This is a genomic window from Pedobacter yonginensis (assembly GCF_003173595.1).
Lineage (GTDB): Bacteria > Bacteroidota > Bacteroidia > Sphingobacteriales > Sphingobacteriaceae > Pedobacter > Pedobacter yonginense.
In genome coordinates, this window is the sequence record NZ_QGNZ01000002.1 from 1037255 (window position 1) to 1094925 (window position 57671).

Here is a 57671-nt window from a genome sequence, read left to right on the forward strand (position 1 = left end):
AAAAAACTTGGGTTTTCCAAGCCAATAATGTTCGAGATTTTGCGTGGACATCATCGCGCAAATTTGTTTGGGATGCCATGCCTCAAAAAATTCAAGCCAATAACAACACCGTTATGTGCATGAGTTTTTATGGAAAGGAAGCTTACAACTTGTATAGCAAATTTTCTACAAGAGCAGTTGCGCACACCATTAAAACCTATTCAGACTTTACCATTCCATATCCATACCCCGTAGCACAAAGTATTGAAGCCGCAAACGGAATGGAATACCCGATGATTTGTTTCAATTACGGCCGCACCGATGCCGATGGAACTTACAGCGAAAGCACAAAAAACGGAATGTTGGGCGTAATTATCCACGAAGTTGGGCACAATTTTTTTCCTATGATTGTAAACAGCGATGAGCGCCAATGGACTTGGATGGATGAAGGCCTAAACTCTTTTGTTGAATATTTGACAGAAGAACTTTGGGACAATACCTTCCCAAGTAAAAAAGGGCCAGCTTATACCATTGTTGATTACATGAAACTACCAAAAGATGAATTGGAGCCTATCATGACCAACTCTGAAAATATTGCACGTTTCGGTCCAAATGCCTATTCTAAGCCTGCCACAGGATTAAATATTCTGCGTGAAACCATTATGGGCAGAGAACTTTTTGATTATGCTTTTAAAGAATACTCGAGAAGATGGGCATTTAGACATCCACAACCAGCCGACCTTTTCCGCACGATGGAAGATGCTAGTGGTGAAGATTTGGATTGGTTTTGGAGAGGTTGGTTTTATGGAACCGAACCATGCGATATATCGTTGGATAGCGTAAAATTTGCCAAAGCAGATTTCCCAACAACATTACCAGCTGCAAGAGCCAGAATGGTTAAAATTGATAAACCAGCAGTAAACGCCTTTCAGGATATTTCCAAAATCAGAAATCGTGAAGACAAGAAAATTGGTTTCTACACCGATAAAAACACAGCAGTACAAGATTTTTACTACAAATACGATAGAGGATTAGTTTCTGTTGATACTACCACCGCAACAAAAGTTGAAAGTTCGATTCCTTTAGAAGTAGTTGCCGAAAACGATCAGCAACAATATCAAAATAAATTCTTCTACGAATTAGATTTTAGCAATAAGGGTGGCTTAGTTATGCCGATTATTGTAGAGTTTACCTATAAAGATGGAACGAAAGAAATCGATCGCATTCCGGCTCAAATATGGAGACATAACGAACTAAAAACATCAAAGTTTTATGTGAAGGATAAAGAAGTAGAATCTATTTTAGTTGATCCATTACGCGAAACGGCTGATATTGACACCAGCAATAACACTTGGGGCGGTAAAGCCAAAGAAAGTAAATTTAGAGTGTATAAAAACAAAGCGGGTGGCGCAGTTAGAGGTCAATCTGTTGGGCAAAACCCAATGCAGAAAGCCGCTGGAAAATAAATGCTACCTTCTATTTGAATTGACGCTCTGAAAAATGCGTATTGCAAAATAGATCCAATATCCCTTGTACACAGGGCCCTAACCTAGAAAATCGAAAGGATAACAATTCGATTTTCTAGGTTATTTTGTTTCATGGCCCGTTTTTCCATCTAATTTCTTTGGGCATTCACTACACAATGCCCAAAATTAAATGTGTCGTTTAAATTTAAACCCAACTTTCCTGACTTTCCTCTGTTTAGTCTTTGAAGCCAAAATCGTATATTTGGTTAAGACAATGAAATTTAAAATCACATCCGAATATCAGCCAACAGGAGATCAACCAAGTGCCATAAAACAATTGGTAGATGGTGTAAATGCCAACGAACATTATCAAACATTATTAGGTGTTACGGGTTCAGGAAAAACCTTTACCGTAGCCAATGTGATTGAGCAAACCCAAAAGCCCACGCTGATATTAAGCCACAACAAAACCCTAGCAGCACAGCTGTATGGAGAGTTCAAAAACTTTTTTCCGGAAAATTCAGTCAATTATTTTGTTTCCTATTACGATTATTATCAACCAGAAGCCTTTATTGCCTCCAGTAACACCTATATTGAAAAAGATTTAAGCATTAACGAAGAGATTGAAAAACTTCGTTTGCGTACAACCTCTTCTTTGATGAGTGGCAGGCGAGACATCATCGTAGTTTCTTCCATATCCTGTATATATGGTATGGGAAACCCAGAAGATTTTTCTCGGATGGTTTTTCGCTTTGGCGTTGGATTAAGAATTTCTAGAAATGCTTTTTTACACAGTTTGGTAGAGATTTTATATTCCCGAACCACAACCGAATTTAAACGCGGAACCTTTAGGGTTAAAGGGGATACGGTAGATATTTACCCCGCCTATCTCGATCACGCCTATCGGATTTCGTTCTTTGGAGATGATATTGAAGAACTTTCGGCAATAGATCCAGTTTCTGGTAAAACATTAGAGAAATTGGAAGATATGGCCATTTATCCGGCCAATTTATTCGTTACCCCGAAAGATAGATTTAACCAATCCATTTGGGGCATACAAGAAGAATTGGAGATTAGAAAAAATCAGTTAGTTGCCGACCGGCATTTGCTCGAAGCCAAACGCTTGGAAGAAAGAACCAATTTTGATATCGAAATGATGAAAGAATTGGGCTATTGTTCGGGTATTGAAAATTACTCGAGATTTTTTGACGGCAGAAGTCCGGGTATGCGGCCATTCTGTTTGTTGGATTACTTTCCTGAAGATTATTTAATGGTAATTGATGAAAGCCACGTAACGGTGCCACAAATTAGAGCCATGTATGGTGGAGATAGATCGAGAAAATTGTCATTGGTAGAATATGGTTTCCGTTTGCCGGCCGCATTAGACAACCGACCGTTAAACTTTAACGAATTTGAAGCCCTTGCACCACAAACCATTTATGTAAGTGCTACGCCCGCAGAATATGAGTTAGAAAAATCAGAAGGTGTTGTAGTAGAGCAGGTTATTCGGCCTACAGGTTTGTTAGATCCCGTTATCGAAATACGTCCTGCAATTAATCAAGTAGATGATTTGTTGGATGAAATCGACATCACCATAAAAGATGGCGGACGTATTCTAGTTACTACCCTAACCAAAAGAATGGCAGAAGAGCTGACCAAATATTTGGATCGATTGAACATTAAAACCAGATACATCCACTCAGAGATTAAAACCTTGGAGCGTGTGGAAATTCTGCGTGGCTTGCGTTTAGGCGAATTTGATGTATTAGTGGGTATTAATTTACTTCGTGAAGGTTTGGATTTGCCAGAAGTTACCTTGGTTGCCATTTTAGACGCAGATAAGGAAGGCTTTTTACGCTCAGAAAAGTCATTAATTCAAACCATTGGACGGGCGGCACGAAACGATCGAGGTCGGGTAATTATGTATGCCGATGGAATTACAGAAAGCATGGAAAAAACCATTTCTGAAACCAATAGGAGGAGAGATATTCAAATCGCTTACAATTTAGAGCATGGCATAACCCCTAAAACAGTTGGCAAATCTCGCGAGGCGATATTGGAGCAAACCTCGGTATTGGATTTCTCTCAAAAAGCGAGCGACAATAAAGCAAGGGCTTATGTAGAGAATGCAGAAATCAGCATCGCCGCCGATCCGATTGTACAATATATGGGTAAAGCAGAATTACAGCGTGCAATTGATACAACCAAAAAGGATATGCAGAAGGCAGCCAAAGATATGGACTTTTTACAGGCCGCTAAACTGCGTGATGAAATGTTTGCCCTAGAAAAAATGTTTAGCGAAAAATTTGGTAAATAAGATTTTCTGATTGTATTTGAAATAATTGTGGCAATTTTGAGGCTTTCAAAATGAACATTAAAGCACAAAAAATGGACGGGCAAAATCGAAAAGACATTTATCCAGGATTAGAAGTCGGAATTATCTTGAAAAAAGATCAACGATCAGGAAATATTACCTATGGAGTAGTTAAAGATTTGCTTACCTCATCCCCATTTCATTCAAGAGGAATAAAGGTGAGGCTAGAAGATGGTCAGGTTGGTCGGGTTGCTGAAATAATCGAAGATTGACGATAAGCCCTTCAGCGTAAAGCATTCTTTATAAGTCAAGAAATTCGAAAAAGCTAACTATAGCATTTCATTAAAACTATAAGGGGATGTTTTACGTTCAATATTGTAATCGATTTGCAATTAAAGCTGAAAAGAGTAACAAAATAAATCTACCTACGTCTATATTTGTAGTAACACTAATTTAATATGCCACTAATAAAATTCATTTTCATCTCCATATTGGTGCTTTGGTTGCTCAGACTTTTAATTCGTTTGATTCTACCAATGCTTTTCAATAATCTGGCAAGTAAAATGCAACAGCAGGCAACTGGTCAGCAACAACAGAAACGATCAAAACCAGAAGGTTCTATATCAATTGATTATATGCCTCCAAGGCCCGATCAAGGTAAAACAGATAAACTCGGCGACTTTGTCGATTACGAGGAAGTTAAATAAATTAAGCCCTGAATGTTCTTCAGGGTTTTTTTATGGCTTTTCTGCTTCTTTTTTGATGACTTATAAATCTTAAATTACTATTTAAATACCTTTAATACCGAGCTCCAGAACCAACTTTCTTCCGCCTTAAGCATGGTTTCCAAAGTCTTATCAACATTGATTGCCAATTTGTTTATATCGTTAACTGATTTTTTAAAGGTTTTAAATTCTGGATCTTTCTCATCGCCTGTTACGGTAGAGAGCTCACTTAAAATTTTAAGCACCGGCTCAAGTTCTCTTTTTTTGCGTTCTTTAGCAACTTGTCTGGCAATGTTCCAAACATCTTTGTCAGCAAAAAAATACTCTTTACGCTCGCCTGCTTTGTGTTGTTTTTCAATCAGCCCCCAGCCAATTAAGTCGCGGAGTGTCATGTTTGCATTGCCTCTAGAAATGCTCAAACTCTCCATAATCTCCTCAGTAGTCAAGGCATCTGGTGAAATTAAAAGTAAAGCATGTACCTGAGCCATTGTCCTGTTAATTCCCCATTCTGAGCCTAATTTTCCCCAAGCCTCAATAAATTTCAGTTTTGCTGCCGCTAATTCCATAAACAAATGTAATAATAATCTTAAACTTTCAAAACTTATTGAAAGTTTATTTATTTTGAGTTTTTGTATGACTGATCACGCTATGAATAGGTCCTCATATGAGATAAATCGCGTGTATCGACACCCCGCCCATAAGCGGAAATTGGAGGGCCTGATCTGCCGGAAATAGCGTTACATTTAGAAAATTCTCATAATAAAACAGTTTAATAGAGAATTGTTCAGTCAAATCTATTTTTTTATTACCGAAGCATTTAATTTATTCCTTTTTTATACCGCTCAATTTTTTATTTTTGACGTTCGTTTAAACTTAAACAACCCTTAATGAATAACTGGTTTAATAAAAATGGCATTCATTTAGCCATCATCGCATTTTTTGTAGTCATTTGTTTTGCCTACTTCAGTCCTGTTTTGCAGGGTAAAGCGCCACAACAAGGTGATGTATTGCAGGCTAAGGCCATGCAAAAAGAGATTATGGATATTAAAGCCACTGGACAAAAAGGCCCGCTTTGGACCAACCAAATGTTCGGAGGGATGCCAGCCTATCAAATCTGGGTGCAATATCCACTTAACATTACCACATACGGCATTGATATCATTAAGGGCGTATTTCCTGACCCATTGGGCACGGTACTGCTGTATCTTTTGGGCGCGTACTTATTATTCTGTGTGCTTAAAATTAACCCTTGGCTGGCAGCGGCAGGTGCAATAGCATTTGCATTTACATCCTACAATTTTATAATTATCGCTGCGGGACATAGCAATAAGGCACTTGCAATTGGTTTTTTTGCGCCTATTTTGGCGGGAATTATCCTTACATTAAGAGGTAGATACTTAGTTGGGGCCAGTTTAACGGCCTTGTTTATGGCTTTGGAGATCCGTTCCAACCATATCCAAATGACCTATTATTTATTTATTGCCTTGGTTATTTTTGGCGGTATTGAATTGTATCACGCCTACAAGGGAAAGCAATTGCAAGCCTTCGGTAAAGCAGCTGCATATGTAATTGCAGGGCTTGTGTTAGCCGTTTTAGTAAATGCAGGCACATTGTGGACAACCTACGAATATGGCAAGGAAACCATTCGAGGAAAATCTAATTTAACTACAGATAAGGCAGAACCCGCTACTGGTTTAGATAAAGCTTATGCATACCAATGGAGTCAGGGTGTTGGCGAAAGTTTTACCTTTTTAATTCCGAATTTGTACGGCGGCGCAACGAGTATTGATGAGTTAGTTAAACCCGAAAGCAATACATACAAGGCAATTGAAAAGAACCTTGCTGGTGTAGATCCGCGTCAGGCCATTGGTTATTTTGCCCAAAACTTAGGTGCGCAACAATACTGGGGCGACAAACCTGGAACCTCAGGGCCTTACTATTTCGGTGCCATCATCTGTTTACTTTTTGTTTTTGGGTTATTTATTGTTAAACATCGTTGGAAATGGTGGATTTTAGGAACCAGCATCTTATTGTTGTTTCTTTCATTCGGATCTAACTTCCCATATATTTCGGATATTTTCTTTAATTACCTACCGGGATATAATAAATTTAGAGCAGTAGAATCTATTCTTGCGGTTGTTGGTTTATTGGTTCCTTTTTTGGCTATACTCGCCATCCAAGAAGCACAAGACGGTAAGTATGATCAGAAATATTTGGTACAACGCTTAACATGGTCGGCCGCAATAACAGGCGGATTTGCCTTAATTATTGCAATCATTCCGACTGCATTTTTCAGCTTTACGACTTCAAATCAAGCACAGGTTGTTGATGCTTTAACACAAACTTTACAAAACAATAGAGGTGCAGCCGAGCAAATTAATAATGCTTTAATTGCTGATCGTGTGGCCTTGGCTCGTGCAGACGCCTTACGCACCTTATTATTTTTGGCATTGGGTTTTGGAATTACTTGGGGTTTAATCACCAAGAAGTTAGGTATGCAGTTGGCCTTTGGCTTGTTGGCATTTGTAATTTTAATCGATATGTGGCAAGTGGATCGTCGTTACTTGAGCAATCAAAATTTCGTGAACAAATCAGATCTGGAAAATCATTATCAGCCGAGAGATGTAGATACTTTTATATCTGCAGATAAAGATCCAAACTTTAGGGTTTTCGATTTATCTCTAGGCGATCCTTTTAAAAGTGCAGAAACCTCTTATTTTCATAAAACAGTGGGCGGTTTCCATTCGGCAAGATTAAAAAGATTCCAAGAACTGGTTGATAATCAATTAACTAAAAGCATCAATCAGGATGTTTTAGATATGTTGAACACCAAATACATCATCACCCAAGATCAACAGAGTGGATCGTACAAAATGCAGCGCAATTCAACAGCATGTGGTAACGCGTGGTTTGTTCAAAGCGTTCAATTCGCAAAAAATGCTGACGAGGAGATGAAAGCAATCAGCAGTTTTGATGCTAAAAAGGAAGCCATTGTTGATGAAAGCTATAAAAATTTAATCGATACCAAACGTTTAGGAACAGGTGTAGAAGGTTTTATTAAATTAACTACTTACACTCCAGATCATTTAACGTATGAATACTCTACTGCTAAAGATGCCATTGCAGTGTTTTCTGAAATTTACTATAATAAAGGTTGGAAAATGTATATCGATGGGAAAGAGAAGCCATATTTCAGGGCCGATTACGTTTTGCGAGCGGCTCAATTAGAAGCGGGTAACCATAAATTAGAATTCATTTTCCACCCAACCTCTTACTATGCGGGCGAGAAAATTTCATTAGCAGGATCAATTTTGCTTTTAGCAGGTTTAGGATTTGGGTTCTACTCAGAAAATAAGAAGAAAAAAAAGGCCGTTAAAGCCTAATGCTAAACACATAAATCTTTAAGCGCTCGGGTTATACTTAACCCGAGCTTTTTTATTTAATATCCTATAGAAAAGTACTTATTATCGATTTTTAACATCTTTTAGCTGTTGATGCAAAAGTTTAACAACTACTTAACAATCAGGTAATTTAATTGGCTCTATCTTTGTTAAAACATACGGGTATGCTACAATCTTTTTTTGCCATCTGTTTATTAGTTATTGTTCTGTATTTCTTTAGCCCGTTCGATTTAACCGTCGATGAGGAAGAAGAAATGTGATACATTGCTCATCTTTTTGAACTGCTTTATTCAAGCGGTATCAAGTGCTCTCCCCCTAAAATTTTTCGTTATGGATAAAAGAAATGTTGATGTAGTCGTAATTTCCGACGTGCATTTGGGTACCTACGGATGCCATGCAAAAGAACTTTTAAAATATTTAAAGAGCATTAAGCCAAAGATGCTCATCTTAAATGGTGATATTATTGACATCTGGCAGTTTAGCAAAAGTTATTGGCCCGAATCGCATATGAAAGTGATCCGTAAGTTGATGAAATTCGTTTCAGAGGGTGTTGAGGTTCATTATCTAACCGGAAACCACGATGAAATGCTAAGAAAATTTGATGGCATGGAAATGGGTTCTTTCCACCTTCAAAACAAATTGATTTTAGAACTGGACGGTAAAAAGGCGTGGTTTTTTCATGGAGATGTTTTCGATGTAACCATGCAACATTCTAAATGGCTGGCCAAACTGGGTGCAGTAGGCTACGATACTTTAATACTGATCAACAGTTTTGTAAATTGGGTATTGCATGCTGCTGGGAGAGAGAAAATGAGTTTCTCGAAAAAAATCAAGGCAAAATTTAAAGATGCGGTTAAATTCATCAACAGTTTTGAACAAACTGCAGCAGAATTGGCCATAGAAAAGGGTTACCAATTTGTAGTTTGTGGGCACATTCATCAGGCTGAAAAAAGAGAAATTAGTTCAAATGATGGAACCGTGACCTATTTAAATAGTGGCGATTGGGTAGAAAGTTTAACGGCATTGGAGTATCACAATCAAAACTGGACTGTTTTTAAATATGAACACAAAGATTTTGTAAAGGATGAAGTGGACGATGGAATTTTATCTGATGCAGAGGATTTGAAAAGTAAACTCGATATAAATTTACTTTTACAAAATATTAAATATGAAATTGCCCAATAATTTTAGATATTCGGGCACAAATGAAGATACTTTACGCAATACAGGGCACAGGCAATGGGCATGTGAGTAGGGCAAGGGAAATTATTCCTTTGCTTCAAAAATATGGCGAGCTTGATATTTTGATTAGTGGAACACAGGCCGATGTAAAATTAAGTCAGCCGATAAAATATCAACTGCATGGCTTCAGCTTTATTTTTGGCAAAAAGGGAGGGGTAGATCATTTTAAAACATGGCTAAGCATGAATCTTTTCCGCTTCCGGAAAGACATGAAGCAGCTTCCGCTTAAAGAATACGATTTAATTGTAAATGATTTCGAGCCTGTAAGTGCTTGGGCATGTAAGCTGCAGGGGATTCCTTGTGTTTCGCTGAGCCATCAAGCGGCATTCAAATCAAAAAAAGTTCCTCGCCCGAAAACCATCGATTGGGGAAAGGTAATTTTAAGTCATTACGCACCTACCACCCACCATATTGGCTTTCATTTTGATCGTTACGATAGTTTTATACACACTCCAGTTATTCGGAGTGAAATTAGACAAATGGAAAGTAAAAACTTGGGGCATTATACCGTTTACCTTCCTGCTATAGATGATAAAAGATTGGTAAAGATACTTACGCAAGTTCCAAATGTACAGTGGCAGGTTTTTTCAAAACACAATAAAGAAAGTTACATAGAAGGTAATGTACTTGTTGAACCTGTTAACAATGAGAAGTTTAACCTAAGTTTATCAACTTGCGAAGGCTTGTTTACCGGTGGCGGATTTGAGGGACCGGCTGAGGCTCTGTATCTAGGCAAAAAATTATTGGTTGCCCCTATGCGTTTCCAATTCGAACAACAATGTAACGCTTATGCCTTAAAGCAATTCGGCTTACCCGTAATTTGGGGAAGTAATAAAAAGTGGCTTCCAATTATTAAAGATTGGGTTGAAAAACCCCAGGAACATACTTTCGACTTCCCTGATGAAACGGCTCAGATTATTGATGATATGGTCAAAAAATATGCTAGGAAACCAGCTATATAAGGGATGCTTTTGATCTAGATTTACAATCAGAGCATCTTGAGGTCTCGAACATTGTAAATTCTGCAATCTCGTAATTTGAGACGGATTTGCAATCTGTTTGTAAGGACAAGCAATGGCTTTCCTCGTACTCTTAAATTATTTTCTTTACTTTGCCTGCTCTATGAATAGTAATGATTAATCAGTTTAGAAAATTAAATCCAGTTAACCTTATATTTCTGCTTGCATATGCATTTTTTATGCGTGTAGTGATATTTTACCGTGCCCCAGCGCACTTGAATTTCGATTTTTTAGAGCCATTTGCAAGGCCATTACTCAACATAGATTTTTCGAATGCTTTCAGCTCAACCACCAATATTTTTATAGCCACCGTGCTAATTTACATTCAGGCTTTAATTTTTAATAGGGTTATTAATAATCATAATCTTTTAACCAAACCAACTTTTTTACCCGGCTTAATGTACATCGCTGGCACAAGTTTGTTTCTGGATTTTATGGTTTTAAGTCCGGCTTTAATTGCTAACTTCCTGCTAATTTGGGTGATAGACAAATTTTTAAAACTCTCAAAAAGTGCAAACTCGATAACTGCGGTATTTGACATCGGAATGATTATTGGCTTGGGCACCTTAATCTATTTTCCATTTATGGCAATGTTGGTGATGATTTTTCTAGCCCTGCTGTTGTTCCGCTCATTTAATTGGAGAGAGTGGATTGCGGGCTTGGTTGGCTTCATTACGATATTCTTTTTCATCGGGGTATTTTATTATTGGAATAATAACCTGAGCTCCTTTTATCAAATCTGGAAGCCCTTGGGAAATAAGTTTCCAGCGGTTTTCAAAATCAATTACAACGATTATTTAGTGCTCATTCCCGTTTTCATCATCATTATACTAGCCTCGTTGCAACTCAGAGAGAATTTTTTTAGGAGCTTTATCAGTACCCGAAAAGGTTTTCAGCTATTATTCTTTATGTTTTTGGTAGCTGGAGCAAGTTTTTACCTAAAACCAAACTTTAGTGTTTGGCATTTTCTGCTGTGCGTACCGCCCGGAGCCGTGCTTTTAGCGTATTACTTCAGTAATGCAAAAAAGCGCTGGTTTTATGAAACACTATTCCTGCTGTTTGTGCTATCAGTTCAGTACTTTCTATTTGTTTAACCTTTTTTAACAAAATACTAGAACGAAACTTGCTAAAGATTAATAGCTTTGTGCCATGAAGTTTGGGTTAATAGCGTTTCCGAAAGATTTGCAATTGATTTTAATGAGATTTATAGCCTCACAATAAAGGTGTTGAATGAATAAACTAAGCATCGATATTGGCAACTCTTCTACAAAACTTGCAATTTTTGCAGGTTCTGAAATTGTACATTACCAACGATTAAATACCATTGATGTTAATGATTTAGCTCGGCTTATCGAAACCTATTTGCCAAACAAATCCGTCATCAGTACTGTAAAACAAGAAGTAGAATCGCTTGAAAACTTCTTAAAACAGCATACAACTTATACACGATTTTCGACGTTGTTAACAAATGGTGTGCAGAATAAATATAAAACACCCGCTACCCTTGGATTAGATAGATGGGCGGCAATTTTGGGCGCAAATTCATTATTCCCAAAAGAAGCGATATTGGTTATCGATGCAGGGACTTGCATCACGTACGATTTATTAACCAAGCCAGGTGTGTATTTCGGAGGTAGTATTAGTCCTGGTATTGCCATGCGATTTAAAGCTGTGCACGAATTTACCGGGCGTTTGCCATTGGTAGATTGGGATGCAGAATCAGAAATCCCACAAGGAACGGATACGCAGACAGCCATATTGAACGGTGTTCTGCAAGGAATTATAAATGAAATTGAAGGCTTTATTGCCTTAAATAATAAGAAAGAAAGCACTTTAAAGGTGATTATTACTGGCGGCGATGCTAATTTTTTGTATAAGCAATTACAAAACAGCATCTTTGCGCCTCAAATTAGTAAAGATCCCTATTTAGTATTAAAAGGATTAAATGAAGCTATTGCAGATTAAAATGTACAAAAGAATAAATTATATTACAGCCATACTCGTTCTCGTTTGTGGTTTAAGTGTTCAGGCGCAGGTTACCACTTCATCACCTTATTCGAGATATGGATTCGGAAACATCAAGGGATCCTTACTTCCTCAACTTAGAGCAATGGGCGGTATTTCCACCGCAGTAAACAAAGTATCTGGTTTCAATTACATCAACATGCAAAACCCAGCATCTTACGCGGGAATCAATTTAACAACTATTGATATTGGCATGAGTGCAAATTTAACCAACTTATCTAAAGGCAGTGCCAGCGAAAACAACTTCAACTCCACGTTTGGACATTTGGCATTTGCTGCACCAGTAACCAGAAGATCGGCTTTAAGTTTTGGTATTTTGCCCTATTCAGATCTTGGTTATAGTTACAGAAATTCGGTAAAGGTTGATACCATGTCTGTAGATCAAATCTATCAGGGCGAAGGTGGTTTATCAAAAGCTTATTTGGGGTACGGATATCGCTTTGGGGATCACTTAAGAATCGGAGGTAACTTAGAGTACATTTTTGGAAACCTACAAACCACACGCTCAACAGAATATGTGAGTTTGGGATCTATAAATTCTAGATTGCAAAATAAAAATAGTGTAGGCGGTTTAAATTATTCTTACGGCGTTCAATATGACATTAATGTTGGGGCTAAAACACTACTAACATTAGGTTATTCAGGCAGTTCGTCGGGTAAAATCAGATCATCGCAATCGTTCTTCGCCACCCAATATTCGTATGATGCAAATGGCAATGAAAACACAGCAATTGATACTTTGAGCGCAATAGATAACGGAAAATCTAATTTAAAACTTCCATTAAGTCATAATTTCGGTATTGCGATTCAACAGAGTGACAAATGGATGGTTGGTGCTGATTTTAGAATGAGCAAATGGTCGGCAGTAAGCATCAACAATGTCAATCAAGGCTTGCAAGATAGTTGGGGTGCTTCAATTGGTGGTCAGTGGACTCCAGATTATTCATCATACAACAGCTATTTAAAGCGTATCGATTATCGCCTTGGTTTTAACTACGATAAAACATTTATAAAAATCGGAAATCAAGATATTAAGCAAATGGGTGCATCATTGGGTTTTGGTTTGCCCCTGCCATCTGCTAATGGAGGATCTGCCTTTTATAAAATTAACTTCACAACAGAAGTTGGTCAACGAGGTACGCTCAGCAACAATTTGGTTAAAGAACAATACATCAATTTCCACTTAGGCTTTACATTAAACGATACCTGGTTCCGTAAGTATAGAGTAGATTAATGAAAATCAGCGCATTTATATATGTTGCATTTTTGGGTTTGTCTTTATTTTTGACTTCCTGTGGAGATGACGACCTGAAAAATGCAAATGCGGTTGCTTCTGGTAAAATTACGCTTACTCGCGATACTACGAGAGGCGTTGAAATTATTTACAGCGATTCTGCCCGTGTAAAGGCGAAAGGCAATGCCCCAATCATGATTAAAATTACGCCTTCAACCGGAGGAACCGAACAAGAAATGCCCAATGGCGTTAAAATCGATTTCTTTAACGCACAAAACGGTTCTGTTGATGGCACTTTAATTTCAGATTACGCGATTAGAAAAGATCAAGAACTGAAAACAACCTTTCAGAAAAATGTTATCGTTAAAAATAACAAGGGTGATACATTTTCATCAGAAGAATTGATTTGGGATGAAGCCAAAAAGCTCTTTTATTCCAACCAAAAAGTGCGGGTACAAAGCATAGATGGGAATATAGTGGAGGGTGTAAATTTTCAAGCCCCGCAAGATTTTAGCACCTACAGAATTAATAATGGCAATGGGCAGGTGAATTTGAAAGACAACATTGCACCCTAAATGTTGATTTTTAAAGCCTAAATGATGGAATTTGCTTGATTTGAACACCATATCATCAATTAATTGCTCCATTATTTTATCCTTTTCAGCTTAGCTATTTGCTTAAAAATTAAACACTTGATAAATAAAATTTTGTGTTTTCTTTTTTGAGGCAAATTTGTATCTTGCGCCCTCTTAAAAAAGAACTAAATAAATTTATAAGTACAATATGGGATTAATGACATTTTTGCGTAACCGTGCTGGCTATATATTAGTCTTTGCAATCGGTTTTGCAATTGTTGCATTTTTAGTAGGTGATGCAATTAACGTGGGTAAACCTTTTTGGGCCGCAAACCAAAAAACAGTAGGTTCGGTTGATGGGAAAGACATCAGCATTGATGAGTTTGGACCAAAGGTAGATCAGAATTTAAATCAATTTAAACAACAATATGGCGGAAGTGCAAATGCACAAATGACTGCTATGGCTGTAGATCAAGCCTGGAATGCAGAATTAGCAGGTGTATTGTTGAACAAAGAATATGAGCGTTTAGGACTAACTGTTTCTGACGATGAATTATATGATCTACTCCAAGGACAAAATCCTAGTCCACTAATTAAACAGTATTTCTCAAATCCGCAAACAGGTCAGGTAGATCGCGTTACGCTAATGAATTTCCTTAAATCTAAGGAGCCACAAGCTGTAAGTCAATCTAACTTACTACAGCAAGAAATTAAAAACCAAAGCTTACAACAAAAGTATTCCAACTTAATTCGTAATTCGGTTTATGTAACTTCATTAGAAGCAACAGACGAATACAATAACCGCAACAAATTGGCTAACTTTAAATATGTAAGCTTAGATTATAGCTCGATTCCTGATGCTTCAGTTAAACCAACTGATGCAGATTATTCTGACTATTACGATCAAAACAAAGCCCGTTTCAATAATCCACAAGAAACAAGATCGTTTGATTATGTAACTTTTAGTATTAGCCCAACCGCTGCAGATTCATTGGCAGTTAAAAATCAGGTTGATAAAATTGCAGCAAATTTTAAAGTGGCTCCAAACGATTCGCTTTTTGCAGCAATTAATTCTGATGTAAAAATTCCTTACACTTATTTATCTAAAGGTAAATTAGATCCAGCGATTGATTCAGCGGTTTTCGCTTTACCAGCAGGAAGCTTTTATGGACCAAAGTTAACAGGCTCTTCATATAAATTAGTTAAAGTTATTGATACGCGTTTCTCACCAGATTCAGTTAAAGCAAGCCATATTTTAATTGATCCAGCTAAAGTTGGTGGAGAAGATAAAGCGGTTAAACTTGCCGATTCATTAAAAGGCTTAATTTTGAAAGGTTCAAGCTTTGCAGAATTGGCTAAAAACTACAGTGTAGATGGCTCTAAAGATAAAGGCGGCGACCTAGGTACATTTGGCCGTGGTGCAATGGTGCCTGAATTTGAAAGTGCAGCATTCAATGGTAAAACAGGTGATATTAAAGTAGTTAAATCTCAGTTTGGTTACCATGTAATTAAAATCGAAAAGCAAATTGGCTCATCTAAGGTGGCTAAGTTGGCTTATGTAGAAAAAACATTGGCAGCAAGTAGTAAAACACAGGCCGCGGCTTATAAGGCAGCAAGCAATTTCCTAAACGATGTTAAAGGAAAAGATTTTAGCAAGTATGCAAAAGAAAAAGGTTTAACCGTTTCTGTTGCAGATAAAATTGCCCCAACCCAAGGTTTCGCACCTGGATTAGATAATCCACGCAAATTAATTCAAGATGCTTACGCAGGTGATAAAGGTGACGTTTTACCAGAAATTTATACCATGACGAATGCATATGTAATTGCACATGTCACTGATATCAGACCAAAAGGTACGTTGCCATTAGAAGCGGTGAAGAAAGAAATTGAGCCGATGGTTCGCAATGCCGTTAAAGCTAAAATGTTGAAAGAAAAATTCGATAAAGCTGGTAAAGCTGACTTGAATCAGATTGCATCGAAAGTTGGTCGCCCAGTTAATCCAGTTCAAAATATTGTTTTCGCCAACCCGATCATTCCGGGAGTAGCTCAAGAAAACAAATTGGTAGGAAGCGTATTCGGATCTCAACCAGGTAAGGTTTCTGCACCAGTTGAAGGTGAGCGTGGCGTGTATATGTTTTCAGTAGATGGTTTCAGTAACCCTGCACCCATTGCAAACATGTTTAAACAGAAAGAAAGCATGATGTTAAGTTTAGGTCAGCGTTCTTTAGGAGCAGCTTTCCAAGCTTTACAAGATAATGCGACGATAAAAGACAATCGTGTGAAATTCTATTAATTAGAAATTCCGTAATTTTGTAACCGTTCCGACGTTAAGCCGGAACGGTTTTTTTATTTAACAAGCCATGGACATTCAAGAGAATATCATCAATAAAGTAGCGAGCAGCGGTTTAATTACATTAAATCTCGAAGATTATTACGATCAAGGCGAAAGGGTATTGTATGACATTAAGGATAATCTTTTCCACGGTTTAATTTTAAAGGAGAAGGATTTTAGAGAGTTCATCAAAACACACGATTGGTCTCAATATCAAGATAAAAACGTAGCCATAATCTGTTCTGCAGATGCAATTGTTCCAACCTGGGCATATATGCTATTGGCCAATAGGATGAAGCCTTTCGCAAAAGAAATCGTTTTTGGCGGTTTAGATATTCTGGAGGCAGTTATGTTTACAAAGGCCATTTCCAAGATTGATTCGGCAACTTATGCCAATGAACGTGTTGTAGTTAAAGGTTGTGGAGAAATTGATATTCCTGTTTCTGCTTATGTAGAAATTACTAATCTGCTTACGCCAGTTGTTAAAAGCATTATGTTTGGCGAGCCTTGTTCTACAGTTCCAGTTTACAAAAGAAAAGATTAGTTAAAATTGGTTTGCTTTTTGCATATCTTTCGTACTGATTATTGTAAATTAATCTATTGATTAGGTGTTTTACATAGATCAACACAATAGAAACACAAGCAAATGAGAACATTATTTTTTATTCTGGCTCTTGCGTTAGGTGCAATGCCAGGCTTTTCGCAAGAGTTACCCTTGAAAAAGGAAGCCGTATTTCAGGAAGGAGAAGTTTTAAGCTATAAGCTGAGATATGGATTTATTACAGCCGCTGAAGCAACCATAAAGGTGACCAATTCCGATTTAAAGTTTGATAATAAACCCACCTATAAGCTAACCGTTGATGCTCAAACATCAGGCACATTTGATGTATTTTACAAAATAAGAGATCATTACGATTCTTATATAGACAAAACTGATTTAACCCCGTACTTTTATCAGGAGAATATAAGAGAAGCCAGTTATAAACGGCAAGATAAAGCAAGGTTTAACCAAGACGGTAGAAAGGTAGTTTCTAACAGAGGTACATTTACAACCCCAACTACACAAACCTTCGATTTGGTATCTGCCTACTATTTTGCCAGAAGTTTAGATCTCACAAAGATTAAAGTTGGAGACAAGTTCAAGTTGAACTACTTTTTAGGGGATGAAATTTCGGCATTGGAAGTTGAATATGTGGGCAAAGAAACCGTTAAATGTAAACTTGGAAATATTAGGTGCTTAAAGTTTAGCCCATCCATCAAGCCCGGGCGGATTTTTAAGAAAGATAGCCGTTTATACTTATGGGTAACCGATGATGGAAATAGAGTTCCAGTAAAAGCGCAAGTGGAGATTTTAGTAGGCGCGGTAACCATGGAGCTGAAATCTGCAGATGGTTTAAAGTATGCTTTAGCAAAAGAATAATGATGATAGAAGTTGAGCAGGTGCTTGTGCACGAAGATGTTTTAAAAGAGAACTTTGTATGTAACTTAAGCAAATGTAAAGGCATTTGCTGTGTTGAAGGAGATTCTGGTGCCCCATTGGATGTAGAAGAAACCGCGATATTGGAAGAAATTTATCCGAAAATTAAGCACTTATTAAATGATAAGGGGATAAAGGCCATTGAAGAGCAGGGTGTTTACGTAACCGATTTGGATGGTGATTTGACCACCCCATGTGTTGACAAGAACAAAGAATGCGCTTATGTGCTTTTCGAAGGCGGCATTACTAAGTGTGCCATTGAAAAAGCCTACGAACAAAAAATTATAGATTGGCAGAAACCAATTTCTTGCCATTTATATCCCATCCGAATTACTAAATATCCAGAATTCGAGGTTTTAAATTATGACCGCTGGCACATCTGTCATGATGCATGCACTTTTGGAAGGGAACTAAAGGTTCCCGTTTATAGCTTTTTGAAAACGCCATTAATTCGTAAGTATGGTGAAGAATGGTACAAAGAGCTCGAAAGCTCCGTTGAAGCTATGTAACTGAAGATGTTCCTGCTGTATAACTACGCGTTCTACATTTATTATCGATCAAAACGTGGGTTCGAAATTCAAAACTAAATTAAGTTTCTGGTTATTTTGCCCTTTATGATATATAAAGAAGTGATGCTCTTTTTGTCGATAATGGTTTCCCCTTTAAAATTTGGATTGGAAGCGCGGAGTACAAGTTTTGATTGATCAGGATGTTGGTGAACTAACTTAATCGTTCTCATATTGTTGGAGTCTGCATTAGTCATAACAACATATGCTTCGCCCCATTGTAGTACTTCATAATTGGTTACCTCTCTAACCGCAATAATTTCTCCAGAGGCATATTTAGGGTACATGCTATCACCATACACGGGCAAATAAGCAGTACAATCGTTAAAAGGCTTGTAGTTAACGAAATATTCGGCTTGTTCTTCTTCAAGTAAAAGCGTATCGGTATCTGAAAGGCTAATATCGAAATAAGGTACACCTTCCTTTGCTTCAGAGATAGTTGGTCCTTTTTTTAAAAAAGGTTCTCCAACCCCATTTTCCAACCAATCAATATTAACATTGAATTTTAAAAATAACCTATCTTTTATTGCTGTAGAAACCCCGACTCTTTCTCTTAAAATATCTGATAGAGAACCTGGTTGTATATTTAAGCTTTGGGCAAAATCTTTTTGAGTTTTGAAATTTAACTTATCGATGATAATTTTTAGTCTCTGAATTTCAGTCATTTAGATTTATTTTAATCAGTTTAACTAATTAATATTAGTTAAACTGATTATTGTTTATTATGTTTGCTTAGTGTTGTGCAAGATATTAAAATACTAAAGATTTATCAATGGAAAATTCTTCAAATATGGATTTAGCCTCTTCAGCGGGAGACGAAAATCAAAACTACTTATCAGCAACCTCATTTTCTCAAAGGTTAGATTATTTGGAGGATTGGATAAAAAATGAAAGAAAGTTAAGTAGATTGGCTGATAACCGGGAAAAAATAGGCTTTGAATACACTTGCCCATTATTGCTGAACACAGAGGAGCAGGCTAACCCATTGATGATTTTAAAGAATTTTTTTTCTGCCCATGATTTGCTTGAGGTGAAATCATGGCTTAAAATCTGGTTTAAAACTGCACTTACAGAAAACATAAAGTATGAAAATGGTAGCGAATTGCTATTTTTTCATAATCAATTGATTCAATTGTTTAACTCAGGATATCAAATTGCTCAAAATGGCAACTCAGCTATGGAGGCAAATTTAATTCCACACTTACAAAGTGAAGAATCTTTGATTTCTTGTTTAGACGATGCTGAAAGAGAAAATCCAATAAAATATTTAAAGGCCACGCTTAATCTACCCAATATAATTGATTTAAGATTTGGCATGCAAGAGTGGCTTTATTCTGCATTGAGCGTAAGAAGTAGCATCAATGAATACGATACGAAATTTATATTTATACAATTTGAGCTTTTGGAAAAATTAGTGGAAGCCATGTTTTTGATTCATGCAGCAACATCAAAAAAATGAACGGAGAAAACCCTATTATCCTGAAGATATGAAGTTGAAATGAAATTAAATTGCCTTCGTTTATGGTTAATTAGTTGTTTATATGTATTATCTATCTTATTTTAGCTGACTGAAAATCATTTTTAACTGTGAAAAAAATTCTAATTACCGGTGGAGCTGGCTTTATCGGTTCGCACGTAGTACGTCGATTCGTAACGAACTACCCTCAATATGAGATTGTAAATCTTGATAAACTTACTTATGCAGGTAATCTAGCTAATTTGACAGACATTGAAAACAAACCAAATTATCGGTTTGTGAAAGAAGATATAGCAGATGCCAATGCAATGAATGAGCTGTTCAAAGCCGAAAAATTTGATGCGGTTATTCACCTTGCAGCAGAAAGTCATGTGGATCGCTCCATTGCAGATCCAACAGCTTTCGTAATTACCAATGTAATTGGAACGGTAAACCTTCTTAACGCTGCCCGAGAATATTGGAAAGGCGATTACGATAAAAAAAGATTTTACCATGTAAGTACCGATGAAGTGTACGGTGCGTTGGGCGAAGAAGGCATGTTTACTGAAACAACCGCTTATGATCCACACAGCCCATATTCGGCTTCAAAGGCGAGTTCCGATCACTTTGTAAGGGCTTATCACGATACTTATGGTTTGGATTGTGTAATTTCCAATTGTTCAAACAATTATGGTTCTCACCACTTCCCTGAAAAATTAATTCCTTTGGCCATTAATAACATCAAAAACAATAAACCTGTACCGGTTTATGGTAAAGGTGAAAATGTTCGCGATTGGTTATGGGTAGAAGACCATGCCCGTGCAATTGATGTAATTTTCCATAATGCAAAAACCGGTGATACTTACAATATTGGAGGCCACAATGAGTGGAAAAATATTGATTTAATCCATCTACTTTGCTCGATTATGGATCAGAAACTCGGCAGAGCAGCGGGTGAATCGGCAAAATTAATTACCTATGTAACGGATAGAGCTGGACATGATTTGCGTTACGCGATTGATTCAACTAAACTCCAAAATCAATTGGATTGGGTTCCGAGTTTACAATTTGAAGAAGGTTTGGCTAAAACAGTCGATTGGTATCTTCAAAATGAAGATTGGTTAACCAATGTAACATCAGGCAATTATCAATCTTATTACGAAAAACAATACAATCACTAAGAATGGAAATTGAGCAAACGGGACTAAAAGACTGTATCATTATCAAACCAAGAGTTTTTGAAGATCCGAGAGGATATTTTTTCGAAAGCTTTAACCTTAATACTTTTGAAGAAAAAACCGGGCAATCGGGTAGGTTTGTTCAAGACAATCAATCTTTCTCTTCTTATGGAGTGATTAGAGGATTGCATGCACAAAGCGGCGAATTTGCACAGGCTAAATTGGTACGCGTTTTAAAAGGTGAGGTTTTAGATGTTGCAGTAGATATTCGCCCGGGATCGCCAACGTATGGAAAACACATTTCTGTGAAGTTAAGCGCAGAAAATAGGCTTCAGATGTATGTGCCAAGGGGTTTTTTACACGGTTTTTCTGTTTTAAGTGAAACGGCAGAGTTTTTTTATAAGTGTGATAACTTCTATAATAAATCATCAGAAGTTGGTGTGATGTATAATGATCTTGACTTAAATATCGATTGGTTAATCCCGGCAGGTAAAGAAGCAATCTCAGAGAAAGATTTAATTTTAAATTCTTTTTCTTCACTTTAATATGAGCAAAATACTAGTAATTGGTGCCGGCGGACAATTAGGACAATGCCTAAAAACCGTAGCGGAAAGAAGAGGCATTCAAGAAATCGTTTTTCCTGTAGAGCAGGAGGCGAATATTTTACATCCAGAATTGCTAAACTCGCTGTTGGAAAAAGAAAAGCCTGCATTTGTAATTAATTGTGCAGCATATACCGCTGTTGATAAGGCTGAAGACGAAGTAGATTTAGCTAAAGCGGTTAATGAAACAGGCGCTGCCAACTTAGCAACGGCTTGTAAAGCAAATTCTTCTACATTAATTCATATCTCTACAGATTTTGTTTTTGAGGGAAATGAAGTGAAACTTTTAAGAGAGGATGATGTTGCCAAGCCTATAAACGTGTACGGTGTAACAAAATTGGATGGGGAAATGGCTGTTGAAGACATTTTGCAGGAGCACATCATCATCCGCACCAGTTGGCTTTACTCTGAATATGCAAATAACTTTGTGAAAACGATGTTAAAACTCGGTGCTGAGCGTGAAGAATTAAACATCATTGCCGATCAGGTAGGTACACCCACATATGCAATCGATTTGGCTAACGCCATTTTTGACATCATCGCTTCTGATAATAAAGCTTATGGTGTTTACCATTACAGCAATGAGGGGGTAACCTCTTGGTTCGATTTTGCGAAAGCTATTTTTGAGATAAGTAAAACTTCCGTAAAAACGAACCCAATTCCAGGTTCTAAATATCCAACAAAGGCAATCAGACCAGCTTTCTCCGTAATGGATAAATCTAAAATTAAAGACACATTTAATTTAGAAATTCCATATTGGAGGGATAGTCTTGTTGCATGCATAGATAAATTGAAAGACTAACGAAACAACAATGAAAGGTATAATTTTAGCTGGCGGCAGCGGAACCCGTTTACATCCTTTAACACTTGCATGCAGCAAGCAGATGATGCCGGTTTATGATAAACCGATGATTTATTATCCATTATCTACATTAATGCTTGCCGGCATTAAAGAGATCTTAATCATATCCACACCACACGATTTGCCAAACTTTGAAAAGTTATTGGGAGATGGGGCATCTTTAGGATGCAAATTTAGCTATGCGGTTCAAGCAGAGCCCAATGGATTGGCTCAAGCTTTTGTAATCGGTGAAAAATTTATTGGAAAGGATAAAGTTGCCCTGGTTTTAGGCGATAACATTTTCCATGGAGATGGAATGGCTAAGCTTTTGCAGGCTAGTTCTGACCCCGATGGCGGCGTTGTTTTTGCTTACCAAGTTTCAGATCCAGAGCGTTATGGCGTGGTAGAGTTTGATGCGAACAAAAAAGCAATATCTATTGAAGAAAAACCACTCAAACCGAAATCTGATTACGCAGTACCAGGTTTATATTTTTATGATAATGAGGTTGTAGAAATTGCCAAGAATATTAAACCATCACCAAGAGGCGAGTACGAAATTACAGACATCAATAGAGAATATCTGGAGCGAGGGAAACTGAAAGTTGGGGTTTTGAGCAGAGGAACCGCTTGGTTAGATACTGGAACCTTTACCTCGTTAATGCAAGCCGGTCAATTTGTTCAGATTATAGAAGAGCGCCAAGGATTAAAAATTGGATGTATTGAAGAAATTGCCTACAGAATGGGTTTTATAGATTCGGAACAACTCAAAGCAATCGCTACGCCATTAGTTAAAAGTGGTTACGGCAGTTACCTCTTGAAACAGATTAAATAATTTAAACATATATTCTTCTATAATTTTCATCCGATGAAGGTTTCTCTAAGCCGATTTCATCGGATGAATTGTTTAACGGCAGGTTGTCTTTTTATAAAGATAGCGCAAAGCTTTTAGATGAAAGATGAATAAATGCCGATTGTTAGTTTAGGTTATGTGGGTTTACCACTTGCGATAGAATTTGCCAAGAAATATAAAGTTGTTGGCTTTGACACCAGCGAACATCGAATTAAGGAGTTAGGACACAGTTCCGATCATACGTGAGAAGCTAACTTATATGATTTGGACTTAGTTTTAAATATTGCATCCGACACAAGTGGTCTTTCACTGAGTTCGAGTTTGCTCGACATTAGTAAATTCAATATTTATATCGTGACCGTTCCTATCCCAATTGATCATTCAAAACGCCCAAATTTAGAACCCCTACTAAATGCATCCAGAATGCTCGGTATTGTTGTAAAAAAAGGAGATATCTTTCATAAATGAGCTTACCCTTATTTTTGACCGGATGAACATCGACACATCCAATGTTTTAGCTGCCGCGTACACAAAATGAAATTTTTTAAATTACAAACCTTGTTGGGTGGGTGGGCATTGCATCTTTATAGCAAATTCTATGATGCCGTGAAATTGGCCGTTCCCCATAAGTAATTTTTAGATTTTGATTACGAAACGCTGAAGAGCAATGGCGTAATTATTTTTGATATTAAATCATTTATTGATCGCAATAAGGTTGATGCACGTCTGTAGATTAAATCATTCCTAAAAGGAGTGATTTTTGAAAAGTTAATGAATTGTTAACCCATAGTGGTTTCGTTACATTTAAATTATTGTGTATGTTTGCAAGCCTAAAAATGTATGAACAAATAATATGAAGGTTGCCTTAATTACGGGAGTTACTGGTCAGGATGGAGCTTATTTAGCCGAATTTTTATTGAAAAAAGGATATTTTGTGCATGGCGTAAAAAGAAGATCTTCATTGTTCAATACAGATAGAATAGACCACCTGTATCAAGATCAGCACGAGAAAAACGTACAGTTTAAGTTACATTATGGGGATTTAACCGATTCTACAAACCTCATTAGAATTATACAAGAAACTCAACCTGACGAGATTTATAATTTGGGTGCGATGAGCCACGTGATGGTTTCCTTTGATTCTCCAGAGTATGTGGCAAATGTGGACGGAATTGGTACACTTAGAATTTTAGAAGCAGTACGGATTTTAGGGCTTGAGAAAAAAACTAGAATATATCAGGCATCAACCTCAGAATTATATGGAGGTATGCCTGAAAATAAAAACGAGAGGGGTTTCTATGATGAAAGCTCACCTTTTTACCCCCGTTCACCATATGGCGTAGCTAAGATGTATGGTTTCTGGATTACCAAAAACTACCGTGAAGCATACAATATGTTTGCTTGTAATGGCATCCTTTTCAATCATGAGAGTCCGTTAAGAGGAGAAACCTTCGTAACCAGAAAAATCACCCGAGCTACCGCTAAAATTGCTTTGGGTTTGCAAAACTGCTTATACCTAGGAAATCTTTCCGCGCAACGTGATTGGGGTCATGCTAAAGATTATATTGAGGCAATGTGGCTTATCTTACAACAAGAAAAAGCAGAAGATTTTGTAATCGCCACAGGGATTACAACTACAGTGAGAGACTTCGTTCGGATGAGTTTTGCAGAACTTGGCATAGAAATTGAGTTTAGCGGCAAGGATGAAAATGAAAAGGGTGTGATTATCGACATCGATGAAGATAAAGTTAAAGCTTTCGGTTTAAATGCCGAGCGTTTAAAATTTGGGCAAACTGTTGTTAAGGTTGATCCAAAGTATTTTAGGCCAACAGAGGTTGATTTGCTTTTAGGTGACCCTACTAAATCAAAAACCCAGCTTGGTTGGGAGCCGAAATATGATTTGCCAGCATTGGTGAAAGACATGGTGGTTTCAGATCTTCACTTAATGAAAAAGGATGAATATCTAAAAGCAGGTGGCTTTGGAACTTTGAATTATTTTGAATAGATTTAATAGCTTTGCTTTAAATCGTATATTAAATACAGGAGTTTTTTAAATATGCCATTTCTTCAACTTCAAATAAATTATAACCATCCCGATCACATCGGCAACCTATGAAACAAAGAATAAACATACTATTATCTATTATATTTTTCTCCCTCCTTATCAGCTTAACTGCTAGTGCTCAGAATTATGCTAATGTTAAAGTGGATGAGTTGTCTGATGCACAGATTTTGCAGTTGATGAAAAAAGCCGAATCTGCTGGCTACAACGATGCCCAATTAGAGCAAATGGCGGCCGCTCAAGGGATGAAATCTGATGAAATTCAAAAACTTAGATTAAGGGTTGATAAAGTAAGAAAACAGGGTTCTGCAGTTAAGGTTGACGATAAGCCTGCCAGTACAGGTAGAGAAATGAGCGAAACCACTGATGGAGGCAAGGTGGATAATGAAAAGAAAGTTTCGGATGAAGAGATCGGGCCAAAAATATTTGGATCTGAGCTATTTAGGAATGGAAATATAACATTCGAACCAAATCTTCGAATTGCAACACCAAAAGGATATGTAATCGGTCCAGATGATAAGTTACTAATCGATTTAACAGGCGATAACGAAGCCAGTTATAATCTTCAAGTAAGCGCAGATGGAATTATCAATCTGCAATATGTTGGTCGGATAGCTGTTGGAGGATTAACCATCGAACAAGCTACTTCAAAAATTAGGTCTGCGATGGCTAAAACCTACCCTTCTCTTGGCTCGGGAAGAACCAGTTTAGCCATTAATTTAGGAAATATTAGAAGCATCAAAGTTATTTTAACCGGGCAATTGGTTAAACCGGGAACTTATACTTTATCTTCACTTTCCACCGTATATAATGCCCTTTATGCATCTGGAGGGCCATCACAAAATGGATCATTCAGAACCATTCAACTGATTAGGAACAACCGTGTTATATCAACCATTGATATTTACAGTTTTCTTTTAAAAGGAATTCAGCAAAGTAACATCAGATTGCAAGATCAAGACGTAATAAATGTTCCCGTGTTTAACAAACGAGTAGAAGTAACGGGAGAAGTTAAACGTTCTGCTTTATTTGAAGTTGTAAACGGAGAATCGTTAAAAGATGTTTTAGATTTTGCAGGTGGATTTACAACCCAAGCTTACACGGCTAAAGTTAAAGCCTTCCAAAACACTGATAGAGATCGAAAAATCGTCGACATCTCTGCGGCAGAATTCTCTACCTACCAACCTCAGAATGGCGATAAATATATCGTAGAGGCAATATTGGACCGTTTTCAAAACCGAGTTGAAATTATTGGTGCGGTGTTTAGGCCAGGCGTTTATGAGCTCGACAAAGGTTTAACTTTAAGGGGATTAATTAATAAATCGGATGGCTTAACAGAAGATGCCTTTCTAAACAGAGGTTATATTAATAGATTAAATCCAGATAACACACAATCTTTAATTTCATTTGATGTAGCCAAAATCATCGCAGGCACAGGAAATGATATTTCCTTGCAAAGAGAAGACAAAATCACAATCTCATCTTTGTTCGATTTAAGAGACGAATACAAAGTGAGTATTCAAGGAGAAGTTAGAGCCCCCGGCACGTTCGAGTACGCGGATGGTATGACCTTAGAGTCTATAATTCAGTTAGCTGGTGGGTTTAAAGAGGGTGCAACGCCTACAAGAATAGAAATATCAAGGCGAGTGAAAAATAGCCAAGCTACACTTGCTTCGGCCACAACTGCAGAACTTTTTACCGTGAGTGTAGATCAAAATTTAAAAATAGAAGGAGAGCCTTTTATTTTGAAACCATTCGACATTATCTCTATTAGAAATTCTGAAGGCTATAGCATTCAAAAACAGGTGAAATTAGAGGGTGAAGTTGTGTATCCAGGTACCTATACCATCACTAGGAAGGATGAAAAAATATCTGAACTCATTAAACGAGCAGGTGGTTTAACATCCTCCGCTTATCCTGATGGCGCGTCATTAAAAAGACCTGGAGCTGAAAAGGTAAATCCTAATGACAAAAATGCTATCAATAATAAAGACGAAGACGATAAAAAATTCTTAAATCTCAAAAGAGCGCAAGAAGCTGGTGTGAAAGACACTGTTGCCGCAGAAGTAGAGCAAAAACTTATTCAAAGCGACTTGGTGGGAATTAATTTGGTTAAGATCTTAGCAAATCCAAACACCAAATACGATTTAATTGTAGAGGATGGCGATATCATTAGGGTTCCTCGAACATTACAAACCGTTAAGGTAACTGGGGAGGTCTTAAATCCAAACAGCATCGTTTATTTACCAGGAAAAAGTCTTAGACAATACATTAATGGTGCAGGTGGTTTTACTTCAAATGCAAGGAAGGCAGGTGTTTATGTTAAATATGCGAATGGATCTGCCGCAGCAGTAAGCAAGTTTATATTCTTTAATAATAATCCAATTATCAAACCTGGTGCAGAAATTTTGGTTCCAAAACGGGCTGGAAGAGAAAGATTAACTGCTCAAAGCTGGATAGGCATAGGAACTGCAGTTGCTTCTTTAGGCGCAATTATTGTAAGTCTGCTAAGATAGTTTGGTGTATGAGCGTTGTAGGTTATGCCTTGATCAGAGTCAAAATTTCAATTTCGCTTAGATTCTGTCAATGTCAAATAAAAAAATCTAAGTACATGTTACTTAATCTTCATAATATACATGGCAATTAAAATTCAGCAGAGCCAATCTCCAGAGAATAGTGAAATATCTTTAAAGGAGCTTATTTTAAGAACGAAAGGGTGGTCGAGATATTTACTTTCCAAATGGATAGTTATCTCTCTATTTGTAATTATGGGAGGTGTTATAGGTTTTTTCTATGCCAGATCAAAAAAAGCCGTCTATACTGCAACTACAACTTTTGTTTTAGAAGAAGGTGAAAAAGGCGGACTTGGGGGATTAGGTGGGTTAGCATCGATTGCGGGAATTAATTTGGGTGAGGGAGGAGGTTTATTTCAGGGAGATAATATTCTGCAATTATATAAATCAAGGACCATGATTGAAAAAACTCTTTTAGACACTATTGATGAGTCTAAAGAATTATTGGTTGATAGATTTATTGCATTTAATGAGCTAAAAAAACAATGGAAAAATAACCCGAAATTATCTAACATTAAATTTGGAGTAAACACAAAAAACTATAGTGAGCCCGATAGAAGACTTCGTGATAGTATTATGGGATCAATTGTTAGTGTAATAAATAAAAATTATTTAACAGTTTCAAAACCAGATAAAAAACTAAGTACTATTCAGGTTAACGTAAATGCTACTGATGAAATTTTTGCGAAGGTTTTCAATAATCATATTGTTCAGAAAGTAAATGATTTTTATAAACAGACTAAAACTAAGAAGACAATAGATAACATCAATATTTTGCAGCATAAAACAGACTCAGTAAGAAGAGTAATGAATGGAGCAATATATGATGCAGCCTCAGTAGCTGATGCTACACCGAATTTAAACCCAACTAGGCAGGTTCAAAGAATGGCCCCTATTCAAAGATCTCAATTTAGTGCCGAAACAAATAAAGGAATGCTAGGGTTGCTTGTTCAGAATTTAGAGATGACTAAGACATCGTTACTAAAAGAAACTCCACTAATACAAGTAATAGATGAACCGATTTATCCATTAAGGGTTGAAAAGCTGGGGGTAGCAAAAGGATCCGTTTTTGGAGCATTTTTAGCTGGTTTTTTAGCGGTAATAGGTTTAGTGTTAAGTAAAATATATAAGGAAATAATTTCTGATGAATAAAGATATAAAAATTTGCATCATTGGCCTGGGCTATGTGGGCTTGCCACTAGCGGTTGAATTTGGTAAAAAATATAATACTATTGGATTTGATATAAATACATCAAGAATCGAAGAGCTCAAAGGTGGCTTTGATAGAACGCTCGAAGTTGATTCGCAAAATCTAGAATTGGCACAAAAACTAACCTATTCTTTTACTCCAGAGGAAATTCATGACGCTAATATTTTTATAATTACTGTCCCAACCCCAGTAGATAAATACAATAAACCAGATCTAACACCTTTAAAGAAGGCGAGCGAATTAGTAGGTAATGTATTAAAAGAAGGAGATATCGTAATTTACGAATCAACGGTCTACCCTGGAGCAACAGAAGATGAATGCGTTCCAGTATTAGAAAAAAAATCAGGGCTTAAATTTAACAAAGATTTCTTTGCAGGATATTCTCCCGAAAGAATCAACCCTGGCGATAAAGAGCATACTGTGGCTAAAATATTAAAAGTTACCTCAGGCTCAACTCCAGAAATTGCAACCGTAGTTGATAATTTATACGCTTCAATAATAACGGCTGGAACGTTTAAGGCCTCATGTATTAAGGTAGCTGAAGCCGCAAAAGTTATAGAAAATTCTCAAAGAGACATTAACATTGCTTTTGTAAATGAATTAGCCAAAATATTTAATCTTCTTGGTATTGATACTCAGGAAGTTTTAGAAGCTGCCGGTACCAAATGGAATTTCTTAAAATTTAGTCCGGGTTTAGTGGGGGGGCATTGTATAGGAGTAGATCCTTATTATCTTGCTCAAAAGGCTCAAGAAGTTGGCTATCACCCAGAGATAATTTTAGCCGGGCGAAGATTAAATGACAATATGGGTAGCTACGTTGCGGATGAAACCATTAAGTTATTAGTGAGAAAACAGATTAATGTATCGACTGCAAAAATATTGATCATGGGGATTACATTTAAAGAAAATTGTCCCGATGTTAGAAATACAAAAGTTACTGATATCATTAGAGAGCTTCAAAGATATCATATGGATATTACCATATTAGACCCGTGGGCAGATAAGGAGAGTGTAAAAACTGAGTACGGATTAACTATAATTAATGAAATCAATGATAGTTTGCATAAACAGTTTGAAGGCATTATTGTAGCAGTTGGACATAAGGAATTTCTTGAAATCGATATTTCAGATTTAAAGCATCCTTCAGGAATAATATTTGATGTTAAAGGTATATTGCCAAAAAACACCGTTGATAGGAGATTATAATGAGTTTAGTATTTAAAAAAATAGAGCAATTTTCATTTCTGGTTACTGGTGGTGCAGGATTTATTGGGTCAAACCTCATTGAAGTGTTGCTGAATAATGGAGCAAAAAAAGTTAGAGTATTAGATAACTTTAGCAATGGGCACAGAAAAAATATAGAACCTTTTTTTTCTAACCCTAACTTTGAATTGATTGAAGGAGACATTAGAGATTTAGAAACATGTAAAAAAGCATGTGAAGATATTGATTATGTCTCACATCAGGCCGCTTTAGGATCAGTTCCGAGGTCTATAGCCGATCCCGTATCAACAAATGAAGTTAACATAAATGGATTCTTAAATATGCTGATTGCTGTTAAGGATTCAAATGTGAAGCGGATGGTTTATGCCGCATCTTCATCAACATATGGTGATAGTAAATCTTTGCCCAAAGTAGAAGAGGTAATTGGAAAACCATTATCCCCATACGCGGTTACTAAATATGTGAACGAATTATATGCCCATGTATTCGCTTTAAACTATGACGTTGAAACAATAGGTCTTAGGTATTTTAATGTTTTTGGTCCAAAGCAGGATCCAAATGGTGCCTATGCTGCAGTTATACCGTTGTTTATTCAGGCAATATTAGAAAATAGAGCACCGTATATTAATGGCGATGGAGAACAGACTCGTGATTTTACCTATGTTGAAAATGCTGTACAAGCAAATATAAAAGCATTAATGACGGATAATAAGGATGCTGTTAATCAAATTTATAATGTGGCAGTAGGAGATAGAACATCCCTAAAACAAATGTTTGAGGTTTTGAACAATGTTGAATCAAAAAATATTATTCCTATTCATAGAGAAAGTAGAAAAGGAGATATTCAAGATAGTTTAGCAGATATATCTAAAGCACGTTTATTATTGGAATACGATCCTCAGATTAAATTTAATGACGGATTGTTTAAAACGTATCATTGGTATAAAAACAATCAAGAATTTATAAAATCATGATAAACGATCCAAGATTAATTGAACTTCCAAAAGTTTTAGATCAACGTGGCAATCTTTCTTTTCTGCAGGAAGGGCATCAAATTCCATTTGAAATTGAACGGGTCTATTGGATTTATGATGTGCCAGGAGGAGAGGTTAGAGGCGGGCATAGCTACCACACAAATTTAGAGATTATTATAGCCCTAAGTGGTAGTTTTGATGTGGTGCTTGATAATGGCTTAAAAAAGGAAACTTATTCTTTAAACAGATCTTATTACGGGCTATATGTACCAAGTGGTACATGGCGACATATGGAGAATTTTTCAACGAATTCGTTAGGATTTATTGTTGCATCTACCAAATATAATGAGAATGATTATGAAAGAGATTATGAGCTTTTTTTGAAATCAAAAATAAATGGGTAAAATGGTATCAACATACGATTGTACAATATTCGAATTACCGAGTATTAAGAACAGAGCGGGCAATATTACCCCGGTTCATAATGGAATTGAAGTGCCATTTGATATTAAAAGAGTTTTTTATTTATATGATATTCCAGGAGGGGAATCTCGGGGAGCGCATGCACACAAAGAATGCCATCAATTTTTGATTGCTGCAAGCGGTAGCTTTGAGGTACTTTTAGATGATGGAAAGACCAAAAGAATTATACAATTAAACAGGCCGTATATTGGGCTTCATATCCCGCCGGGTATTTGGGCTTCAGAAATTAATTTTTCTTCAGGATCAATTTGCCTAGTTTTTGCTTCACAGACCTACAATGAAACTGACTATATTAGGGATTATGAAGATTATATAAACTTCACAAAAGATAAGTAATTTATAATGGAACCAAAGGACTATTTTATCCATGATTTATCTGACGTTCAAACTACGTCAATCGGAGCACTTACATCTATATGGCAATTTTGTGTGGTTTTAAAAGGAGCTAAAATTGGACGTAATTGCAATATAAATTGTAATTGCTTTATAGAAAATGATGTGGTAATTGGAGATAATGTTACAGTTAAATCAGGGGCTCTACTATGGGATGGGGTCTGGATTGAAGATAATGTGTTCTTAGGCCCAAATGTGACGTTTACTAATGATCTCGTTCCAAGATCTAAAGTTCATGATAAACCTTTTGAAAAAACATTACTTAAAAAAGGTTGCTCGATTGGAGCTAATTCAACAATAGTTGCTGGGGTTGAAATTGGGGAAATGGCTTTTGTTGGAGCAGGAAGTGTTGTTACAAAAAATATATTACCTTACACAGTCTGGTACGGCAACCCCGCTGTACATAAAGGGTATATAACTGATGATTCCCAGCTATTGGATTTGAATCTAATTGATAAAAAAACAGGCGATAAATACATCTTGAAAGACAACAGACCGATTAAACTATGATTAAGTTTTTAGACCTATATAATATAAATCAACAGCACAAATTAAAATTAACGGAGGCTTTTGAAAGAGTGCTCAACTCAGGTTGGTATATCATGGGTAATGAGTTAAAGCAATTTGAAATCGAATTTGCGAACTATGTTGGAGTAAAATATGCCATTGGAGTTGCAAACGGATTAGATGCGCTCATTTTGATCATTAGAGCATATAAAGAATTAGGTTTATTTAAAGATGGCGATGAAATCCTTGTTCCATCCAATACCTATATTGCAAGTATTTTAGCTATATCAGCAAATAATCTTATTCCAGTATTGGTGGAGCCAGACTTAGGAACCTTTAATATTGATCCCACTTTATTGGAAGCTAATATTACCTCCAAAACTGTAGCAATTCTTCCTGTTCATCTTTACGGGCAACTTTGTGATATGAAGATGATTAATGAGATTGCGAAGAAACACAATCTTAAAGTTATCGAAGATTGTGCACAAAGCCACGGTGCATTAGGGGATGATTCCAGAATGGCAGGCAATCTTGGTGATGCCGCAGGGTTTAGCTTTTATCCTGGTAAAAATTTGGGGGCTTTAGGAGACGCGGGTGCAATCACAACAAATGATACAGAGTTAGCTACCACAATTAAAGCATTATTAAACTATGGTTCTCACGTAAAGTATCAAAATAAATACAAAGGAATAAACAGCCGACTGGATGAACTGCAAGCTGCTTTGTTAAATGTAAAGTTAGGGACTTTAGAGGAAGAAACTTCTCGGAGAAAAGAGGTTGCGAATAAATATATAAAGGGAATTAATAATACAGAAATAATGTTGCCACAGGTAAAGCATCAAGAAGCGCATGTGTGGCATGTTTTTGTTATCCGTTGTTCAGATAGAGATAAACTTCAAAAGTATTTGTTAGACCATCAAGTTCAAACGGTAATACACTATCCAATTCCTCCCCACAAACAAGAAGCATATAAAGAATGGAATAATTTAAGCTATCCAATTTCTGAAAAAATTCATAGAGAAGTAATTAGTTTGCCAATTAGTCAGGTTATGACTGATGAGGATGTACAATATGTAGTAGATATTATAAATAACTATAAGGGCTAATGAGCGGGATAAGTGGGGCGGCCAATTTGCTACAAAAGATCAAAGAAGTTTTCAAGCATAGTATTATTTATGGATTAACATCTTCTTTACAAAGTGTTTTAGGGTTCATTTTACTGCCTATTTTGACAACTTACTATACTACTGCCACGTTTGGTGCATATAGTCTTTTGTTATTAATGAGCGCTTTGGCCAGTGCTATCTTCTACTTTGGAGCATCGAGTGCTCTGGCAAGATTTTACTATGATGAGGATAGCCTACTTTACCGAAAAAAAATTATAACGACAGCATTATTAGTAACGTTTGGAGGGGCAATTTTACTTCTTTTTTTGGCTTTAATCTTTGCTAGATATATATCTTTAAGTTTATTTCAAACCGATCAATATGCATTAGCGATTATTTTAACTCTTGCTGGAACAGCTGCTGTATTTCTTGTTAATTTAATGACGTTGATTCTGAGATATGAGAAGAAATCATTTATGTTTTTCTTGGTGACAATTCTAAGTGTATTACTCAATTTCGGGATTACATATTTACTGCTAACTAGGTTTAAAAGTGGAATATACGCTCCTCTGATAGGTTTATTGGTCTCAAGTACCTTAGCTTTTCTTGTTCTATTATTTAATCAATTTAAATTTATAACGTTTACTCTCGAGAAAAAATATTTTACTTCAATCTTGAGTTTTGGGATTCAAGCGTCAGTTGCAGGTTTGTTTTTCTATATTTTAGAATGGGTAGATAGGGTTATCATCAAAGATTTGTTAGACTTATCGCAGGTTGGTGTTTATTCTTTGGGCTATAGGTTGGGAGCAATCCTTAATATTCTGGTAATTATGCCATTTTCACTTATTTGGGCTCCAACTAGGATGCAGTATGCAAATAATCCAGATGCAGAAACTTTTACGACTAAAATAATCTCTTACTATACCATTGTAGGGGTAGGTGTTGTAATGATATCTATGCTTTTTGGTATGGAACTAATGGGGATATTTTTTAAAAATAAAGATTATAGTGATGCAGCAAAGGTATTTCCGATAATTATGTATTCGTTGTTGTTTTATGGATATCAGGGTATTCTTGACTTTGGAATTTATTTTTATAAAAAAATATACTATTACATTATTATTTCAGTCTTCGCAATCGTTTTTAATGTTGCTTTAAACTATTGGTTAATTCCTCATTTCGGATATATGGGTGCTGCATTTGTGACATTGCTGACCTACATGTTTACCTCTTCTTCAATATATATAATCTCTAATAAATTATTTTATATGAGGGTAGAATGGGCCAGAGTAATATCACCGCTAATTTTTTTACCATTAATTTATTTAGTCATTCACTTTGTAGGTTTAGATACGATTGTATATAAAATACTTTTGCTCTGTCTGTCTTTAATATTGTTTTTTGTATTTTGGTTAAATGGCAGTGAACGTTTATATCTAAATAAAATATTTAAATTTATGAACCGAAAGAATATTGACTAAATGGGGAAGTTTATTCATACTATTTCAGCTCCTATACGAGAGTTAAAAAATGTTGTAGGAAATCTCATCATTTTTTGGCCTGATACAGTATTTGGTAATAAGTTAAGAAATAGCTACTACAAAAAACATTTACGTTCTTTAGGCAAAAATGCCATTATTGAATCTGGAGTTAGATTTGGCCAACCAAATACAATTGATATTGGTGACAATTGTTTATTTGGTAGAAATGTAAATGTAAATGCGGGCAATTGCAAAGGTGTATTTATTGGAAGTGATACTGCTCTGGCGGAAGGAACTTATTTAAGGTCTGGAAACCATAGTTTCAGAGATTTAGATAAGCCAATTTTAAATCAGGGGCATTTTGCAAAAGCTATTAAATTCCAGGGGCAAGAGTACAGTGTGGTAATTGAAAAAGATGTTTGGATCGGTGCACATTGCATCCTGCTTTCTGGTACACATATTGGTACAGGTTCGGTAATTGGTGCGGGTGCTAGAGTTAGTGGTATTATCCCTCCATATTCCATCGTAGTTGGCAATCCGGCAGTTATTGTTGGAAACAGAATTGAAAAATATGGATCAAAAGATTCGAAAATATAACGAGTAAATAATGGCAAATATGCAAGACGTCCCATTCATCGATAGTGAACAAATTTATCTACGCGAACTGAGAGAATCAGATTTGAGCGGACCTTGGTACACTTGGCTTAATGATGTTGATGTTACCACTTTCCAAAATAAAGGCATTTTTCCAAATAGTATTGAGAAGCAGACACAATACTACAATTCCTTGATCAATAACCCTAACGAAGTAGTATTAGCGATAATTGAAAAAGAAAGCGGGAAGCATATTGGCTGTACGGGACTACATAATATTAATTGGGTGCATAGATCGGCCGAGTTAGGTATAGTTATTGGTGATCGTAACGCCTGGGGAAAGAAATTTGGTAAACAGGCTTGGAAATTAATTTGTGATTATGGTTTTCAAACGCTAAACCTTCACCGTATATATGCAATAGTTGTAGAAGGTAACATTGCATCTGCAAAAAGTGCAGAAGCTGCTGGTTTTAAATTGGATGGTTTGATGCGTCATTTACTTTATAAAAATGGAAAATATCTTAATGCTCACTATTACAGTAAATTAAGAACAGAACTATAGAGTTATTAATTTTAATAATGCTTATATAAATATGATAAAATCGAAAAAATTAGTTTCGATGATTGATAGACCTTCTCCAGATATCTTGGAGCGAAGTAACCTATATCGTTTTGAGAAAAATGAACGTACAACACTATTCTCCGAGGCAGAGTTTAAAGAAATAATGGCTTCTATTACGTCATTTGATCTTGTGGCTTATGGCGAATTGGAACCTTTGTATTTAGCTGTTTGTAAGTGGCTTAAAGTAGATCGGGAACAGTTGCTCATAACAGCAGGTTCTGATCAGGGCATTAAGGCCGTTTATGAAACGTTCATAGAACAGGGAGATGAGGTAATAAATTATGCGCCAAACTATGCAATGTTCTCTGTATATGCCAAATTGTTTGGTGCCGTAGAAACGGTAAAACATTATAATAATAGCTTTTTAATCGATATTGATGATTTGATAGCGTCAATTGGAGAAAAAACCAGAATGGTTATCATTTCTAATCCTGGACATAATGGTGTAACTGTAGCTGAAAATGATATTTTAAGAGTGCTTGAGCATACAAAAAACACAAATACAATTGTATTAGTGGATGAGGCTTATGTTGATTTTAGTAAAGTTGATATGCTTAAACATATTAATACCTATAATCATTTGCTTATTGTTAGAACAATGTCGAAGGCCTTTGGCATAGCATCAGTTCGTGTTGGTTTTTTATTAGCCTGCAAAGAATTAATTGCAGAACTTTACCGTGTTAAACCTGTACATGAAATAGATGGGGTTGCAGCTAAAATTGCTAAATACCTAGTAGAGAATCAATCAATAAAATTAAAATTTGTTGCTGATGTAAATGAAGGAAAACAAGTTTTGAAAGAAAAACTGAACTCGATGGGAATGGAAGTTATTCCCAGTGATACCAACTTTGTATATTTCAAATTGAACCGAAATGTGGATCCCAAGCAAGTTGTAGAAAAATTAATGGAGAAAAAAATATTCATTAAATCTCCAATAAATGTATCACCTTTTTCACCCTTTTTGAGAACAACTGTTGGTGATGCTGTACAGATGGAATATTTCTGTACTGAGCTTGAACAAACCATTCAATCTATGAGTTAGAATTTATTATGGAAAATAAAAAATATCATATTGCAATTATCGGTTGTGGCCGAATTTCGGGCCATCATTACCGGTCAATAGAAAATGTACCAGGCTTATCAGTTTCTGCTGTTTGCGATTTGGAAGAAGATAAAGCGAAAGCCTACAGTGATGAATTTGGGGTGCCATACTATACAGATTATAGAAAGATGTTTAATGAGCTTGCTGAGATAGATATTGTAGTTATTGCTACTCCATCAGGCATGCATTATGAACATGCTTTGGAAATAATGAATAACTATGGAAAACACATCATTGTTGAAAAACCAACATTTATGCGTCCGGACCAATTAAAAGAAGCATATAGGGTGGCTCAACAAAAAGGATTGTACATTTTTCCTGTGTTTCAAAATAGGTATAATAAAGCAGTGCAAAGGGTTAAGAAAGCACTTGCAGATGGTGAACTTGGCGAAATCAGGATTATGAATGTAAGGCTTCGGTGGTGCAGGCCTCAGCGGTATTATGATTTATCTCCTTGGCGTGGTACTTATTCTCACGATGGCGGTGCAATAAGTAATCAGGGTATTCATCATATCGATTTACTGAGGTATTTGGGAGGTGAGGTTGAAAAAGTAAATGCAATTATGCGTACTTTAGGAGCAGATATTGAGGTCGAAGATTCTGTTGTTGCAACATTTACATATGATAATGGGGCAATTGGTAGTTTGGAAGTAACTACATCTGCACGCCCTGATGATTTCGAAGCATCACTATCAATTGTAGGGTCGAAAGGACTGGCACAACTGGGTGGAATAGCAGTTAATAAGTTAGAAGTTTTTACACCTAATCCTGAAGAATGCATTAAATACAGCGATGATTTTTCTGATCTTCCAGATCGGGGAAGAGTATATGGAAGAGGTCATCAGAAGATGTACGAAGATATAGCCTCATTTTTGTTTAATAATACTCCATATCCAGTAAGTCAGGATGATAGTTTTGGTAGTATTTCATTGCTACATTCATTTTATGTATCTGCTGAAAAATCAGATTGGGTAAAAACAACTGACCAAGTTCAGTCTGACAAACTGGGAAGAAGCAATGAGGAGCTGTCCAATTTGTATCGTACGGAAGTACAGCTGGGATAAAAAACTAAATATTAACAAATTCAAAAGAAAATTATACGTCCATAAAATTTAACATGAAAATAATTGGAATAATACCAGCAAGAATGGCTGCTTCTCGCTTTCCCGGGAAACCCCTTTTTAATATCATAGATCGACCAATGATTGCTCACGTTTGGGGTAGAGCTAAATTATACGATAAATGGGATCATTTGAGTATTGCAACCTGTGATCAGGAAATTGTTGATGTTGCAACCCAGAATGATTACAAATATATAATGACCGGTAATCACCATACGAGAGCTTTGGATCGTGTAGCTGAAGCGGTTACTAAAATCACCGACTTTGAAGTTCATGATGATGATATTGTTATTAACGTACAGGGCGATGAACCGATGTTACATCCGGAAATGTTTGAAGCTCTGATAGAACCTATGCTGAAGAACGAGAACATAAAAGGAACAATTCTAGGAATGCTAATTGAAGAAGAAGAAATTTGGAGAAATCCAGATACCGTTAAACTTATTCATAATGATAACTGGGAAGTACTTTATACTTCGAGAGCAGCAATTCCATATAACGGTAATAAATTCTCAATTGAGCTTGAAGCCAGAAGAATCTATGGATTATTCGCTTTTCGCTGGAAATATTTGAAACGCTTTTCTGATCATGCAGAAACAAGACTGGAAAAATTGGAAGCATGTGACAGTAATAGGATTTTAGATATGGATTTTAGACAATACGTTGCACCATATCCTTTCGTTAGATCATATTCTGTTGATAACCTGGCTGATATAAGCATTGTTGAGGCTCATATTGAGAACGATAAATACTGGGGTAAATATTAATCATATGAAGGTTGTAGTTTCTGCTGTTGCTTTTTCTAAAAATCAAGAACTGGTAAATGCGCTAAAATCCTATTTTCCAGATGCGGTAGTTAATACTGAAGGAAAAAGATTTACACGCGATGAATTGGTGCAATACTATGAAGGTGCTGATGCAATAATAACAGGATTAGAAACCATAAATGAAGATTTACTTTCTGATTTACCAAAGCTTAAAATTATTGCGAAGTACGGTGTTGGTTTAGATAATATTGATCTTGAAGCATGTGCAAATAGAAATGTTAAAATTGGCTGGGTAGGAGGAGTTAACAAAGAATCGGTTGCTGAAATAACAATTGGCTTTATGTTAATGCTTTCGAGAAATCTCTATCTTACATCTAATCAATTAAAAACATTGCACTGGAATAAATCAGGAGGCTTTTCATTGAATGGAAGGTGTATTGGCATAATTGGTGTTGGGCATATTGGAAAAGAGCTGATTCGCTTACTAAAACCTTTTAATGCAAACGTTATTGTTAATGATATTGTTGATGTTTCTGACTTCGCAAAAGCGAATGATGTTCAGATGGTAGATAAGGAAACTCTTTTTAAAATGGCTGATATTGTAACAGTACATACGCCACTAACTGCAGAAACCAAAAATATGATTAACAAGGATACACTTGCTATTATGAAATCAACGGCTAGTGTTATAAATACTGCACGGGGAGGGATTGTTAACGAAGAAGATCTAAAAGAAGCACTATCTAATAATGTAATATCGGGCGCTGCACTTGATGTATATGAAGTTGAACCTCCTACCGATTCCTCTCTATTAGGATTACCGAATCTTATTTGTACACCTCATATTGCAGGTAATGCATATCAGGCTGTTGTAGATATGGGGATGGCATCAATACATCACATTTTAAATTATCAGAAAGAAAATACTATTTCAGATAAAATATCACCTAATAATTAACTTAAATTCATAAAGCAGAATTCTATCAATAATGAAAAAACTAAAAGTTGGTATCGCTGGTTACGGTGTTGTTGGCAAAAGGAGACATCAATTTATTAATGAACATCCAAATCTTGAAGTTATTGCTGTTTGCGATCAAACTTATAAGGAAGTCTTTACAGATGCGGAAGGGATGAAGCATTTCACAAACTATAAGGAACTATTAAAAGAAGAACTTGATATACTTTTTGTTTGCCTACCTAATGATATAGCGGCCGAAGTTACGATTGCTGGTTTAGATCATAAGATGCATGTTTTTTGCGAAAAACCTCCAGGTAGAAACGTCGAAGATATTCGTAAGGTAATCGAAACTGAAAAGAAACACCCAGATCTAAAATTAAAATATGGATTTAATCATAGATATCACGACTCAGTAAGAATGGCTCTTGATATTATCCGTTCCGAAAAACTAGGAAAGGTAATAAACGTACGCGGTGTATATGGAAAAAGCAAAATTATTAGCTTTTCTGGCGGATGGCGTAGTAAGCGAGAGGTTGCAGGCGGTGGCATTTTGTTGGATCAAGGAATACATATGGTTGATTTGATGCGTTTATTTTGTGGTGAATTCGTAGAGGTAAAAAGTTTTATCGATAATACTTATTGGAACCATGATATAGAAGATAATGCCTACGCAATTATGAAAGATACGCACGGCAGAGTTGCAATGCTTCATTCTACGGCTACTCAATGGCAACATCGTTTTGTAATGGATATTGCATTATCCGAGGGATACATCGAGTTACATGGTATTTTATCTGGTTCAAAAAGTTATGGAGAAGAAAAAATCATCATAGGTAAAAGAGATGAAGACTCTATGGATGGCCAAATGGAATTTAAAAATGTTAACTTCTTAAAAGATAATTCATGGAAGGATGAGATTTTTGAATTTGCAGATGCGATAATAAACAACAAATCTGTGCTTTCAGGTACAAGTAATGATGCTTTGGAAACTATGAAATTGGTTTACAATATTTATTACAGTGATGAATCCTGGAGAGAGAAGTATAATATTCCCAATCCAAATTAATAAAATATTTAAAGTATAAAAAGTATAAAATAACATGAATAATTTAGATAAAATCTATCAGGAAAAAGGCTTGGATCCTGCGGGCTTCAGTTTAGGATATGTAAATCATTTGGTAACCTTGCTACAAGCACTTGACCATGAAAAGGTTGGAGAATGCATTAATATTCTTGAAGAGGCTAGGCAAAATGATCAGACTATTTTTGTTATCGGTAACGGTGGCTCAGCCTCTACGGCATCACATATCGGGAATGATTTTGGTCTGTGTGTTTTAAAAAAATCAAATAAACCAGAAAATAAATCTTATCGTGCTCTTGCTTTGACAGACAATCTTTCAGTCATCTCTGCAATTGGTAACGATAGTACATTCGAAAATGTATTTTTAGATCAATTAAAAGTTCATTTTAGAAAGGGCGATAAATTAATTGTAATTTCCGCTAGCGGAAATTCGCCAAATCTTGTGGTGGCTGCAGAGTGGTTCAAGCAGCAAGGAGGCACAGTAATGGGTTGGTTGGGTTTTGACGGTGGTAAACTTAAAGATATTGTACAAGTGCCTGTAGTTGTGAGTACACCAAAAGGTGAGTATGCACCAGTTGAAGACGTACATTTGGTAATCAACCACATCATCGTTACCTGGATGCAATATAACATTATGAAAGAGGACGGATTAGTTTAAAAAATGAAGTTAGACTTTACCAATAAGATAATTCTTGTAACTGGGGGTACCAGAGGAATTGGAAAACAAATTGCTGAAGATTTCCATGCCTTAGGAGGTACAGTATTAATTACTGGTACCCATGCTGAACAAATAGAAGAGTTGAATAACGTTTCTTTGAAATCAGGGGAAAGAAAACATTTCTTCTGTGTTAATTTTACGTCATCGCAAAGTGTTGATCAATTTCTGGTTCAATTGGCAGAATATTCAAAAATTGATGTTCTGATCAATAATGCAGGTCTTAATAAACATAATAGTGTAGAAAATATCATAACTGCAGAATGGGATGATATGATGGCTGTAAATGTTACAGCACCGTTTAAGCTCATTAGAGATGTAAGCCCAAGAATGATCGAAAATAATTATGGAAGAATTATAAATATCGCTTCCATATTCAGTAAAATTGGTAAAGAACGTCGTACATGTTACACAACTACTAAGTTTGGTGTAGATGGCTTAACTTTAGGTGTATCTAATGATTTATCAAGGTATAATATTTTAGTAAACACCGTCTCACCTGGCTTTATTATGACAGATATGACCCGTACAAATCTAAGCCAAAAGGAAATCGAAGATCTTACCCAACAAATCCCAGCTAAAAGAATGGGACAGGTACAAGATATATCACGAGCAGTCATTTTTTTGGCTAGTGATTTAAATTCCTATATCACTGGTCAAAATATAGTTGTCGATGGAGGCTTTACAAATGTCTGAGTTAATTACGATTCAATCAAAAGTTAATGGAGCATATACCGTTAGCTTTATTAATGATCTTTCAAATCAACTTGCCAAAGATGTTGAAGACGGCAATTGTATTTTCATTATCGACGAAACAATTACAAAGCTTTTTGGGGCTGATCTTTCTGCTGTTATTAGTAAAGGACGATATGTATTAGTTTCATCCAATGAGCAAAATAAGACAATGGACTATACTCAAGAAGTTATTAGAAAGCTTCTGGATTTAAATGTTCGTAAAAATGATGCTTTAGTTGCAATAGGAGGAGGAATTACGCAAGATATAGTCGCATTTATTTCATCAATTCTTTTTCGTAGTGTGGAGTGGCGATTTTATCCAACAACACTTTTAGCTCAATGTGATAGCTGCATAGGAAGTAAAAGTTCGATTAATTTTGATCAGTACAAAAATCTTATTGGCACTTTCAATCCACCATCCAAAATATTTATTTACACAGACTTCTTAAATACACTTACTGAATCTGAAATTAGATCTGGAATTGGAGAAATGTTGCACTACTTTTTTACTGAGGGAATTGAGCTCGCACAGCAAATCTCTGACGAATACGAGCAACTTTTAACAAATAGAGCATTGTTGTCTAAATTTATCAGTAATAGTTTAAGGATAAAAAAACATATTATTGAAATTGATGAATTTGACACATCAATAAGGCACATATTTAATTATGGTCATACATTTGGGCATGCAATAGAAGCTATTACTCACTATGCAATTCCTCATGGACAAGCAATCTCAATTGGTATGGATTTAGCTAATTATATTTCTCTGCAAAGAGGGATTTTAAGCGAGCAGGATTTCGAAAAAATGCACGAGATTTTAAACAAGAATATACCTCCGTTTAAATTCACAAAAGAAAATCTTGATGCTTATTGTATAGCGCTGTCAAGAGATAAAAAAAATAAAGGTAACCAGTTAGGAAGCATATTAAGCTATGGGCCTGGAAATGTGAAAAAGGTATTTATTGATATTGATGAGTCTTTGAGAGAGATATTTTTGACATATTCTGAGAAATTTGGGAAATAACCCCTAAACCCATCTTCGCTTTGGTTAATAAAAAAATAAGTAATTTACTTTCTAGGGATTGTAGGTAAGGTAAACGTTATGATTGTAAAAGAAAATAAAGAAGAATTTTATCAATATACGACAGATCAGGCCAATTTATCTGGAGCTTGTGATAAGGTTTTTATTGTAAAAAACAGTCAGGAAGTACGTGAAGTTGTTTTAACAGCTAACAAGTGTAATACACCACTTACTGTTTGCGGTAACCATACAAGCCTAACAGGTTCATCATTACCATCTTCTGGTTGGGTATTGTCAACAGAAGAATTAAACGAAATAATAGAAATCAACGAACAAGAACTTTTTGCAATCGTAGAGCCGGGCGTTACATTAAAGTCTTTGCAACAAGCATTAGCGCCTTTAGGTTTGTTTTTCCCTCCTGATCCAACAGAGGATTCTTGTTTTATTGGCGGGATGATTGGAACAAATGCATCAGGAGCCAGGTCATTCGGTTTCGGACCAACGAGAGATTCTATTTTAGAATTGGACTTTATTTTGGCAGCCGGTGAGGAGATTTCCTTTTCAAGGAGTGAGAATATTCAAGAGGATAATTTTTGTATAATTACTAAAGCAGATAATATTATACAATTTAATATACCCCAAAGTTATGTTTTACCAGATGTAAAAAATGCTGCTGGTTATTTTTTAAAATCTGGCATGAGCCCAATAGATTTATTTATTGGTGCAGAGGGTACCTTGGGTGTAATTACAAAAGCAAAACTTAAGCTAAAGAAAAGGTCGTTAGATTATGTTTCGCTGGTTGTTTTTTTTCAGGATTTATCAGATTGCTTCACCTGTATTGATTTAATCCGACAATCATCAAATAATTTTCAATTAAAAAACATAAATGGTATAGCAGCAGATGCGATAGAGTTTTTTGATAAAAATTCGCTTAACCTCTTAAGAGACAAATTTACGGATATTCCTAAAACTGCTACAGCAGCAGTGTGGATAGAATATGGTGTAAATGCAAATCAGTCTTATGAAGACATCCTAAATCAATGGGAATCTTTTTTTATAAGTCAGGAAATCGATACCTCATTTATTTGGTTTGGTGCGGATAGTAATGACAGAGCAAAAATTAAAAATATGCGTCACTCTTTACCCGTTACTGTTAATGAGATTATAAAGAAAAGAGGCTTAAGGAAATTAGGAACTGACGTAGCAGTTCCTTTTCATCTGTTCGAAGATTTCTATCGTATGGCTACCCAGGCAACAGAAGCGAAAGGCCTTCAATATGTGGCATTTGGCCATTTTGGTAATTCTCATTTGCATTTAAATATACTCCCCGCCAATGAGGTTGAAATGCAGGCTGGCAAGGCATTATATAGTAAGTTATGCACTGATGCAATTGCTTTGGGGGGAACCTTTTCGGCAGAACATGGAGTAGGAAAGCTGAAGTGTAATTATCTTAAACAAATGATTGGGGAGGAGAATTTTGCCTTTATGAAAAAGGTTAAAGAAATATTCGATCCCAAGAATATTTTAGGCAGAGGAACATTATTCAAACTAAATGATTTGAATTAGCTTTATAGAGGATGAGAAAAATAATAGATATTTCCGGTTACGGACATTCAGGTAAAACTGCTATAACTGATTATTTAAAGCAATTCGACTCTGTTTTTGGCTTTCCAAATTATGTTGAATTTGAATTGTTTAGAGTGCCAGGTGGCCTTGTTGATCTATACCATGCTTTATATGACTCATGGAATCTCATTCGCTCCAGAGTTAGGCTAAATGAATTTGACAAGCTTATACACAGGATTGGTAGGGTGCAAACGGCATCAGACCCATTATCTTATTTTTATGCCTCTGCACATGGTTATGATCAATACTTCAATAATCGTTTTATTAAATTATCCGAAGAACTAATTACAAAAATAATTACTGGTACTCAAAAAAATACCTTCTGGCCATATGAAAATCTAAGAGTTCATCCACTAAAAGTCTTCATTAATAAATTCAAAACTAAATTTTTCAGGTCACTTACAAGTGCTGATTTATACTATTCGGATAGAAACCAGTTTGTTGGTTTAGTAAGTAATTATGTTGATAGTTTGATGAGCGAATTGGGTGAAGAAAAACATACCCATGTTATTTTAAATAATGCTTTTGACCCATTCAATCCATCCATTTGCTTGAATATGATAAACAATGGTGTTTCAATAGTAGTGGAAAGGGATCCGAGGGATATTTATGCAAGCCAAATTAACACGGCTGATATGTATGTTCCTGATTTTGAAAAAACTAAAACAGCTGATAAGATTAGACAACAATTTACGGGATTTAATGATATAGAGTATTTTATTTTCAGATATAAAACCATTAGGGACAATGTTATTGAGAGCCAGGATTCAAGAATCTTACGTTTAAGATTTGAGGATTTTGTACTTGATCACGAGATATATTCAAAAAAGGTTTTGGATTTTGTAGGACTGGATCCAAATACAAAGAAGAATGATTTAAACTATAACCTTCAAAACTCTAGTAAGAGCATTGGCTTGTGGAAAAAGTATGTAGATTTGCCCGAAATAAAACTTATTGGAGAAAAATTAAGCCAATTTTGTTATAATAACTGATGGATAATCGAGAATCAATTTGCTTTTATTTCCCTTATCAAGAAGATTCTGGTGTACCTGTTTTATTTGCCAGAATGGCTAATGAATTAGCTGTTAGTTGCCCGAAACTACTGATTTATGTAATAGATTATCAAAATGGTGTAATTTCAAGAAATATCCTTAAACGAGATAATATAATTCTTATTCCTTTTAATGATAATATCGAGGTAAGCCCTCCAGAAAACGCCGTACTGGTAATGCAAACGTTTTTACCATACTACTGGCCTAAAGAACTTACGTTAAAACCCAATACCAGATTGTTTTTTTGGAACTTGCATCCACAAAATTTAATTCCATCATTACTACCAGTTCCATATTTGAGACAAATTCCCTTTAATAATTTTGGAGTTTACAAAATCCTAACTAATTTTTATACAAGATTATTTAAGAGATTGAGAGAATACGTGATTTTATTGATGAAGACAGAATCACTTTATTTTATGGATAAATCGAATCTTGATTATACATCAAAATATCTTTCCATTAATTTAGTTAAAAAAGATTACATACCTGTGCCTGTTGAATTTGACGCTAACCTAAATACTAGGAGTGAAATAAAAAATCAAGGTGAAGTTAACGTTGGTTGGATAGGCAGACTATGTGATTTTAAAAGCTATATACTTGTTTATACCATAAATAAGCTTGTAGAAATTGCACCACGTTTTAAATCTATAAAATTTAAATACCATATTGTTGGCAATGGGCCATTTTTGGAATATATTAAGAAGAATATTAATACAAGCGATTTTGTTGAAGTTGTATTTCACGGAGCAATTCCACATCATAAATTGAATAATTTCTTAGAAAATGAAATAGACATTGTAACTGCAATGGGCACATCAGCTTTGGAAGGAGCTAAACTGGGAAAGCCTACAATACTGTTGGATTTTTCATTTAAAGAGATTAAAAGAGACTATCATTTTAGATTATTAAATGAAACGATTGAGTTTGACCTGGCACATCTGATAAGTAATTCAGATTTTCAAGACGGAAATGATTCATTATACAAAATCTTTGATAAAATAATTAATAACTATGCACAGTATTCAAAGCTGGCAATAGATTACTTTATTAGAAATCATGATATAAAAAATGTAAGTCAATTATTAGTTGAAAAAATTAAAGGGGCAAGTTTGGAATATCATATGATTAACCCATCTGTATTAAAAAAGGGGCGTATATTGCAATTTTATAATAAACTAAGACGATTAAATAATTAAGATGATAAGACTTTCAAAATCTGTTGTAGGTAAACAGGAAGCAGATGCTGTAGCAAAAGTGATAATTGAAGATGGTTACTTAGGTATGGGCAGCGAAGTTGGTAAATTTGAAAAAGAGATTGCTAGCTATTTGGAAATTGCGGAAACTAATGTGGTTTGTGTTAATTCGGGGACAGCGGCATTACATTTAGCAGTAGATGCTGTAACTAATCCAGGTGATGAAGTTTTAGCGCCCTCTTTGACCTTTTTGTCTTCTTATCAAGCAGTTTCAGCTTGTGGCGCCGTACCTGTATCATGTGAGGTTTATGAAGATACATTAACCATTAACTTAGAAGACGCGGAAAGCAAAATCACTTCAAAAACAAAAGCAATTTTAGCTGTGCATTATGCAAGTAATCTGGTAAACCTGGTTAAACTGCATGAGCTTGCAAAAAAATACAACTTAAGAGTAATAGAAGATGCTGCTCATGCTTTTGGATGTGAGTATAAAAACCAGAAAATTGGATCATTCGGTGATATTATATGCTTTTCTTTTGATGGTATAAAAAATATAACTTCAGGTGAAGGCGGTGCGATAATAACCTCTGATAAAGTCGTACTCGATATTGTAAAAGATACCCGTTTACTTGGCATTGAAAAAGATTCTGAAAAAAGATATGCTGGAACAAGGAGTTGGGACTTTGATGTAAAGAGACAAGGTTTTAGATATCATATGAGCAACATATTTGCGGCAATTGGCAGAGTTCAATTAACTAGATTTGAATCGGAATTTGCCCCAAAAAGAATTGCCCTTTGTGCTGAATATAAATTAAGATTGGCTAATGTAAAAGATTTGGAAGTACTAAGTTATGATTCTAACTCGAGAATTATATCTCATATTTTCCCAATCAAAGTAAAAAATAATAGAAGAGACGATTTAAAGTTTTTTCTTGAATCTAAAAATATCCCTACAGGAATTCACTACAAACCCAATCACCTACTTAGCCTATATTCTTCGGGTGCAGTTTTGCCGATTACAGAGAGAATTTATACAGAAATATTAACACTACCACTCCATCCAGAATTAACAACTCAGGAAGTTGAAGAAATTTGCGAATTAATTAAACAATTTTTAGATAATTAAACTATGAAAACAGTAATCTTAGCTGGAGGTCTGGGGACCCGTCTTAGTGAAGAAACAGTCCTTAAACCAAAACCTATGGTTGAAGTTGGTGGTATGCCAATTTTGTGGCACATTATGAAAATTTATGCTGCTTATGGCTATAGCGATTTTGCAGTAGCTTTAGGATATAAAGGAGATGTGATTAAAGAATTCTTTATGAATTATAAATTGCACAAAAGTGATATGATCGTTAATTTACGTTCAGGAAAATTAGATTACCAAAATGATCTTTCTGAAGATTGGACTGTAGGATTACATAACACTGGTGATGCCAGCTTAACAGGTGGGAGATTGCTTAGATTAAAAAAGTTGTTTAATCCAGGTGATACATTTATGTTAACCTATGGTGATGGTGTTGCAAATGTGGACATTAATAAACTAGTTGAGTTTCATAAATCTCACGGTAAAATCGCTACTTTGACCGCAGTTAGGCCACCAGCTCGATTTGGATCAATCATCATGGACAATAACGGCGTAATTGAAGAATTTAAAGAAAAACCACAAATTGGCGAAGGATGGATCAATGGCGGTTTCTTTGTATTTAATTACGAAGTTTTCAACTATTTAGAAAATGATGAAACGATTTTAGAAAGAGAGCCTCTCGAAAATTTATGTAAAGATGGTCAGTTAGTAGCATATCAGCATGATGATTTTTGGCAATGCATGGATACAATTAGAGATAGAGATTATTTAAATAATATTTGGCAAGAAGCAAAGGCTCCTTGGAAGAAATGGTAAGTTATGTTTAAAAATATATATAAAGATAAAAGAGTATTGGTAACAGGCCATACCGGATTTAAAGGATCCTGGTTAACGGCTTGGTTATTGAGTTTAGGCGCAAAGGTTGCGGGATATTCGTTGAGTATTCCTACTGAGCCTGCTCATATTGAGGAGCTTGGCATACTATCAAAAATTGAACATCACTTGGGTGATATAAAAGATTACGATCATTTTTATAAAGTATGTCAAGATTTCAAACCTGAGTTTATTTTTCATTTAGCAGCGCAACCACTCGTAAGAGATTCATATACGGATCCTCGCAATACTTTTGAGGTAAATATGGTGGGAACACTGAATGTTTTAGAAGTTATTAGGGTGATGAGTAATACCATTAAAGTAGGTATCATGATTACGAGTGATAAATGCTATGACAATGTTGAATGGATTTATGGTTATCGTGAAAATGATGCATTAGGTGGAGCAGACCCATATAGCGGCTCTAAGGGAGCAGCTGAACTTATCGCAAAGTCGTACATGCTGTCATTTTTTAAAGATGGCAAACCTCGCGTAGCAACTGTAAGAGCAGGCAATGTTATTGGCGGTGGAGATTGGGCTAAAGATAGAATCGTTCCTGATATAGTTAAATCGTGGTCTAATGGAAAACCTGTGGAAATCAGAAGTCCATATAGTACTCGTCCATGGCAACATGTTTTAGAACCATTAAGTGGGTATTTAAATTTAGCAGCGGAGATTTATAATGAAGATTCAGACTTATATAATCAAGCATTTAATTTTGGTCCGGATTCAAAGATAAATAAAAACGTTGGTGAACTAATTGATGAAATGAAATTAAATTGGTCAAATTCTCCTGGCTGGATTAATCAATCTACTGATAGCTTTATGAAAGAATCAAATCTTTTAAAACTTTCGTGTGATAAAGCTAATATTCAACTTAAATGGTTCCCGGTTATGGGCTTTGAAGAAACAATTGCATTTACAGTAAACTGGTATGTAGATTTTTATCAAAATAAAAAAGACATGTTCGGTGTTACCTCAGCACAAATCGATAAATATACTTCTTTAGCAAAAGAACGAGGAATTGATTGGGCCCAACAGTAGTATAATTAATGGAGAGTTTAAAAATTCATGATCTAAGCTTAGTTCGGCTTAAGCAAATTGTAGATCCGAGAGGTGCAGTTTATCATTATTTGAAAGCGGATGATCCAAATTTTAGAGGATTTGGCGAAGCGTACTATTCAAAAGTTAATCCAGGGGTAATAAAAGGATGGAAGTATCATCATGAACTTTTCCAGCATTTTTGTGTACCCTTTGGCGCCATAGAGATTGTGGTGTATGATGGAAGGGAGGGCTCTGCAACTTATGGCGCTGTTGATAAGGTTTTGCTTAATGATAATAGTCATTATTCAAGATTGAGCATGCCTCCCAAGCTATGGTACAGTTTCAAGTGTGTTTCGGAAGAATTTAGTTTATTGGCAAATATCATAGATCAAGCGCACAGGCCCGATGAATCAGAAGTGTTATCTTTAGATACCAACATTATTCCCTATGAATGGCATTAAACAACCGCTAGTTAGTATTATTGTAAATTGCTATAATTCCGATAAATTTTTAAAGGAAACGTTAGAAAGCGTTATCTCTCAGACGTATCAGAATTGGGAAGTTGTTTTTTGGGATAATCAATCTACAGATAGTAGTGCCGACTATTTTAAAAGTTATGAGGATTCGAGATTTAAATATTATTATGCTCCCGAACATACGCCATTAAGTGCCTCCAGGAATTTTGCGATAGAAAAATCAACTGGAGAATTTTTAGCTTTTTTAGATTGCGATGATTTATGGACTCCGGATAAATTAGAATTACAGGTTGCTGAAATTGAAAGGAATGATGAAGTTGGGTTTGTCTACTCATTGTTTGAGTTGTTTTACAATGTGCAGGATGAATCAGTGACTAAGCAGATAAAATACTATGAGTCTATTTTGATTAAAGGGCACAGTGCAAAGAACCTTTTTTCAGAATTATTAGTTCAAAATCAAATAATTTTCTCAAGTGTTTTATTAAGAAGAAGTACTTTCGAACAAATTGGAGAATTTAATCCTACTTTTAATCAGAATGAAGATTATGAAGTATTACTTAAGGCGAGTTTATTTTCTTTAGCTATTTGTATAGATAAGCCTTTAGTTAAATATAGAATCCACTCCAACAATAATTCTCTAAAAAATGGAGAACTCAATTTTTTAGAGAACGAAATTATTTTTAAATCGCTTCCCCCTAACAAGGAAGTTAACGAAGCAATATCTCGAAATCGAACCAGATATATTTTATATCGTATCGTTTTTCAAAAGAAATATTTTTCAGTTTTTCATTTATTAAATTTTAAATTCCTTTCAAGCCTATTTCAGATAGTCAAAAAACGATTAAAAGCATGAAAAAATTTATAAATGGAGGCTTGTTCCTGTTTTTTTTTCTAATGCTCGTTTTACCTGCTTCTTTCCAAGTACCAAGGGGCGTAATTTTGCTTGGCTTATTATTATTCTCCTTAAGAGATTATGCTTTAAAACGATTTAAAATTTATACACCCATTTTGAACATTTCCATAATTAATGTGGGATGCTCTGTTTTATTTTTTTTTAATGGATATGCAAATCAAAACCCAGGTGCCGTAGCAGTTACAACTGTATTTATTTTTTGGCCAATATTATATCTTTATTTTATAGGATTTAATGTGGAAAAAGAACAAATATATCCGCTATTGAAATGCCTTTTTTACGGAGGCATAACAAGTATGATTTTTATTGCTGCCTTAATTTTATGGACTTTAGGCTTTATTCCATTTGACCTTTCTTTAATTGCAAAAGCACAGGATTTTTCAGTGTATTGGGGTGACTCGGTAGAAATAAATGCAATAAATCTGGCTACAATAATGTATGTTTTAGTTTTTTCATTGTCTTTCTTAATTTTTCCTAAAGATTACAATTATAAAAAAATTGTCTCAAAAAAAGTTGTAGTCTTTACTCTATTACTTGCTTTTATTATTGTCCTTTTATCGGCGAGGAGAGGGTTTTGGGTAGTTGCAATTGTTGCGCCTGTTTATATATATATTGTATATAGGTTGGCTGGAGTTAAAATCAGGTTAAAAAAATATATAATCCCTATTTTTGCCTTTTTGATGCTAGGTTTATTAAGTTTAACTATTTTTTCGTTGAATAATGAAAATTTTATCACCGAATTTTCATCATCTTTTGAGTTTGATAATCCACAAGTTGAATCTAATTATTTAAGATTGGAACAATACAACGCATTGGTTAAGGGATGGGAAAAAAGCCCAATTATTGGTGTTGGATTAGGGGGAGCTGCTGAGGGAAGTGTCCGTGATACCGAGTCTCCCTGGGCATATGAATTGTCATATTTAGCGCTTTTGTTTCATACTGGAATAATAGGAGTTTTGGTATACTCAATGTCTGTTTTATGGATCATTTATAAAGCTATCAAATTGGCCAGGATGAATAAATTGTATGCTACTATACTTTTACCTCAGATTACAGCGCTAATAGCATTTTTATTAATTAACGCATCAAATCCGTATTTGGGTAAATTTGACTATTTGTGGACAATATTTTTGCCAATAGCATCTATTAATGCAATTATGATCTCTTCAACTAAAACCCCTGAAAAGATTAACAATGGATAAATCAATAGTTTTTTTTACAAAATATACTTCGAAAGGCCCAAGTTCTCGATATAGAACGTTTCAATATATTCCATATTACAGAAAAGAGTATGAAATAAAAACAATTCCTTTCTTTTCAGATCACTACCTAACTCAACTATTCTCCAATAAGTCAAGTTCGTTGTTTTATTTATTTAGCAGAGTCTTGCTGAGGATTTTTCAGGTTCTTTTTAAAATTTCAAAAAAAGATCTGGTTGTAATAGAATATGAATTGATTCCATTTTTTCCACCCTTATTGGAATATTACTTAAAATTGAGAGGTATAAAATTTATTTTAGACTACGATGATGCCATATTTCATAATTATGATAAATCAAGACATCAACTTGTTCAAAAATTATTTGGAAAAAAAATTCCAACTATCATGAAAATTGCTACCCATATAACAACTGGCAGTCCATACTTAACGGCTTACGCTAAACTTTATAATAATTCTGTAACAGAAATTCCTACCAGCGTTTCAAATTCTAGATATATGTTTGAGAATGAATATGTAGAAAATGATATCCTTAATATTGGTTGGGTTGGTTCAAAAACAACGAGTAAAAATGTTATAGCAATTTTAGATGCGTTTAAAAGCTTAGAAAATTTTGTGCCCTATAAATTAAGTCTAATTGGATTTGATGATTCTTTAATTCCATTTTTGAAAGATATTAAATACTCAATTATAGAATGGAATGAATCTTCTGAACCAATAGAAATTAGCAAATTTGACGTTGGAATAATGCCCTTAGAAGATAACTTATTTAATAGAGGGAAATGTGGATTTAAGCTTGTGCAATATATGGCTTGTGGCATTCCTACAATATCAACACCTTTGGAAGCAAATGTTAAAATAAATAGAAGTAAAAAGAATTTACATGCGACCACTATAGATGAATGGAGAAAAGCTTTTATTGATGTTTCTCGAAATCGATCTTTTTTTAAACAAGTAGGGATTGAAAATAAACTCTATTTCCAAAAATATTATTCGGTTGAGTCTAACGTGGTCCATTATTTGTCAATATTTAATAATATTTAATATATGTGTTATAAATGGTTTATAAGAAGGGCAATATAGACGCTGTAGTTGCTGAAAATACAATTACAAAAATGAACGACAGTCAGTGAAAAATACAGATTATTTGGATATCAAGTTAATTAAAATGATTGATATTGACGATACAGCGCAAAAAACGGAGTTCAAAGGGCCAAAATAGGATAAAAATGATTTTCTGATCGATTTTATAATAAGAAAGTATTTAGATACTTACAACCAATTTTCAAAATAATATATGTGTGGCATTGCAGGTTTTTTAACAAGAGATAGAACTCAAAAGGATAACGCGGAAAGAGAACTTAGGAATATGGGGGACGCCATAAAGCATAGGGGGCCAGATGATTATGGAGTTTGGAGTGATGAAGATCGAGGAATCGGTTTCTCACATAGAAGGTTATCCATTCTCGATTTGTCTATACATGGCCATCAACCTATGATGTCTGATTCAAACCGGTATGTCTTAATTTTTAATGGCGAAATTTATAATCATTTAGAATTGAGAACAGCTCTTGAAAGAGAATCTATAATTCAATGGAAAGGACACTCTGATACTGAAACTATTCTTAAATCCGTTGAATTAATAGGGATCGATGAGACTATTAAATCGCTCACTGGAATGTTTGCTATCGCAATTTGGGATAAGGAAGAAGAATTACTTTATTTGGTTAGAGATAGGATGGGGGAAAAGCCATTATTTTACGGTTGGCAAGGTAACACCTTTGTTTTTGGGTCTGAGCTTAAAGCATTGAGAAGTCATAAATCGTTTAAAAATGAGATTGATAGAAATGCTCTAGCTTCTTATTTTAAATATAGCTATGTTCCTGCACCACAATCGATTTATTTAGGTATAAGTAAATTGGTGCCAGGTTCAATATTAAAAGTTTCCATAAAAAATCAAACTCCAGAAATAACTAAATATTGGGATTTAAAAGAAATTATTGCACTTTCACAGTTAGAAAGAGAGCAAGCGAATGATCCAATTAAGTTGATTGAAGACTTGGATTCGCTATTGACGGATTCCATAAAAAAGCAAATGTTATCTGATGTTCCTTTAGGCGCATTTTTATCAGGGGGAATTGATTCAAGCACAATTGTAGGTATAATGCAATCACAATCCTCTCGTCCAGTTAAAACTTTTACTATAGGCTTTGATGAAGAACGATACAATGAAGCTGAACACGCAAAAGCGATTGCAAATCACCTGAGTACTGAACATACAGAGCTTTATGTGAGAGCTGATGATGCATTAAATGTTATTCCTTTACTACATGAGATCTATGATGAACCCTTCGCCGACTCCTCCCAAATACCAACTTACCTGGTAACAAAATTGGCAAAACAAAACGTAACCGTATCGCTTTCAGGTGACGCTGGTGATGAATTATTTAGCGGTTATAATAGATATATTATGGCTAATAGTACTTGGTCTAAATTAGATAAACTCCCACTAAGTCTTAGAAAAACTCTTGCAAAATCGATTAATTTCATTTCACCCGAAGCATGGAATTCCATCTATAAAGGAGTTAGAAATGTTGTACCTAAACAATATAGAATGGAGAATTTTGGTGATAAGATTCACAAGTCATCCACGGTTATATCCAGTAAAAACCAAGAAGAGCTATACAACAGATTAATTACGCAGTGGCCAGATAATGATTGTATAGTAATAGGTGGTTTAGCTCAAAATGAATATAAATTGAATCAATTTGACAATGATTCAAATATAGAAAATATGATGGCCTTGGATTTACTAACCTATCTTCCCGATGATATCTTAGTAAAAGTTGATCGTGCTGCCATGTCTAATTCTTTAGAAACAAGAGTTCCATTTCTTGATCACAGAGTTATTGAGTTTGCATGGAAAGTACCACTCGCTTATAAATTAAGAGAGGGGAAAGGAAAATGGTTATTAAGACAAGTACTCTATAAATATGTGCCAAAAGAACTAATCGAAAGACCAAAAATGGGTTTTGGTGTTCCTATTGATGCTTGGTTAAGAGGTCCTTTAAGAGCTTGGTCTGAGGATTTATTGAACGAAAATCAAATGATTAAAGATGGATTTTTAAATCCAAAGCCAATAAGATTAAAATGGCAAGAGCATCTAAGTGGTAAAAGAAACTGGCAGCACCACTTATGGACGGTATTAATGTTCCAGGCATGGTACAGAAATCAATTAAAAAACTAATTTGAAAAAGAAATTATTCTTTGTGGTTAATGTTGATTGGTTTTTCCTGTCACATCGATTGCCAATTGCGTTAGAAGCAATTAGGCGTGGTTATGATGTTTACTTGTTAACCAAAGATACTGGCAAAAGGCAGATAGTTGAATCATACGGTATTAAATTTATTGAAATTCCATTTGAAAGATCCAAAACTAATCCATTGAAAGAGGTATTTTTAATATTAAAACTACGCTCTGTTTATTTGGAGCATATGCCCGATATCATTCATCATATAACGCTTAAGCCATCAATCTATGGTACAATTGCATCGAAATCGATTGAGAAACCAGTAAAAGTCGTTAATGCTGTAAGCGGGTTAGGGTATTCATTTACTGACGATAGAAAGTCGGTTGGCAAAGTGATTCTCATTAAGCTTTTGAAATTGGCATTTAAAGCTAAAGCAACGAATTTTATTTTTCAGAATCCTGATGACAAAGAAGTTTATGGTCAATTAGATTTTCTAACGCCTTCGAATAATGTGATTATAAAAGGTTCGGGTGTTGATGAAAATGAATTCACCTATACCCCACCAATTAAAAAAGACAGGTTATATATAACCATGCTATCTAGAATGCTTAAGGATAAAGGTGTTATGGAATTTATAGATGCCGCAAATATATTAAGAGCTCAATACGAAGGTCAAATCAAGTTTATACTTGTTGGTGGAATTGATTTAGAGAATCCTGCTCATATTAAGGAAGCTGAGCTAAATGCTCTTTGCGATGGCGAATATCTGGATTGGCAGGGTTTCAGAACTGATGTAAAACATATTTACCAGCAATCGGATATTACCTGCCTACCTTCGTACCGAGAGGGACTTCCGAAATCGCTTATAGAAGCGATGGCTATCGGCCGACCAATAGTAACAACTAACGCAATCGGATGTAAA

55 protein-coding genes (2 of these 55 running past the window's edge) are annotated in these 57671 nt (G+C 35.4%); 53 read left to right on the top strand and 2 right to left on the bottom strand.

Annotated elements, in window-relative coordinates; translation table 11 throughout:
* The 4 genes from DHW03_RS11360 to DHW03_RS11375 all read left to right on the top strand — a co-directional run.
* Positions 1–1445 carry the 3' portion of a M1 family metallopeptidase gene (locus DHW03_RS11360; protein ID WP_109925901.1) on the top strand. Its footprint begins 928 nt before the window's first position, so only the last 1445 of its 2373 coding nucleotides appear in the window; its start codon lies off the left edge, out of view; it ends in the stop codon at positions 1443–1445.
* 274 nt (positions 1446–1719) lie between these two features.
* Positions 1720–3762: an excinuclease ABC subunit UvrB gene (gene uvrB / locus DHW03_RS11365; protein WP_109925902.1), complete on the top strand. Its 2043-nt coding sequence runs from the start codon at positions 1720–1722 to the stop codon at positions 3760–3762.
* Positions 3763–3833: 71 nt separating this feature from the next.
* Positions 3834–4031 (top strand): YwbE family protein, encoded by a 198-nt coding sequence (locus DHW03_RS11370; RefSeq protein ID WP_109926036.1) that lies wholly within the window; start codon positions 3834–3836, stop codon positions 4029–4031.
* Between the two features lie 186 nt (positions 4032–4217).
* Positions 4218–4466 (top strand): DUF4834 family protein, encoded by a 249-nt coding sequence (locus DHW03_RS11375; protein WP_109925903.1) that lies wholly within the window; start codon positions 4218–4220, stop codon positions 4464–4466.
* 77 nt (positions 4467–4543) lie between these two features.
* On the opposite strand, the gene DHW03_RS11380 is transcribed toward DHW03_RS11375, so the two are convergent.
* Positions 4544–5050 (bottom strand): GbsR/MarR family transcriptional regulator, encoded by a 507-nt coding sequence (locus DHW03_RS11380; protein ID WP_109925904.1) that lies wholly within the window; start codon positions 5048–5050, stop codon positions 4544–4546.
* Positions 5051–5371: 321 nt separating this feature from the next.
* On the opposite strand from DHW03_RS11380, the gene DHW03_RS11385 reads away from it, so the two are divergent.
* From DHW03_RS11385 to DHW03_RS11435, 11 genes are all read left to right on the top strand, one after another.
* Complete coding sequence (locus DHW03_RS11385) at positions 5372–7867, top strand: YfhO family protein (RefSeq protein ID WP_109925905.1); 2496 nt, start codon at positions 5372–5374, stop codon at positions 7865–7867.
* 348 nt (positions 7868–8215) lie between these two features.
* Complete coding sequence (locus tag DHW03_RS11390) at positions 8216–9070, top strand: UDP-2,3-diacylglucosamine diphosphatase (protein ID WP_109925906.1); 855 nt, start codon at positions 8216–8218, stop codon at positions 9068–9070.
* Positions 9071–9090: 20 nt separating this feature from the next.
* Complete coding sequence (locus DHW03_RS11395) at positions 9091–10089, top strand: glycosyltransferase family protein (protein ID WP_109925907.1); 999 nt, start codon at positions 9091–9093, stop codon at positions 10087–10089.
* Between the two features lie 170 nt (positions 10090–10259).
* Positions 10260–11240, top strand: coding sequence for a DUF6427 family protein (locus DHW03_RS11400; RefSeq protein WP_109925908.1), 981 nt, complete (start codon positions 10260–10262; stop codon positions 11238–11240).
* A gap of 136 nt (positions 11241–11376) precedes the next feature.
* The gene (locus DHW03_RS11405; RefSeq protein ID WP_109925909.1) at positions 11377–12111 is read left to right on the top strand and encodes a type III pantothenate kinase; all 735 of its coding nucleotides are present in this window, start codon (positions 11377–11379) and stop codon (positions 12109–12111) included.
* 1 nt (position 12112) lies between these two features.
* Positions 12113–13405, top strand: a complete 1293-nt coding sequence (locus DHW03_RS11410; RefSeq protein ID WP_240618519.1) for an OmpP1/FadL family transporter — start codon at positions 12113–12115, stop codon at positions 13403–13405.
* On the top strand, positions 13405–13980 hold the full coding sequence (locus tag DHW03_RS11415) for an LptA/OstA family protein (protein ID WP_109925911.1): 576 nt from the start codon (positions 13405–13407) through the stop codon (positions 13978–13980). The genes DHW03_RS11410 and DHW03_RS11415 overlap by 1 nt, the downstream gene beginning before the upstream one ends.
* A 208-nt stretch (positions 13981–14188) precedes the next feature.
* Complete coding sequence (locus DHW03_RS11420) at positions 14189–16273, top strand: peptidylprolyl isomerase (RefSeq protein ID WP_109925912.1); 2085 nt, start codon at positions 14189–14191, stop codon at positions 16271–16273.
* 67 nt (positions 16274–16340) lie between these two features.
* Complete coding sequence (locus DHW03_RS11425) at positions 16341–16856, top strand: DUF2480 family protein (RefSeq protein WP_109925913.1); 516 nt, start codon at positions 16341–16343, stop codon at positions 16854–16856.
* 102 nt (positions 16857–16958) lie between these two features.
* Positions 16959–17732: a DUF3108 domain-containing protein gene (locus DHW03_RS11430; RefSeq protein ID WP_109925914.1), complete on the top strand. Its 774-nt coding sequence runs from the start codon at positions 16959–16961 to the stop codon at positions 17730–17732.
* Positions 17733–17734: 2 nt separating this feature from the next.
* Positions 17735–18298, top strand: a complete 564-nt coding sequence (locus DHW03_RS11435; protein WP_109926037.1) for a DUF3109 family protein — start codon at positions 17735–17737, stop codon at positions 18296–18298.
* 74 nt (positions 18299–18372) lie between these two features.
* On the opposite strand, the gene DHW03_RS11440 is transcribed toward DHW03_RS11435, so the two are convergent.
* Positions 18373–19020, bottom strand: a complete 648-nt coding sequence (locus DHW03_RS11440) for a LexA family transcriptional regulator (protein WP_109925915.1) — start codon at positions 19018–19020, stop codon at positions 18373–18375.
* 107 nt (positions 19021–19127) lie between these two features.
* On the opposite strand from DHW03_RS11440, the gene DHW03_RS11445 reads away from it, so the two are divergent.
* The 38 genes from DHW03_RS11445 to DHW03_RS11630 form a co-directional block, all read left to right on the top strand.
* Positions 19128–19814 (top strand): hypothetical protein, encoded by a 687-nt coding sequence (locus DHW03_RS11445; protein WP_109925916.1) that lies wholly within the window; start codon positions 19128–19130, stop codon positions 19812–19814.
* 128 nt (positions 19815–19942) lie between these two features.
* A complete protein-coding gene (rfbB, locus tag DHW03_RS11450; protein ID WP_109925917.1) occupies positions 19943–20992 on the top strand; it encodes a dTDP-glucose 4,6-dehydratase in 1050 nt (349 codons plus the stop codon).
* 2 nt (positions 20993–20994) lie between these two features.
* Positions 20995–21534 carry a dTDP-4-dehydrorhamnose 3,5-epimerase gene (gene rfbC / locus DHW03_RS11455; RefSeq protein ID WP_109925918.1) on the top strand — a complete coding sequence of 180 codons (540 nt, stop codon included), beginning with the start codon at positions 20995–20997 and terminating at the stop codon, positions 21532–21534.
* A 1-nt stretch (position 21535) separates the two neighbouring features.
* Positions 21536–22393, top strand: a complete 858-nt coding sequence (gene rfbD / locus DHW03_RS11460; protein ID WP_109925919.1) for a dTDP-4-dehydrorhamnose reductase — start codon at positions 21536–21538, stop codon at positions 22391–22393.
* Between the two features lie 10 nt (positions 22394–22403).
* A complete protein-coding gene (gene rfbA / locus DHW03_RS11465; protein WP_109925920.1) occupies positions 22404–23264 on the top strand; it encodes a glucose-1-phosphate thymidylyltransferase RfbA in 861 nt (286 codons plus the stop codon).
* 132 nt (positions 23265–23396) lie between these two features.
* The gene (locus DHW03_RS19525) at positions 23397–23528 is read left to right on the top strand and encodes a hypothetical protein (RefSeq protein ID WP_240618520.1); all 132 of its coding nucleotides are present in this window, start codon (positions 23397–23399) and stop codon (positions 23526–23528) included.
* 607 nt (positions 23529–24135) lie between these two features.
* The gene (gene gmd / locus DHW03_RS11475; protein ID WP_109925921.1) at positions 24136–25287 is read left to right on the top strand and encodes a GDP-mannose 4,6-dehydratase; all 1152 of its coding nucleotides are present in this window, start codon (positions 24136–24138) and stop codon (positions 25285–25287) included.
* 107 nt (positions 25288–25394) lie between these two features.
* Positions 25395–27860 carry an SLBB domain-containing protein gene (locus DHW03_RS11480; protein ID WP_109925922.1) on the top strand — a complete coding sequence of 822 codons (2466 nt, stop codon included), beginning with the start codon at positions 25395–25397 and terminating at the stop codon, positions 27858–27860.
* A gap of 120 nt (positions 27861–27980) precedes the next feature.
* The gene (locus DHW03_RS11485) at positions 27981–29069 is read left to right on the top strand and encodes a lipopolysaccharide biosynthesis protein (RefSeq protein WP_109925923.1); all 1089 of its coding nucleotides are present in this window, start codon (positions 27981–27983) and stop codon (positions 29067–29069) included.
* On the top strand, positions 29062–30333 hold the full coding sequence (locus DHW03_RS11490; RefSeq protein ID WP_109925924.1) for a nucleotide sugar dehydrogenase: 1272 nt from the start codon (positions 29062–29064) through the stop codon (positions 30331–30333). Before DHW03_RS11485 ends, DHW03_RS11490 begins: the two co-directional genes overlap by 8 nt.
* The gene (locus tag DHW03_RS11495) at positions 30333–31325 is read left to right on the top strand and encodes an SDR family oxidoreductase (protein ID WP_109925925.1); all 993 of its coding nucleotides are present in this window, start codon (positions 30333–30335) and stop codon (positions 31323–31325) included. The genes DHW03_RS11490 and DHW03_RS11495 overlap by 1 nt, the downstream gene beginning before the upstream one ends.
* Positions 31322–31729 carry a sugar 3,4-ketoisomerase gene (locus tag DHW03_RS11500; RefSeq protein ID WP_109925926.1) on the top strand — a complete coding sequence of 136 codons (408 nt, stop codon included), beginning with the start codon at positions 31322–31324 and terminating at the stop codon, positions 31727–31729. Before DHW03_RS11495 ends, DHW03_RS11500 begins: the two co-directional genes overlap by 4 nt.
* Positions 31722–32144, top strand: a complete 423-nt coding sequence (locus DHW03_RS11505) for a sugar 3,4-ketoisomerase (RefSeq protein ID WP_205940993.1) — start codon at positions 31722–31724, stop codon at positions 32142–32144. Before DHW03_RS11500 ends, DHW03_RS11505 begins: the two co-directional genes overlap by 8 nt.
* Positions 32145–32150: 6 nt before the next feature.
* Positions 32151–32711, top strand: coding sequence for an acyltransferase (locus DHW03_RS11510; RefSeq protein WP_109925927.1), 561 nt, complete (start codon positions 32151–32153; stop codon positions 32709–32711).
* The gene (locus DHW03_RS11515; RefSeq protein ID WP_109925928.1) at positions 32708–33814 is read left to right on the top strand and encodes a DegT/DnrJ/EryC1/StrS family aminotransferase; all 1107 of its coding nucleotides are present in this window, start codon (positions 32708–32710) and stop codon (positions 33812–33814) included. The genes DHW03_RS11510 and DHW03_RS11515 overlap by 4 nt, the downstream gene beginning before the upstream one ends.
* Positions 33814–35295 (top strand): lipopolysaccharide biosynthesis protein, encoded by a 1482-nt coding sequence (locus DHW03_RS11520; protein ID WP_109925929.1) that lies wholly within the window; start codon positions 33814–33816, stop codon positions 35293–35295. Before DHW03_RS11515 ends, DHW03_RS11520 begins: the two co-directional genes overlap by 1 nt.
* Complete coding sequence (locus tag DHW03_RS11525) at positions 35296–35892, top strand: acyltransferase (RefSeq protein ID WP_109925930.1); 597 nt, start codon at positions 35296–35298, stop codon at positions 35890–35892. It abuts the gene before it with no gap.
* A gap of 10 nt (positions 35893–35902) precedes the next feature.
* Positions 35903–36451 carry a GNAT family N-acetyltransferase gene (locus DHW03_RS11530; RefSeq protein WP_109925931.1) on the top strand — a complete coding sequence of 183 codons (549 nt, stop codon included), beginning with the start codon at positions 35903–35905 and terminating at the stop codon, positions 36449–36451.
* A gap of 31 nt (positions 36452–36482) precedes the next feature.
* A complete protein-coding gene (locus DHW03_RS11535; RefSeq protein ID WP_109925932.1) occupies positions 36483–37553 on the top strand; it encodes a pyridoxal phosphate-dependent aminotransferase in 1071 nt (356 codons plus the stop codon).
* Between the two features lie 8 nt (positions 37554–37561).
* Positions 37562–38677, top strand: coding sequence for a Gfo/Idh/MocA family protein (locus DHW03_RS11540; protein ID WP_109925933.1), 1116 nt, complete (start codon positions 37562–37564; stop codon positions 38675–38677).
* Positions 38678–38730: 53 nt separating this feature from the next.
* Entirely contained in the window at positions 38731–39501 is a 771-nt protein-coding gene (locus tag DHW03_RS11545) for a 3-deoxy-manno-octulosonate cytidylyltransferase (RefSeq protein WP_109925934.1), read from the top strand.
* Between the two features lie 4 nt (positions 39502–39505).
* Positions 39506–40459, top strand: coding sequence for a phosphoglycerate dehydrogenase (locus DHW03_RS11550; RefSeq protein ID WP_109925935.1), 954 nt, complete (start codon positions 39506–39508; stop codon positions 40457–40459).
* A gap of 31 nt (positions 40460–40490) precedes the next feature.
* Positions 40491–41525 (top strand): Gfo/Idh/MocA family protein, encoded by a 1035-nt coding sequence (locus tag DHW03_RS11555; protein ID WP_109925936.1) that lies wholly within the window; start codon positions 40491–40493, stop codon positions 41523–41525.
* A gap of 34 nt (positions 41526–41559) precedes the next feature.
* The gene (locus tag DHW03_RS11560; RefSeq protein WP_109925937.1) at positions 41560–42198 is read left to right on the top strand and encodes an SIS domain-containing protein; all 639 of its coding nucleotides are present in this window, start codon (positions 41560–41562) and stop codon (positions 42196–42198) included.
* Between the two features lie 3 nt (positions 42199–42201).
* On the top strand, positions 42202–42951 hold the full coding sequence (locus DHW03_RS11565) for an SDR family NAD(P)-dependent oxidoreductase (protein ID WP_109925938.1): 750 nt from the start codon (positions 42202–42204) through the stop codon (positions 42949–42951).
* Positions 42929–44017 carry an AroB-related putative sugar phosphate phospholyase (cyclizing) gene (locus tag DHW03_RS11570; protein ID WP_109925939.1) on the top strand — a complete coding sequence of 363 codons (1089 nt, stop codon included), beginning with the start codon at positions 42929–42931 and terminating at the stop codon, positions 44015–44017. Before DHW03_RS11565 ends, DHW03_RS11570 begins: the two co-directional genes overlap by 23 nt.
* A 78-nt stretch (positions 44018–44095) precedes the next feature.
* The gene (locus tag DHW03_RS11575; protein ID WP_109925940.1) at positions 44096–45580 is read left to right on the top strand and encodes an FAD-binding oxidoreductase; all 1485 of its coding nucleotides are present in this window, start codon (positions 44096–44098) and stop codon (positions 45578–45580) included.
* Positions 45581–45591: 11 nt separating this feature from the next.
* Entirely contained in the window at positions 45592–46632 is a 1041-nt protein-coding gene (locus DHW03_RS11580; RefSeq protein WP_109925941.1) for a sulfotransferase, read from the top strand.
* On the top strand, positions 46632–47891 hold the full coding sequence (locus DHW03_RS11585) for a glycosyltransferase family protein (protein WP_109925942.1): 1260 nt from the start codon (positions 46632–46634) through the stop codon (positions 47889–47891). Before DHW03_RS11580 ends, DHW03_RS11585 begins: the two co-directional genes overlap by 1 nt.
* Before the next feature lies 1 nt (position 47892).
* Entirely contained in the window at positions 47893–49014 is a 1122-nt protein-coding gene (locus tag DHW03_RS11590) for a DegT/DnrJ/EryC1/StrS family aminotransferase (RefSeq protein WP_109925943.1), read from the top strand.
* 3 nt (positions 49015–49017) lie between these two features.
* A complete protein-coding gene (gene rfbF, locus DHW03_RS11595) occupies positions 49018–49791 on the top strand; it encodes a glucose-1-phosphate cytidylyltransferase (RefSeq protein WP_109925944.1) in 774 nt (257 codons plus the stop codon).
* 3 nt (positions 49792–49794) lie between these two features.
* Complete coding sequence (gene rfbG, locus DHW03_RS11600; protein WP_109925945.1) at positions 49795–50892, top strand: CDP-glucose 4,6-dehydratase; 1098 nt, start codon at positions 49795–49797, stop codon at positions 50890–50892.
* Between the two features lie 8 nt (positions 50893–50900).
* On the top strand, positions 50901–51353 hold the full coding sequence (locus DHW03_RS11605; protein WP_109925946.1) for a dTDP-4-dehydrorhamnose 3,5-epimerase family protein: 453 nt from the start codon (positions 50901–50903) through the stop codon (positions 51351–51353).
* Positions 51340–52221 carry a glycosyltransferase family 2 protein gene (locus DHW03_RS11610; protein WP_109925947.1) on the top strand — a complete coding sequence of 294 codons (882 nt, stop codon included), beginning with the start codon at positions 51340–51342 and terminating at the stop codon, positions 52219–52221. Before DHW03_RS11605 ends, DHW03_RS11610 begins: the two co-directional genes overlap by 14 nt.
* Positions 52218–53483 (top strand): O-antigen ligase family protein, encoded by a 1266-nt coding sequence (locus DHW03_RS11615; RefSeq protein ID WP_109925948.1) that lies wholly within the window; start codon positions 52218–52220, stop codon positions 53481–53483. The genes DHW03_RS11610 and DHW03_RS11615 overlap by 4 nt, the downstream gene beginning before the upstream one ends.
* Positions 53476–54543, top strand: coding sequence for a glycosyltransferase (locus tag DHW03_RS11620; protein ID WP_109925949.1), 1068 nt, complete (start codon positions 53476–53478; stop codon positions 54541–54543). The genes DHW03_RS11615 and DHW03_RS11620 overlap by 8 nt, the downstream gene beginning before the upstream one ends.
* 253 nt (positions 54544–54796) lie before the next feature.
* Positions 54797–56746 carry an asparagine synthase (glutamine-hydrolyzing) gene (asnB, locus tag DHW03_RS11625; protein ID WP_109925950.1) on the top strand — a complete coding sequence of 650 codons (1950 nt, stop codon included), beginning with the start codon at positions 54797–54799 and terminating at the stop codon, positions 56744–56746.
* Position 56747: 1 nt separating this feature from the next.
* Positions 56748–57671 carry the 5' portion of a glycosyltransferase family 4 protein gene (locus DHW03_RS11630; RefSeq protein WP_109925951.1) on the top strand. Its footprint extends 192 nt past the window's final position, so the window shows 924 of its 1116 coding nt (coding positions 1–924); its start codon is at positions 56748–56750; its stop codon lies beyond the right edge, outside the window.

Coding starts and splice junctions, on each gene's coding strand:
- DHW03_RS11580 (WP_109925941.1), top strand. CDS start 45,592: ATGAGAAAAATAATAGATATTTCCGGTTACGGACATTCAGGTAAAACT.
- DHW03_RS11535 (WP_109925932.1), top strand. CDS start 36,483: ATGATAAAATCGAAAAAATTAGTTTCGATGATTGATAGACCTTCTCCA.
- DHW03_RS11505 (WP_205940993.1), top strand. CDS start 31,722: ATGGGTAAAATGGTATCAACATACGATTGTACAATATTCGAATTACCG.
- DHW03_RS11570 (WP_109925939.1), top strand. CDS start 42,929: ATGGAGGCTTTACAAATGTCTGAGTTAATTACGATTCAATCAAAAGTT.
- DHW03_RS11545 (WP_109925934.1), top strand. CDS start 38,731: ATGAAAATAATTGGAATAATACCAGCAAGAATGGCTGCTTCTCGCTTT.
- rfbD (WP_109925919.1), top strand. CDS start 21,536: ATGAGCAAAATACTAGTAATTGGTGCCGGCGGACAATTAGGACAATGC.
- DHW03_RS11435 (WP_109926037.1), top strand. CDS start 17,735: ATGATAGAAGTTGAGCAGGTGCTTGTGCACGAAGATGTTTTAAAAGAG.
- DHW03_RS11410 (WP_240618519.1), top strand. CDS start 12,113: ATGTACAAAAGAATAAATTATATTACAGCCATACTCGTTCTCGTTTGT.
- DHW03_RS11615 (WP_109925948.1), top strand. CDS start 52,218: ATGAAAAAATTTATAAATGGAGGCTTGTTCCTGTTTTTTTTTCTAATG.
- DHW03_RS11485 (WP_109925923.1), top strand. CDS start 27,981: ATGGCAATTAAAATTCAGCAGAGCCAATCTCCAGAGAATAGTGAAATA.
- rfbF (WP_109925944.1), top strand. CDS start 49,018: ATGAAAACAGTAATCTTAGCTGGAGGTCTGGGGACCCGTCTTAGTGAA.
- DHW03_RS11405 (WP_109925909.1), top strand. CDS start 11,377: ATGAATAAACTAAGCATCGATATTGGCAACTCTTCTACAAAACTTGCA.
- DHW03_RS11395 (WP_109925907.1), top strand. CDS start 9,091: ATGAAGATACTTTACGCAATACAGGGCACAGGCAATGGGCATGTGAGT.
- DHW03_RS11550 (WP_109925935.1), top strand. CDS start 39,506: ATGAAGGTTGTAGTTTCTGCTGTTGCTTTTTCTAAAAATCAAGAACTG.
- rfbC (WP_109925918.1), top strand. CDS start 20,995: ATGGAAATTGAGCAAACGGGACTAAAAGACTGTATCATTATCAAACCA.
- rfbA (WP_109925920.1), top strand. CDS start 22,404: ATGAAAGGTATAATTTTAGCTGGCGGCAGCGGAACCCGTTTACATCCT.
- DHW03_RS11510 (WP_109925927.1), top strand. CDS start 32,151: ATGGAACCAAAGGACTATTTTATCCATGATTTATCTGACGTTCAAACT.
- rfbG (WP_109925945.1), top strand. CDS start 49,795: ATGTTTAAAAATATATATAAAGATAAAAGAGTATTGGTAACAGGCCAT.
- DHW03_RS11515 (WP_109925928.1), top strand. CDS start 32,708: ATGATTAAGTTTTTAGACCTATATAATATAAATCAACAGCACAAATTA.
- DHW03_RS11555 (WP_109925936.1), top strand. CDS start 40,491: ATGAAAAAACTAAAAGTTGGTATCGCTGGTTACGGTGTTGTTGGCAAA.
- DHW03_RS11375 (WP_109925903.1), top strand. CDS start 4,218: ATGCCACTAATAAAATTCATTTTCATCTCCATATTGGTGCTTTGGTTG.
- DHW03_RS11530 (WP_109925931.1), top strand. CDS start 35,903: ATGGCAAATATGCAAGACGTCCCATTCATCGATAGTGAACAAATTTAT.
- DHW03_RS11370 (WP_109926036.1), top strand. CDS start 3,834: ATGGACGGGCAAAATCGAAAAGACATTTATCCAGGATTAGAAGTCGGA.
- DHW03_RS11590 (WP_109925943.1), top strand. CDS start 47,893: ATGATAAGACTTTCAAAATCTGTTGTAGGTAAACAGGAAGCAGATGCT.
- DHW03_RS11430 (WP_109925914.1), top strand. CDS start 16,959: ATGAGAACATTATTTTTTATTCTGGCTCTTGCGTTAGGTGCAATGCCA.
- DHW03_RS11565 (WP_109925938.1), top strand. CDS start 42,202: ATGAAGTTAGACTTTACCAATAAGATAATTCTTGTAACTGGGGGTACC.
- DHW03_RS11495 (WP_109925925.1), top strand. CDS start 30,333: ATGAGTTTAGTATTTAAAAAAATAGAGCAATTTTCATTTCTGGTTACT.
- DHW03_RS11575 (WP_109925940.1), top strand. CDS start 44,096: ATGATTGTAAAAGAAAATAAAGAAGAATTTTATCAATATACGACAGAT.
- DHW03_RS11560 (WP_109925937.1), top strand. CDS start 41,560: ATGAATAATTTAGATAAAATCTATCAGGAAAAAGGCTTGGATCCTGCG.
- DHW03_RS11605 (WP_109925946.1), top strand. CDS start 50,901: ATGGAGAGTTTAAAAATTCATGATCTAAGCTTAGTTCGGCTTAAGCAA.
- uvrB (WP_109925902.1), top strand. CDS start 1,720: ATGAAATTTAAAATCACATCCGAATATCAGCCAACAGGAGATCAACCA.
- DHW03_RS11500 (WP_109925926.1), top strand. CDS start 31,322: ATGATAAACGATCCAAGATTAATTGAACTTCCAAAAGTTTTAGATCAA.
- asnB (WP_109925950.1), top strand. CDS start 54,797: ATGTGTGGCATTGCAGGTTTTTTAACAAGAGATAGAACTCAAAAGGAT.
- DHW03_RS11620 (WP_109925949.1), top strand. CDS start 53,476: ATGGATAAATCAATAGTTTTTTTTACAAAATATACTTCGAAAGGCCCA.
- DHW03_RS19525 (WP_240618520.1), top strand. CDS start 23,397: ATGCCGATTGTTAGTTTAGGTTATGTGGGTTTACCACTTGCGATAGAA.
- DHW03_RS11425 (WP_109925913.1), top strand. CDS start 16,341: ATGGACATTCAAGAGAATATCATCAATAAAGTAGCGAGCAGCGGTTTA.
- DHW03_RS11415 (WP_109925911.1), top strand. CDS start 13,405: ATGAAAATCAGCGCATTTATATATGTTGCATTTTTGGGTTTGTCTTTA.
- gmd (WP_109925921.1), top strand. CDS start 24,136: ATGAAGGTTGCCTTAATTACGGGAGTTACTGGTCAGGATGGAGCTTAT.
- DHW03_RS11480 (WP_109925922.1), top strand. CDS start 25,395: ATGAAACAAAGAATAAACATACTATTATCTATTATATTTTTCTCCCTC.
- DHW03_RS11540 (WP_109925933.1), top strand. CDS start 37,562: ATGGAAAATAAAAAATATCATATTGCAATTATCGGTTGTGGCCGAATT.
- DHW03_RS11520 (WP_109925929.1), top strand. CDS start 33,814: ATGAGCGGGATAAGTGGGGCGGCCAATTTGCTACAAAAGATCAAAGAA.
- DHW03_RS11380 (WP_109925904.1), bottom strand. CDS start 5,050: ATGGAATTAGCGGCAGCAAAACTGAAATTTATTGAGGCTTGGGGAAAA.
- DHW03_RS11400 (WP_109925908.1), top strand. CDS start 10,260: ATGATTAATCAGTTTAGAAAATTAAATCCAGTTAACCTTATATTTCTG.
- DHW03_RS11440 (WP_109925915.1), bottom strand. CDS start 19,020: ATGACTGAAATTCAGAGACTAAAAATTATCATCGATAAGTTAAATTTC.
- DHW03_RS11610 (WP_109925947.1), top strand. CDS start 51,340: ATGAATGGCATTAAACAACCGCTAGTTAGTATTATTGTAAATTGCTAT.
- DHW03_RS11525 (WP_109925930.1), top strand. CDS start 35,296: ATGGGGAAGTTTATTCATACTATTTCAGCTCCTATACGAGAGTTAAAA.
- DHW03_RS11390 (WP_109925906.1), top strand. CDS start 8,216: ATGGATAAAAGAAATGTTGATGTAGTCGTAATTTCCGACGTGCATTTG.
- DHW03_RS11585 (WP_109925942.1), top strand. CDS start 46,632: ATGGATAATCGAGAATCAATTTGCTTTTATTTCCCTTATCAAGAAGAT.
- DHW03_RS11445 (WP_109925916.1), top strand. CDS start 19,128: ATGGAAAATTCTTCAAATATGGATTTAGCCTCTTCAGCGGGAGACGAA.
- DHW03_RS11490 (WP_109925924.1), top strand. CDS start 29,062: ATGAATAAAGATATAAAAATTTGCATCATTGGCCTGGGCTATGTGGGC.
- DHW03_RS11420 (WP_109925912.1), top strand. CDS start 14,189: ATGGGATTAATGACATTTTTGCGTAACCGTGCTGGCTATATATTAGTC.
- DHW03_RS11385 (WP_109925905.1), top strand. CDS start 5,372: ATGAATAACTGGTTTAATAAAAATGGCATTCATTTAGCCATCATCGCA.